Raw genomic sequence first — 57,671 nt, 5'->3', positions numbered from 1 at the left:
CAGTCGCAGAGTTCGCGCACTGCTGCTTGCGCCCGCCGCCCTCACCGCGGTACTGCTACTGCTCGACTTTGTTTTCCCTCCACCTCTTCCCGAAACTCAAGATTTTGCACGGGTCGTTGCAGATCGTTACGGCAAACCACTACGCTTCTTTGCCGACAGTCGCGGAGTTTGGAGATACCCAATATCTCGGGAAAATGTATCGCCGCGCTTTATCGAAGCTCTTCTCACCTACGAAGACCGACACTTCTATCGGCACCCAGGCGTAAACCCGCTAGCCTTATTGCGAGCTTCAGTCCAATACCTTCTCAATGGACGAGTCGTTTCCGGCGGTTCCACTCTCACCATGCAGGTAGCGCGACTACTGGACCCACACCGCAAAACTCTGCCGGGCAAAACCAAGCAGATATTGCGTGCATTGCAATTGGAGTGGCACTTCAGCAAGAATGAAATTCTCGATCTGTACCTGAACCTCGCACCTTACGGCGGCAATATTGAAGGCGTGGAAGCAGCCAGCCGCCTATACCTGCGTAAATCAGCCTCCGACCTTACCCATGCGGAAGCAGCACTGCTAGCTGTACTGCCTCAGGCTCCGAGCCGCCTGCGGCCAGATCGGCATCCTCTAAAGGCACAAAAAGCCCGGGACAAAGTTCTGAATAGACTGCAGTCATTTACCGTCTGGAGCGCTGAGGATGTTAAACGCGCTCAACTTGAGCAGGTCTATGCGGAACGCTTGGAATTCCCGCAAAACGCCCCGCACCTAGCCCGCAGGCTCGTGAATACCATCAGCGATCAAGAAGTTATTCGCACCACAATCGACGGCAACATCCAGCGCGGATTGGAAGATTTTCTACGTGATCATATGGATAGCTATCCAGCCAAAACATCTGCAGCTGTTGTAGTTTTGGAGAATTCCGATTTATCCGTGCGTGCCTACGTGGGAGCTTCTCATTTTGGTAACGGACGCCGCTATGGCTATGTGGATATGGCCAGGGCTGTGCGCTCACCGGGCTCTACGCTCAAGCCCTTTTTGTACGGACTTGCCATTGATGAGGACCTGATCCACAGCGCCTCCCTGCTCAGCGATGCGCCCCGCATCTACGGCGATTACCGCCCTGAAAATTTCCATCGAGGCTTCGCCGGCCCTGTCACCGCCACTGCCGCCCTTCAGAAATCTCTCAATGTTCCTGCAGTTCAGCTACTGGAACATTACGGCCCCGGTCGATTGGCCGCAGCCCTGGAAAATGCCGGACTAGCACTAGAGTTTCCCAGTAACGGTAGACCCAACTTGGCCATGATTTTGGGGGGCGTAGGTGCTCGTCTTGACCAGCTGACAGGTATTTATGCCGCACTGGCACGGGGAGGCCAGACTGCAGCTCCCCGCTATTTACCCGAGGAGCCCGTACGTGAAAGGCATCTGATGTCTTCTGAGGCAGCTTGGATTACATTTGAAATGCTCGCTTCCAATCGCGGAGGTTCCCGCCGTTGGCGCAATCTGGTGCGGCAAAACAAGGCAGATATCGCCTGGAAGACAGGCACCAGCTACGGCTACCGGGATGCCTGGGCGATTGGCGTAACTCCGGGCTACACCGTCGGCATTTGGGTAGGCCGACCGGATGGCACTCCCCTACCCGGTTACTATGGCTCCATTAGTGCTACACCTCTGTTGAACGCAGTTATCGCCGCATTACCAGAAAACAAACAACAGCATCTGAAAAAGCCAGATTCAGTAACTCAAGAGACTGTTTGTTGGCCGCTTGGGGGCCAGAAGACGCTCACACAAACCAGCCACTGCCATCTGCAACACAACGCCTGGTTAATCCAAGGGCGCACACCCAGAACACTATCGCCGCAAGGTGAGCCTCTGCGGGCAGCACAAACCTTTAGTTTCTTTGCAAACCGGCAAGGTATGCGGGTAAAGCCCAGTTGTATGGATTCTACTACTGAAAGGCATAGCCTAGCCCTTTGGCCAAAAGAACTGGAATCCTGGCTACCTGAAAACCAGACCCGGGCCCAACAAATTCCTCCGACGGCTCCCGAGTGTTACACCCCGACTGCAACAACGGGGACTCCACTAAAGATTATCGGAGCTGGAGATGGTAACCAGTATCGACCTACCGGCAAAAATGCCCCACTTCCGCGTTTAACTCTGAGCGCGATTGGCGGACAGGGAAAGCGCTATTGGTTCCTAAACGGTGAGCCCAAGGGCGAAACCCTCGGAAATGAAAAACTGGCACTACTTCCGGGAAGTGGTAAGCACCAAATTGCTGTACTGGATGCTAGCGGGAATGTCGATCGGATTGAGATTTTTGTAGGAAACGACAACTGATTTTCATAAAGCAGAAGACTGCCATGTCGTTTCTCTCGCAGAACATAGCCCTTAGTGTCACCCTATCGGCAATCGAGTGTCAGCATTGGCGTGGAACATCGTAGTTCGGGCTCAATTTTAGTAACTCCGCCAACTTACCCAAAATAGGGAGGACGCGAATACACAGCACACCTTAAACGCAGTATATCTTTCCGTCTTCTCCAGCAGTATCACTTACACGCTTCTACTTTCCCCAGATTAAAAGTCTCCCCGATCTTAATCCAAACAGGCAGGTTCTGCTGTTACATGAGTATTGCCAATCCAAGTATTACTTCCACTACAGGTTGGATCGCTAGGATCACGTAAATCAAATGCAGAGTTATCAAGCGACGTATTCCCTACTACTATATTATTCTCATTATCGAATCCAGCGATATTGATACCGGCTGTATCAGGCGAGCCATTTGTGCCATTTTCCATGACTATATTTTGTATTATAGAAGTACTTGATACATCCACATTGAGTTCAATCCCATTACTCGCACTGCCGGTAACAAAGTTCTGAATAACTGTTGTGTGACTTTCATTAATATCAATTCCGTTATCACCATCAGTACTGCCGACAACAGTATTTAGCTGAACCAGTGTAAACACACCATTTACCGTAATCCCCTGATCACCGGCTGATTCAATATAATTATTGATAATTTGGTTTCGATCGCCTCTAACATCTATACCATCATCATTGCCAGTATCAATAATTTGATTCCCAACAATATTATTGGAGTCACTATCAATAACAATTCCCTCTCGTGGAGAGTTTAAGATGATAATTCCATCTATGGTATGAAATCCATCTCCCTCCAGGTTTAAACCATCTGGGCAGTCGGTTATCGTCCCACCATAAACGGCACCAGATAATCCATTAACCAAAATTCCAGCAATACCTTCTAGATTTGGGTTATCACAAATAATTTCCCCGCCCTCTGCCATCGTAAGGCTTCCACTGGGTCCAGTTACTGTTACCGCATAGGGATTCGCCAGGCTCAGTTCACAATTTAGCGTTTCCGACAGGGTTTCAGCTGTTGTTATTACATCGCCACAATCAACAGCCATAACTAGTGGTGATGAAAATAAAGTAGCACTTGTGACGAAAACTGTGACTAACTTGTGGTAACAGGTGTTCATGGCAGGTCCCTCTCATTGATATAAGAAAATTGTAGGCATAAGCCACCCTTCACGTATCCAATATCAATGAAAAGAATTTATTCTGAGCCTAAGGGGGCTTTCATTATATTGCTCTATATCCCATCTATTGTATGAGCTAGTCAAGCATAACGAAACTTTGATAACGCCAGTAAATAGACACTGTAATTGCCTTTACAATTTACCCAATTAATCTTTGAGGCCTACTAAAAGAACCTCAATAGCGATTCACCCCTATTTATCATCTCCTTAAAAGCTATTCTCGAACAGGACGTCATTTATCGACAGCTGTCCACCACGCCCATTCGCAACTTTTGCCGCTTTTCCAATCACTATCATCATCCCGATCAAATAACCTTCGGGCAAATTGATCAGCTCAGCGACTCTCTCTGGGTCAAAACCAACCATTGCACCAGTGTCATATCCCATCGACTTTGCCGCTAACATCATGGTTTGTGCTGCCAATCCACAGCTTCGAATAGCCTCGTCCCGCTGTAGTTGCTGCTTACCCTTGTAGAACTCAGTTAGCATTGGCACTAACACATCCCTAGCCTCTTTCGGCGCTTCGGCCCAGTACCGCTCCGGCCGGTCGCTCCAGGCATTAATATCTGCACAAAGTATGATCAACTCAGAAGCATCTTCTACTTGCTGTTGCCCCCAGGCTGCATCTTTAAGCTGACTGCGAAGGGAAATATCTGTGACACGCAGGAAACGCCAGTGCTGAATATTGTAAGAAGTCGGCGACAACATGGTCGCCTGGACCAGACGGGTGAAGTCCTCGGCAGGCATCTCTGCAGTGATATCGAAATGCTTAACCGAGCGGCGGGATTCAACAGCTTTAAACAATTCCATAGTTTCTCTCTGACTATCGTTCGTTGATTGAATGTCGATGAGAAGAAGCTTATTGGGTTTCCCTATCGCTGATAATGGGGTTCGACGGAGACTTACTGTTGACGAAAGGTTAACAATTTACTGATCCCAGTAAGGTGTATCGCCGCCAAAGTACTCTATTGCAAAGTCTATAAAGGCGCGGACTTTGGCTGGCATAAACTGCCGCTCAGGGAAAACCGCGTAGATAGACTTGGCAGGCATCTGGTACTCCTCGAATAGAGGAATTAGCTTTCCAGCCTCAATATCTGGTCCTGCGACAAAGGTAGGTAAACGGCCAATTCCTACTCCATGGAGCAGAGCCTCCCTCAGTGCCTCGCTGTTATTTACCTGGTAGTTACCCTTCACCTCGATGGTATGTAAGTGATTGTCTTTGATAAAACCCCACTCTTTCACATCCCTGGAATAAGTAAAAATCAGGCAATTATGGGCGGTCAACTGCTCCAGTTCTGTGGGCTCTCCGAATTCCTTCAAGTAGGAAGGTGACGCACAGAGTACACTTTTCAGAGGTGCAAGTTTGCGGGCAATCAGGCTGGTATCGGGAAGGTCACCTCCGCGAATAGCGATATCAAAGCCCTCCCCCACTAAATCGACAACTTTATCGTCCAGTATCATGTCGATACTAATCTCGGGGTAACGCTTCATAAATACGGGAATTAAGGGAGCCAGATGCAATCTACCAAAGGACATAGGAGCATTGATCCGCAAGCGCCCCCGAGGCTCCCCCTGTAGCTGCAAAACTGCGTCTTGTGCATCTTTGGCTGATTTATAAGCAATGCGTGCGTGCTCATAAAAATGCTCCCCAGCCTCCGTCAGGCTCAACTTTCGCGTAGTTCTGTGCAAAAGCTTCACCCCAAGCCGCAGCTCCAACTGGGTAACCCGCTTGCTTACCGCTGATTTTGAGATGCCAAGTAACTTTGCCGCCGGGGAAAAGCCACCGGTTTCTGCCACAGTCACAAATATTGGAATCGCTGCAATTGTCTCCATAAGCGACTGTTTCCTTCTCCTCAACAGTGAGTGTCTATAATGCTGGATTATCAGTTTACCAGAAACGACATACACTTATCTCTCGCTAATAGAGGGAAGAAGCATGAGTGAGCTTACCAGGGGCATAACCCCATCAACTACAAGCCCCAACACCTCGCTCTGGTGGGTTCACTGCCTGATGATACTTTGTACACTACTGGTTGCAGGATCATTTCCTATTGGGGAGTTAATCGCCGATTCACTCCCGGCGGATTCCATGATGTTGATTCGATTCTTAATTGCGGCGGGACTATTTGCACCCTTCATATTTTTAAAGCACGGGATTCAGCTTCCAGAGCCAAAAAAACTACTGGGGTATGCACTACTCAGTATCCCATTGGTTGTCTTTTTCTGGTGTATGTTTGAAGCACTCAAATACACCACCGCAGTGAATACCGGCGCTCTTTTTACAACCGTCCCGGCGATGACTGCCATCTTTACTTTGATCATCAATGGCGAGCGAAGCAGCACCCGCAAAGTTGTCGGCCTAACCCTTGGGACTCTGGGTGCAGCCTGGATTGTATTCAAGGGGAGTATCACAACAGCGATAACGCTAGACCTAAATAAAGGGGATTGGATATTCACCTTAGGTGCTATATCGCTCAGTTTATATAACCCACTTATCAAGAAGGTTCACTCAGGGGAGCCTACAGAGGTTATGACGTTCTGGGTTATTCTATTTGGCGCGCTCTGGTTACTATTGCTCTCTTTTCCACACTTGAACCAGATTGAATGGCGAAATATACCCCCCGAGACTTACGGCGGGCTATTTTATTTAGCCTTATTCTCAACTTTAATTAGTTTTTTCCTGCTGCAATTCAGCACATTAAGGATCGGGGCAACCAAAGTTGCGGCGTATAGCTTCTTGAATCCGATATTTGTACTTATAGTGGCCATAGTATTGGAAATGGCAAACTTTAATATCAGCTTTATACCTGGAATAGTGTTGGTCTTTGCAGCCATGCTATTTATCCAGGCGGAAAAACCTAAGGAACAACATCTCTGAACAGCTTATAAGAGATAGAATCGTACTGCTATCAACAAGTGCAATATTTCTAGTCTACAGGCTTTTCTATCTCATAAATTGCATCAGAAATATCCTCCAACTTAGAGGACACTATTACCTGAGCATCATGTAAGCCCTGATTATAAAATCCGGCCCCCATCTCCTTTGCAAGAAAATCAATAAAGAACTCCGCTTCAAAACCGCCAATTTCCAGCTCAAATTCTTTAGACAGATAGCCCCTGACCTTCTCGATTAGCTCTAATTTCCGTCTCTCTTCCAATTGTATTTCGGACATACTTCTACCTTGCGTTAAAGAAAGTATGCAAGTATGACACAAATATATTAATCGTGGCGCCCCAAGCAATTATAGAATCCTCTACAACATATCTCAGGGGAGAGGTATCCAAATTCAAACCTCTATCGATTATTTGTTGCGACAATATCTAATCCACCACTTTAATTTTTGATGTCCCATACTCACTGACAATATCTCCGTAAGTATCAGCGCTCGGACCATTTATAGATTTTACTGTTTCATAGAGCCGCCACCGACCTGTAAACTGATCACTTTCAAATTTACTAATCAAGTAACCTGCCCTATTCCCTTTACGGAACTTCATATGAGGATTTTTCTTTAATGTAGTCTCGGTGCTACGGTTATCTGCGATTTCGTACCAAATAGCACCACCATCCCCGCGGGTCAGGGATGGAGCCGTTATTTCAATCGCGACATTATCTCTACCCGCATTGTAATCATCCGCAAAGGGATCTAAGGCGAGCCCTGAGGCCATTGCTTTATGTAACCCCCCGGACAAGACCACGATATTGTCTTCAAGCTCACCAAATAAATTCAATAACCAGTTATGGGATTGGGGGTATCCTCGCCAGGCACTCGGGGAGTAATTGTTCCACCATTCAAAAACCGGTGCCCCAGAGCAAACTATTCGCCAGCGCGCACTGGATTGCTTAATGGCCTGCTCAAACCATGTCGCCTGTTCCTGACCAATAATACTGCGGCCAGGGTAATCAAATTCAGAAAATATAGGTTGCCGTTTCTTGAAGTTATCCGGCATATCATTGATTGGCTCATCCCGATCATAGAAGCACATATCCAGGAAGAAGATATCAGCCATTTCACCATAAGGAACAGAGCGCCATACTCGCCTCGGCGCAATAAAACGGATTGGCATCCAAAGGAAGAAGGTTTCCATTGCAGCTTCCATCACTTCTTCGAAGTCAGCTCCGTTGATTTCCGGCCCCTCTCGCCAAACACCATTTCTCAGGTCGCCATCATCCCAAATCACCATCCAGGTGTGCATTTGATGTGCTTGCTGTAGAAATTCATCCCTTCTAATTTCAGAGTATCTAGCGCGGTAACTCTCCCGGTCAAATTTGAAGTCAGAGTACTCGAACTTACGGTAGTCACCAGAATTTGAGGATGCATAAGAGTAGTCCCCCAGGTGGATAACAGCATCAATATTCTGCTCCCGCTCCACCATATCCCGGTAGCCTACAAACTCCCCATGCTCAAAATGTGAGCAGGAAGTGACAACAAACTTAAGAAAAGAAACATCCTCGCTAGTCGCTGGAGCCAATTTTATGCGACCGACAGAAGAAGTCTGATCCCGGTACTTAAATCGGTAGGTATAATCCCTACCGTAGTTTAGTTCTGTAACATCCAGCTTAACCGTAAAGTCTTTTGATTCATCCGTCTGCAGATACCCGAATGAAACAATCTGGCCAAACGTATCGTCGAGAGCAACTTCCCAATAGACAAGGGGAGAAGCCTCCTCAGTGGTTACCCTTGTCCAAATAATAACCGAATTGGCTGTTGGGTCTCCGGAGGCTACGCCATGCATGAAGTGGCTGGAGGTACTAGCGAGCCCATCATACTCATACTCGAGCACATCACTACTGGCCCTCAGCGATGGCGCCACAGCGCTAACGCTTAACAACCCACCCCATTTTAAAAGCGTCCGTCGATCAAATCTGTTCATTGTAAGCAGCCTTGCCCTTGCCACAGTATGAATGTTGACGCGCAAGTGAAGCAAACGATGATGACAAACAGGTTAAGGCTAAACGCCCTTTAAAAACGTGAGATCCTATTCCAATGGAAAGCTAAAATTCCCCTGCAAGTATTTACACTCGCAGTTGCTTCCAAATAGCTTACAACACATGTTTTGGGGTAATTACAGCAACAGATTATTTATTGCTCTAGATAGCTCACAATAATATTTTTCCAGAACAGCTGAATTAATTACATCATTAGATCTGCGACATCATGCCGATAGTATATTGATCAGTGAGAGGTTCATTAGGCAATAAAAAAGCCGGACTGCATAATACAGTCCGGCTTTTATCATACTCGCTTAGTAACTACTTAGAAGTTGTAGTTAAAGCGCACACCGTAGCTCATAGGGGTAGAGAATGGACCAGATACCAGGCCATCACTTCCATCTGCATAGTACGGAACAACTTCGTCAGTCAGGTTGTTGCCAAAGGCTTCAACATTCCACTGATCGTCCGGGCTTACATACTTCACGGAAGCATTTACCATCCAGAAAGAATCACGGCTGTCATCAAAAGCAGAAGTATCACCAGTGGGGAACTCGTGCTTGTCAACATTCCAGTAGGTCAGGTAAGACTCATCTTCCCAGTGAATACCGACAAATGGAATGATCGCTCCACCGTAGGCTAACTCAAAGGTGTGGTCATAATTGATGGTAAAGCTGAACTCAGGTGATGCCGGCAACTCATTACCTTTCAGGTTACGGTAGAGTTCTTCGTTGCTGTTATCGTGAGCTGCGCCCCAGTCTTCAATCTCAAACAAAGACTGGTTATTGAAGTTCCAGCGGTTCACAAAGTCAGAAGTGATTTCCGTCTGCATCCAAGTGGCGAATCCGCTAATTCGACCATTCGGGTAAGGGGCCCAGTCAAATTCAAACTCCAACCCCATGATATCTGCTCTGGCAGCATTCTTAGTCAGGTAGATAACATAAGGCTCAGTTGTAATTTCGCCGGTCAAATTACCTTCATCATCCCGCTCTTCAACATAGTAGGTATATGCCGTATCCGGTGCAGCCAGCTGCATATCCTTATATTTTGAAAGGAAAAATGTGCTAGCAAGGTTTAATCGACCGTCAAGGAAAGTACCTTTTGCACCTAACTCCCACGTTATAACTGTTTCTTCATCATAATTGGTGCTAATTTCTCGCTGAACAATACGGTTACCATCACCATCCAAGATATATTCAGCTGTGTCCGCATCTTGTTCGTACTGAATTATTGTGTCCCCAAGGCCACCTGACTTAAAGCCTGATGCAATATATGAATAGAGCATTACCTCATCAGTTAAGTCATAGTCAACACCAATACGGAAGTCTGTATTTTCCCAGTCATCACTAGCATCATTAGGCGCGATAGCAGTGTAAATTGAACTATCTGCGAAATAACCAGTAGACAACTCATTGAAGAGGGCCTGGTCATACGCGGGGAAACAGCCATATTCTCCGGTAGTTTCAGTATCTGCTGACCAATCACGAGTACAGCTTAAGTTATAGCCGCCCTCGTCACTCTTCTTATCTTTGGTATAACGTGCACCAACTGTTAAATGTAAAGCATCGGTAAGATCATAAGTAGCCTGTGCGAACACCGCACTGGCTTCGATTGTCCTATCTGGTTGATCCCAAAATGTTGCATTATCGAGTGATGCAAGGAAGTAGCCATTCAGATCTGTAGTTTCTTGGAAGTAAAACAGACCTGTAATCCACTGCAGGGGGCCATCTCCAGTAGATTGCAGCTGCAATTCGTGAGAGTAAGAGATATTTTCTGAGTCGGTAATACTCATACTCATATCCCAAGTATTACGGCCTGCATCTACATCAATCAGGTTACTGCGCTCTTGAATTGCATAGCCAGTGTTATACACAAACGCCATGCTATCGCTAAAGTCCCAACGGAAGTTGGAGCGAAATGAAGACATGCTTAGGTCAAGTTCACCAGGAACATTAACCGCGACTGTGTACTCATCCGCACCAGAGCCGTAATAAGTTTCGCAATTTACACCGTCATCGCGCTCATCGGCTTTATCACAATCAATGGTGTTAATGCCGCCGGCACTGCTGTCCTGATAATGCTCAGCAACGGCATACCAGGAGATATCTTCGGTTGGTTCCCACAGAGCGCCAATACGTACTGCCTGCTGATCAACATTTCCGTAAAAATCATCGGCGTCAGCTCTTACCAGGGAAACATCCTCAGATGCCCACCAATTACCATCCTGAGTAAATGTGCGCGCTGCATCATCAGAAAGAGTGGTGGCCCCAAGAGTGTCCGCGTTGATATAACGGTTGTCATACTGGTTTGCGTCGTAGTAACCAGTTAGATAGGAATCCCGGGTCTCGTCCATAAAGGATGCGCGAAGAGCAAAGGTATCTGAAACCGGAATATTAATAACACCTTTTACCAGCTCTTGATTCCAGCGACCAAGCTCAACTCCGACTGAACCTTCAAACTCGTCAATTACCGGTCTCTTGGAGATAACATTAATGGCACCTACTGTGGAGTTTCGTCCATAAAGGGTACCCTGTGGCCCACGCATGGCTTCAACCCTTTCGGAGTCAAACATCATTGCCATAGCAGACTGAGGACGCGAAGAATAAATACCGTCAAAGTGTAAGCCAACAGCTGGGTCACCAAACTCAGTGGTATTAGTAGAGCGCACGCCGCGCATAGAAATTACTGGGGAGGACTGGGAGGCATCGTAGCCAATATCCACGTTGGGGATAGTGTTGCCCAGATCTTTTACATTCTTAATACCCTGGCGATCGAGCTCTTCTTGCGTAAATGCACTGATCGCTACGGGGGTGTCCATCAAATTGGTTTCGCGTTTGGTTGCGGTAACCGTTACTTCTTCCAGCGCCCAATCGTCATCCTGTTGGCTATCTTCCTGAGCCCAAGCCGACACTACCGCGACATTTGCCATTGCAATTGCAAAGGTAAGTGGTTTTTTAATTCTCATTGATGTCTCTCCAATCTGCTGCAAAAGGAAAGCCACATTTATTTTTTAATGAATGGCCATCCCATAGGGCCGTCGGCAGTACGGCGGCTAGGCTAAAATCTCAAAAAGAAGGGACGTAAGAAACTCAGATACGATAGAGCGGATCGCGACTAGGACAAAGAGGACTAGTTCACAATTTGTTGTCACTAGCTGCGACCAGCAAGTCAAGCAAGTACTGAAACCTTAGGATTCATACACCAGCTTTCTACGAATGTTGGGAGTTTTTTAGAGTATACCTGCTTGCTTACCCAACGCCTCGCATCCCAACAGCAGACCTTAAATATACGTACGCTGAGCAATAAAGGCTATATCTAAACAAACCTAGATGTGGCTATTAAGGCAAGCCCTGTCTCACAATGATAAAAACACAGCCTTTTTTCTCAGATAAAAAACCTACCAGAAAACACAGGAAAACCGGAAGAAAAGTTAATGTCAGGATGACTGAGATTAATATTCGCCTACAAATTTAAATATATGCGGAATATAAAATTTGATTGGATTAAAAATTTAAAACCGATTCCTAATCAATTTTTAGAGAAGGAAATTAAAAAGGGGCCAAAAGGCCCCCTATAAAGAAATCACTAAAGTCCTAAAAGCTATCGCCAGGTATTCGCACCCAACCTTCCATTAGGATTCGAGCGCTGCGACTCATAATAGCCTTGGTAGCAGTCCACTGACCTTCAACCTCTTTGGCTTCAGCACCCACTCGCAAGGTACCCGATGGGTGGCCGAAGCAAACAGAGTTGCGCACTCCCCCGCCAGCTGCGAGGTTAACCAAAGTGCCCGGGATCGCTGCAGCGGTGCCAATGGCTACTGCTGCCGTGCCCATCATGGCATGGTGCAACTTGCCCATAGATAAGGCGCGCACGAGGAGGTCGACCTCGGAAGATGCCACTGCCTTGCCACTGGATGCAGTGTAATCCTGCGGTTTAGCGACAAAAGCAACCTTAGGGGTATGATGGCGATTGGCAGCTTCTTCAATGGTAGAAACTAATCCCATCTTTACCGCACCGTGAACTCGAATGCTCTCAAACATCGCCAGCGCTTTGCTGTCACCATTAATGGCATCCTGCAATTCAGTGCCTGTATAGCCAATATCTTCTGCATTGACGAAAATCGTCGGAATTCCAGCACTGATCATGGTGGCCTTGAGCACACCTACATCGGGCACGTCCAGATCATCGACCAGGTTACCGGTAGGAAACATGGCACCCTCACCGTCGGCAGGGTCCATAAATTCCACTTCCACTTCAGCCGCCGGAAACGTCACTCCGTCCAGCTCAAAGTCCCCGGTTTCCTGAACTTCACCATTGGTCATAGGTACATGGGCAACAATGGTCTTACCAATATTGGCCTGCCAGATGCGCACGGTGCAGATGCCATTTTCTGGCACTCTGTCGGGCTCCACAAAACCGCTATTGATGGCAAAGGCACCCACGGCGGCGGTGAGATTGCCGCAGTTACCACTCCAATCAACAAACGGCTTATCGATGGAAACCTGACCAAACAGGTAGTTCACATCGTGATCGGCTTTATCGCTGGGCGATAAAATTACCGTTTTGCTGGTGCTTGAAGTAGCGCCACCCATGCCGTCGGTCTGCTTACCGTAGGGATCCGGGCTGCCAATCACGCGTAGCAGCAAGTTGTCACGGGCCTGCCCCGGCACTTGTGCAACTTCGGGCAGATCTTGCAAGCGGAAGAAAACGCCCTTGCTGGTTCCCCCGCGCATATAAGTCGCGGGGATTTTTATTTGAGGAGCAAACTTCATAACTCAGACCGTCGCTTCTGCTTCGAGGAAGTCTTTGGCAAAGCGCTGCAAAACACCCCCAGCCTCATAAATGGAAACTTCTTCTGCGGTATCCAAACGACAGGTAACAGGAGCCTCAATCGTCTCACCATTGGCACGGTGGATAAGCAAGGTCAGCGTGGCATGGGGAGTGCGCTCACCGATTACGTCGAAACTCTCGGTACCGTCGATACCCAGGGTTTCACGGGTAGTGCCCGGCTTAAACTCCAGCGGCAGTACACCCATACCGATCAGGTTGGTGCGGTGAATTCGCTCGAAGCCTTCGGCCACAATCGCTTCCACACCCGCAAGGCGCACACCTTTCGCAGCCCAGTCACGGGAGGAGCCCTGCCCGTAATCGGCACCTGCAATGATAATCAGAGGCTGCTTCCGATCCATATAGGTCTCGATGGCTTCCCACATGCGGGTAACCTGCCCTTCCGGTTCGACACGAGCCAGGGAGCCCTGACGGACCTCGCCGTTATCATCGCGCACCATTTCGTTGAGTAGCTTCGGGTTGGCGAAAGTTGCACGCTGGGCAGTGAGGTGGTCGCCACGGTGGGTCGCGTAGGAGTTAAAGTCCTCCTCCGGCAATCCCATTTTCGCCAGGTATTCACCGGCAGCACTGCTGGCCAGAATGGCATTGGACGGAGACAAGTGGTCGGTAGTGATATTATCACCCAGCACCGCCAGCGGGCGCATCCCCTTCAAGCTGCGCTCGCCTGCAAGGGCACCTTCCCAATAAGGTGGGCGGCGGATATAGGTGCTCATCGGGCGCCAGTCGTAGAGTGCGTGGCCCTGCTCTTCTGCGGCATCCCGCTCTTCGAACATGGGAATATACACATCGCGGAACTGCTGTGGCTTCACGCTCTGACGTACAATCGCATCGATCTCTTCATCGCTGGGCCAGATGTCTTTCAGGGTAATCGGGTTGCCATCGGCATCGTATCCCAGCGCATCTTTTTCAATATCGAACCGGATGGTGCCGGCAATAGCGTAGGCAACGACCAGCGGCGGTGAAGCCAGGAAAGCCTGCTTGGCATAGGGGTGGATACGACCGTCGAAGTTGCGGTTGCCGGACAGGACCGCAGTAGCATACAGGTCGCGATCGATCACTTCCTGCTGAATTTTCGGGTCCAGGGCACCGCTCATACCGTTACAGGTGGTGCAGGCGAAAGCCACTACGCCGAAACCCATCTGCTCCAGATCCGGTAGCAGGTCGGCCTCTTCCAGATACATTTTTACAGTTTTAGAGCCTGGAGCCAGGGATGACTTGACCCAGGGTTTGCGGGTCAGGCCGAGCTTATTCGCATTGCGGGCAATCAGGCCTGCGGCAATCATATTGCGCGGGTTACTGGTATTGGTGCAGCTGGTAATCGCGGCAATAATCACAGCACCATCGGGCATCTCACCGGCTTTCTCTTCCCAGGCTTTAGCGATACCGCGATTAGCCAGTTCCGAGGCCGGCAGCAGCGCGTGGGGGTTGGAGGGGCCAGCAAGGTTGCGACCCACTGTGTCCAGGTCAAACTTCAGTACGCGCTCGTATTCGGCATCCTTCAAGGTGTCGGACCAAAGGCCCGTTTCCTTGGCAAACTTCTCTACCAAAGCTACCTGCTCATCATCGCGGCCGGTGAGTTTGAGGTAGTCGATGGTTTGCTCATCGATAGAGAACATGGCCGCAGTAGCGCCATACTCCGGTGTCATATTGGAAATAGTGGCGCGATCGCCCAGGGTCAGGTTGGAAGCCCCCTCACCATAAAACTCCAGGTAGGCTCCGACCACGCGCTCGCGGCGCAGGAATTCAGTGAGAGCCAATACCAAGTCGGTACCAGTAATACCCGGCTGCAACTTTCCGGTGAGTTCCACCCCAACAATATGCGGCAGACGCATATAAGAGGCGCGGCCAAGCATCACGCTCTCAGCTTCCAGGCCGCCAACACCCACAGAAATCACACCCAGAGCGTCTACCATCGGCGTGTGGCTATCGGTACCGACACAGGTATCCGGGAAGGCCACGCCCTCGCGCACCTGCACCACCGGAGACATTTTCTCCAGGTTGATCTGGTGCATGATGCCGTTACCGGGGGGAATCACATCGACGTTTTCAAATGCGGTTTTTGTCCAGTTGATAAAGTGGAAGCGGTCTTCGTTACGACGCTCCTCTACCGCACGATTTTTTTCAAAAGCATCCTTCTCAAATCCGGGGTGCTCTACCGCGAGGGAGTGATCCACAATCAACTGGGTGGGAACCACTGGATTTACCTTGGCGGGATCACCGCCTTTATCGGCAATGGCATCGCGCAGACCGGCCAGGTCTACCAGCGCAGTTTGGCCGAGGATGTCGTGGCACACCACTCGGGCTGGAAACCAAGGGAAGTCCAACTCGCGCTTGCGCTCAATAATCTGTTTCAGGGAGTCGGTCAGTTTTGCCGGCTCGCAGCGACGCACCAAGTTTTCCGCCAGAATACGTGAGGTATACGGCAGTTTGGCATAGGCTCCGGGCTGGATCGCGTCAACAGCGGCTCGGGTATCGAAATAATCGAGGTCTGTACCGGGCAGTGATTTGCGGTAATCAGTATTCATAGCAGGTAAATCAGTCGAATCTTTTTTAAAATCGTGTCTCTTCTGAGGGTGGCTCCAGGCCACTCACCAAAGGCAACCTGGAGCCGGCACACCGGGTGTGCCTCATTTCAAAAGTGAAATGAAAATTAACCGCGCTCAGCGATTGGAGTTACTGTACGGGGCTCAACACCTACGTACTCCGCACTCGGGCGAATAATGCGGTTATCAGCGCGCTGCTCGAATACATGTGCAGCCCAGCCGGTAACGCGGGACATTACAAAAATCGGGGTAAACAATTTTGTGGGAATACCCATAAAGTGATACGCGGAAGCGTGGAAGAAGTCTGCATTACAGAACAATTTTTTCTCGCGCCACATCACTTCTTCACAGCGAACAGATACCGGGTACAGCACGGTATCACCAACATCCTCAGCCAACTTTTCAGACCAGCCTTTGATAATCTCATTGCGCGGGTCGGACTCGCGGTAAATGGCGTGGCCGAAGCCCATAATCTTCTCTTTGCGCTCCAGCATGCCCAGCAGTTCTTTCTCTGCTTCGTCTGGATTGGCGAAACGCTCGATCAGTTCCATTGCCGCTTCGTTGGCACCACCATGCAGAGGACCACGCAGGGTGCCGATAGCACCGGTGATGCAGCTGAACAGATCGGACAAAGTGGAAGCACAAACGCGAGCGGTAAAAGTAGACGCGTTAAATTCGTGCTCTGCATACAGAATCAGGGAAACGTTCATGACCTGCTCGTGCAGTTCATTGGGTTTCTCATCGCGCAGCATATGCAGGAAGTGGCCGCCAATGCTGTCGTCATCGGTTTCAGTTTCGATGCGTACATTGTCGTGGGTGAAACGGTACCAATAGCAGATTATGGAGGGGAATGCGGCCAGCAGGCGATTGGCTTTATCCAACTGCTGGGCGAAGGATTCTTCACCTTCCAGGTTACCCAACATGGAACAACCGGTGCGCATTACATCCATAGGATGGGCATCAGCCGGAATGCGCTCAAGCACTTCTTTTAATGCCTGCGGCAGGCCACGCTTGGCTTTCAGCAGCGCCTTGTACTCCGCCAGCTCTCCCTCAGTGGGTAATTCCCCATAGAAAATCAGGTAGGCAACTTCTTCAAACTCACAGTGCTGGGCCAGATCTTTAATATCGTAACCGCGGTAAGTCAGGCCGGAACCGGATTTGCCCACTGTAGAAAGTGCAGTTTTACCTGCTACCTGGCCGCGCAGACCAGCACCGCCCAATGCTTTCTCTACCATCTTCTTATTTCCCCTGTTGTATACACACTTGCTGTGTTCATCCAATTGAAAGCGCAGCGCCCGGCTTTCGCACCGGGCTGCTTGGGAGCCTCTGAATAACTCCGTAATGCCTACTTATTGAAAAGTTCGTCCAGCTTCTGTTCAAACTCGTGATAATTTAGGTAATCGTACAGCTCCTCACGAGTCTGCATGGTATCGACAACCGCTTGCTGATCGCCATTTTGCAGGATACTGGTATAAACATTTTCCGCCGCACGGTTCATCGCACGGAACGCCGACAGTGGATACAGTACGATATCTGCGCCCGCTTCGCCCAAATCTTTGGCGTTATACAGCTTGGTTTTACCAAACTCGGTAATATTCGCCAAAATCGGCACATTTAGCGCGTCTTTAAAGGCACGATAGTGCTCTAGCTCAGTAACCGCTTCCGCGAAAATGCCGTCGGCGCCAGCCTCAATACAGGCCTGGGCGCGTTCAATAGCCGCATCGAGCCCTTCCTGTGCAAAGGCATCGGTGCGGGCCATTACAAAGAAATCATCATCGGTACGGGCATCTACTGCCGCTTTGATACGGTCGACCATCTCCTGCTTGGAAACAATCTCTTTATTCGGGCGATGGCCACAGCGCTTCTGCGCTACCTGATCTTCAATGTGTACCGCAGCGGCACCAGCGCGGATCATCTCTTTAATGGTGCGGGAAATGTTGAAAGCGCCGCCCCAACCAGTATCGACATCCACTAAAAGCGGCAACTCACTGGCAGCAGTTATACGGCGCACATCCTCCAGTACATTATCGAGACTGGTCATACCCAAGTCCGGCAGACCGTAGGAGGCGTTGGCAACACCGGCGCCAGACAGGTAAATCGCCTTGTGACCAATACGTTCGGCCATAATGGCGGAATAGGCGTTGATGGTACCAACCACTTGCAGCGGTTGATTCTCGGCGAGTGCAGCGCGGAAACGCGCGCCAGCAGAAGGCTTTTGGCTCATGCTCTACCTCAGTTTCTTTTCAATGTTTATTCTCGAGGCGCGGATATGCCGGCGCATTAACAGCTCCGCCAGCTCACCATCCCCGGCCTCAATGGCCTCAATAATATGGTTGTGCTCGCGGAAAGCCCGCTGGGCCCGGGGACTGGCCATCCCCAACTGGTAGCGATACATACGAACACGGTAATAAAGTCGATTGCACAGGGTATCGATCAGAAGATCATTCTTTGATGCCTGCACGATACGGAAATGAAAATCAAAATCCCCTTCCGGCTGGAAGTACGCCTTACCGGCCTGCAGCTCTTCCTGCTGCTCATGGTGATAGAGCATTTGGCGCAGCTCGACCAGGTCTTCCTCGGTGCGCTGTTCCGCTGCCAGACGGCAAGCCATACCCTCGAGGGCTTCGCGAACTTCATAGAGTTCCAGTAAGCCGCGCTCACTTAACTCTACAACCCGGGCTCCGACATTGACCTTACGTTCCAGCAGCCCCAAAGACTCCAGGCGCATCACTGCTTCGCGCAAACTCCCGCGACTGGCATTAAAGCGGCGCGCCAGTTCCGGCTCGCTAATTTTGCTGCCAGAGGCGATTTGCCCCTCCACAATTTCAGCGCGCAAAGTCAGAAATAAGCGTTCAGCAAGGCTTTGACGCTCCTCTGAAGCTGAACCGGCAGTACCAACTACAGTCATGCAAGACCTGGATTGTCGACAATCTTAATGGGGCATGACATTAAATCACCAGCATTCTCTCGTCAACTGCAGGCATCCCCGATTAAACATTAAGGATTGTTGACAATAGGGCAAAATAGGTGACTTTCAACAGAGCAGTAGTCTTGCCATGTTTAAGTGGGCATAATAGCGCCCGCGCCAGATGAGCCTGTTCGACTAACGCGAGCGCTCTATGCTTTATTTGGGGCTTAGGGAAAATCCCACAGAAAGAATATCCAGGCCTCGGAACAGCGCTTGTTTTAGGCTGCCACCACCCAGGTTACAGACAGAGTTATGCCGAAGAGTATTATCAGGCGATGGCTGCCAAGCCCCGAAGAAGTTAGAGCCAACAACGGCCTCAAATTTCTGGGGACTCTTCTCCACGACCCCAACCTTTTTCATTTGAACCGACACTCAGTCTCGGTCGCATTTGCGGTTGGCGTATTTACCAGCTTCCTCCCTTTGCCAGGGCAAATGGTTATTGCCGCCCTGCTCGCACTTTGGCTGCGCTGCAATCTACCTTTGTCGATGATTCTTGTATGGATCAGTAACCCGATCACCATGCCGGCTATTTTCTTTAGCACTTACAAGCTCGGCGCCTGGGTTCTGGGGGCGCCACCGGTGGATTTCAGCATCGAACTGTCGTGGGAATGGTTGACCAGTGAAGTCGGGAAGATCTGGCTGCCACTATTTACCGGCTCTCTGATTGCCGGGGCATTCTTTGCGACAGTGGCCTATTTTGCCATGCGTGCCCTCTGGCGCTGGCACGTTGTGAAAAGATGGAAATTGCGAATCCAAAGGCGATCAGCGGTCAGTTAATTTTTCCCACTGTAAACCCTCTGCAGGCACCAACAGGCAAAAGCCCCTGAAGCAATTGCCAGCAATGCCTGCAGGTAATACTCGGTAAGAGCACCTAGCACCAGAGCTGCAATAGCTCCAACAAATAAAGCCTTGCGGGCCACCTTAATTTTGGCAGTAGCCGCAGCCAACGCGGCCGCCCACACCACCATAAACGCTGAAAGTACCGCCCCCAGTGAAACAATCCAAATGGGCCAGATCTCCCACCCCTCTGCGTAGCAAACAGAACCACTACGCATATCAGGCGGACAAAAAACCCTTAGGTACCACCCATCCAGCATCAAGGTAAAACAAGCAGCCAGCACCCAAGCCAAAATTGCGGCGGGCACCGGCAGATATCTTCTAAAAATTGATACCCTACCCAAAAGCCCGGCCCGACTTACTCATTGCGCAAGGCCGCTGCCGGCTGAACCCGACTGGCCTTAAAGGCCGGATACAAAGTTGCCAGCAAGCTAAGCAGAAAGCCCGCCGCCACAACCAGTGCCACGTCTGCCCATACCAACTGGGACGGCAAATAATCCACGGGATAGACATCAGACTTTAGGAACTGGATGCCGAGTATTGACTCCAGCCCCGCTACCAATTTGGTCACCGTCAGCGAGCCCAACACCCCCAACGCACCACCAACTACAGCCCCCACAAGCCCGACCAACGCCCCCTGACTCACAAAAGTCAGCAAAATCTGTCGGGTACTGGCACCCATAGTACGGAGGATGGCGATATCAGTATGCTTATCGATAACCACCATCACCAAAGTGGAAACCACATTAAAAGCGGCAATCGCAATAATCAGGAAAACCAGTAACCCCACCAGGTTGCGGGACATCTGAATAGCCTGGTAGAGGTTGCCGTGGGTTCGGCTCCAATCAGTACCGTAGAAATTACCCCGAGGCAGGTCTTGCAGAAGACGCCGCATAATCCAGTTGGCCTCGAGCATTTCATTGACCCGTAACTGGACCCCTGCCCCACCGCTACCTCCAGCCAGAGTCCTGGCCTGCTGCCAGGCAACCAGGGCGAGAGATTGATCCAATACAGTGCCAGAGTGAAAAACCTGCGCCACTTTAAATCCAGCAACCCTGGCTGCCTTGCGTGCACCGGTGGCACTATCGTTATTTGGTACAATCAGGGAAAGGTAATCACCCGCCTCAACCCCCAACTTCTCAGCGAGCCCTTTACCCAGAACCACACCCGGTTCAGATGGGTCCAGCAAGGCATCGAAGGATGAGGATTCAAGGAAGTCCCCGATATTGGAGACTTCGGTAATTGTCTCCGGGTTGACCCCCTGCACCAACAGCGGCGTCACTTCAGCCCCACGCCTGGCAAGCGCATTGACCTGCCACACTTCTGCCGCGGAGAGAACCGCAGGGTCGGAAACCAATTGTTGGCGCAACTGGGCCCAATCCACATCAGGGCTCCCGTTGTAAATAGTGACATGGGGCATGATTCCCAGGATTCGCTCGCGCAACTCCCGGTCAAAACCATTCATCACCGACATCACCACAATCATCAAGGCGACACCGAGGATCAAACCAATCATCGATAAACCGGAAATGAATGAGACCAAACCGGCCGAATCGTCATTTCTGCGCTGCGCACCGGCATAGCGAAGCCCAATATAGGCGGGAAGAGGCTTAAACATGATCACCCTGGTGCCAGTCAGCAGTCAGCCGCCCATCGATCAGATGCAGACAGCGATCCAGGGCTGCCGCCAGATCCGGGTCATGGGTAACAATCACAAAGCTAATTCCCATCTCCTGATTCAAGCGATCCATCAATTTATGGATCTCTGCCGCCGTAGCCCGATCCAGATTGCCGGTGGGTTCATCCATCAAAACACAGGCAGGCCTTGTCACCAGTGCCCGGGCAATGGCCACCCGCTGCCGTTCACCGCCAGAAAGCTGTGATGGCTTGTGCCCCATGCGCTCACCCAGGCCTACCGCCGTGAGCATCGCCTCGGCCTCTTTGCGGGCTTCGGCAACTGAACGCTTGCCGATCAGTAATGGCATGGCGACATTTTCCAGGGCGGAAAACTCGTTAAGCAAATGGTGAAACTGGTATACAAAACCGAGACTGCTATTTCTCAACCAGCCCCGCTCATTGGCGTTGAGTTCAGCGAGATTCTTACCCGCAACCCAGACCTCACCGGAGCTTGGGGTATCGAGGCCACCAAGCAAGTTGAGCAGTGTCGATTTACCAGAGCCAGAAGCGCCGACGATGGCCAATTTCTCGCCCCGCTTTACCTCAAGCTCAACACCACTCAGAACCTCCAGGTCCCGGCCTCCCTGGCGATAATGTTTGCGCAATTGCCGACAAGCCAAAACAGCACCATCCGGGGCCGGAGCTGGCTGCGCTTTTTCCGTATCTATTTCCACTCGACTGTTCATCAAATTATTCGCTGTCTCTCAACATCTATAAATCACACCAAAACAGGCCGACTTATATAAATTATTCGTAACGCAAAGCTTCCGCCGGCTCAATCTGTGCCGCTCGCCAGGCAGGAAATATCGTTGCCAGCAGGCTCATACAAATTGCCGCCGTTAACACCACCACTGCATCGCCGACACGGAATTCAGAAGGCAGGTAACTAACAAAGAAAACACGGGGATCAAATATCTTGGCGCCTACTACCGACTCAATCCAGCTCACCATTTCAGTCAGGTTCATCGCTATCACGATGCCTAAAACAGCACCGGCAAAAGCGCCGATAATGCCAATGGCACTGCCCTGAATCACAAATACCGCCATAATCTGACGGGAGGTCAGCCCCAATGTTCGCAACACTGCAATATCGGAGCGCTTATCCGCAACCATCAGTACTAATGCGGAGACAATATTGAATGCGGCCACGGCGACAATAATCATCAGCATCAACGTAACAACAGTCTTCTCCATTTTAACTGCTTGGAAAAGACTTCCCTGGGAATCCCCCCAATCTTCACCCTGAAAACCCTCGCCCAGCTCATTTGCATAAACAGAAACAAGCCCCAGCGCATTGTCCATATCGTCAAAGCGCAACTGCAGCCCCTGGACCTTACCCGTCATCCGGGTCAGGCGCGCAGCATCTTCAATATTGATCAGCGCGAGATTCTGATCCACCTGCGCACCCACAGAGAAAACACCGGCAACCGTGAAACGCTTTGTTCTGGGGAATATACCAGCGGGGGTCACGCTGACTTCTGGCAGGGTCAGTATTACCGAATCTCCGGGAATCACATTGAGCTGATGGGCAAGGATTCGCCCCAGAACCACCCCGTAGCTGCGGGGCTCGAGCAAATCCAGGTTACCCATCACCATATGCTCACCGACGGTAGACACCTTGCGCAGCGCTTGCGGTTCCACACCTTGGAACTGGGCACCGTGACTGCTGCCATGAGCACTCAAGAGGGCGTAGCCATTCACAAAAGGGCTGGTCGCTTCGACATGTGGCTGAGCTTCCAACTGCCGTGCAGGTGTCTCCCAGTCCACAAGACCGCCTTCCCGCTCGACAAAGCCGTGAGGTACAACACTTAGTATTCGGGTTTTAAGCTCACGATCGAAGCCGTTCATAACAGAAGCGACAACGATCAACGCAAAAACACCAAGGGCCATTCCCAGTAGAGAAAAGCCATTGATAAAGGAAATAAACTGCTGCCTGCGGCGGGCAGCCACGTAGCGCAGACCAATAAATAGGGGGACAGGTTTTAACATAGGGTCGATTTAAACGGAAAAACGTCAGGAAATCCAAAGATTTAGGCAAGTTTACCGAACGTTGTAAGTCTTGAGCTGGGCCTTCAGGCGCTTCAACGCCTCTTCATCCCACTCCTCTGGCTCTGTAAGGGCAAGCCACGCCAGGGTGTATCCCCACGGGGTGTACCGATGGCCAAAAGACAATGGAGCGAGTCCTACATTTAAGTCTGCCAGCAGCTGCAAGCCGGTAACTAGAGGGTACCACTGGAGATCCGGCGATACATCAGGTCCTCTGGGATGGTTCAACCATTCGGGCCTTTCCAGCGCCCAGCGCACACTAAAGAATACTATCGGATCACTGGCGTGCTGCAAAAATGCAATCCTGAACTCACCCCATGGCTCACGACCAATATAGCCTCCGTATTGGTTACCAAAGCGCACCACCTCTCCCCCTTTAAACTCTGGCAGCCAGGCGGGAGTGCCCGGATCTCGATTTCTGACAATCCGGCTCCACATGCCTACACCGAGGGGCGGTCCTGCCCAAAGGGCTCCATCAATCGGGTCATCGATAATGTCATAGAAGTCGAAGGAGTCTTCGGAAAGTTGAGCGCCAAGACTGAGGCCAAACAAGTAAACTCGGGGCCGCTCATCTTCTGGCAACTCCGTCCAATAATCATAAATGACCTTAAACAGTGCTCGCGCCGACTCAAGCCCCTCAGAATCATCCGCCATCAGCGCTATCGGGCTGGATAAATAGGAATACTGCGCCGCAACAGTGGCGGTATTACCTCGATATAAAAACTCTAAAGAATTTACAGCACCGGGATCAACCCAGCCGGCGCCGGTTGGAGTTGCCACTAATAAGATCTCACGCCGGAATGCACCAACCCGCTTTAACTCCTCCAGCGCCAACTGAGCGCTCTTCATGGGCGTCACAGCACTATCAAGCCCAACGAAAACCCTGATGGGCTGTACTGCAGAACCTGCCACCTCTTTTATTTCTTCCTCTGTCGGCCCCAGCGTTAAGAACCGGCGCCCTTGATTGCCAATGTCATCCCACTTAATCAGCGAATTGGCGCCACCAGGAAGATTGGGGTCTGCCGGAGGGGGAATACTCTTCGCATAAGAATTATCTAGCCGCTGATAGGTCGATGAAATCACATGCAAACCTGCTTTCAACAGCACCCCATTAAAAACAGCCCAGTAAAGGAGCACAGCCACCAACACACCCACAAGCATCGCCACTCGCTCGGGCACATGCTGCTCCACATAGCAAGCCACCAGGAGGACTATTCGCTGAAACCCTTTTCCAAGGCACCACAACACCAGGAACATAAGGAGAGATATTACAGCGATCGTAATAGGCTCAACGGATCCAACCTGCTCCATACCCATAAGGGCGCGGATAGAGTTCTGCCACTTCACTCCCTGCCAGAGAGAAACAAGAAAAAGAAGGAGACATACGGCTAATACACTTCGATCAAATAGGCGCCTTTGCCATGTAGAAATCGGCAAATTGGGGATACCCAGGTATTTCCAAAGCCAACTCAGAAAGACGCCGAAAACATAGCCGACAAAGAACGCAACGCCGCCCAGTATTCCCTGCATTACATCACTGCGAGGAATAAGGGATGGCGTAAGGGAGAGCGCAAAGCAGATGGAACCAATAAGAAGGCCGAGAATTGAAAAGGTATTAACCAGCCTCATTCTTGTCCGCTCGACAAGCCAAGCATAATTAACAGCCTAGCATAGGCGCCGATACAGCCAGCCAAGCCGTCTTCTGTTAAATCGCATCAAAATTCGAAGTAGTAGCGTTGCAAGAATTTAGCCATCAACTCATGGCACCTAACATTCCAAAGAGGCGCATTTATTTCTATTCTTGGCGCGAAAACGTGAAGAATAACAGGAGCATTGGCGGAAATTCTGTTTTAATGGGACGGCTAATGGAACATCTACATCGGAGAACAAAAAATGTTCAGCAGACTCCGCAGCGGATTGAATTGTCTCGCTGGCTCAATGGCACTACTTCTTACTTTTGGCGCCCAGGCGACAACCATTGAAGTACCCGTAGGCACCCAGGGTGGGGAGCTCACCATTGAAGAAGTCCGTGGGCTTAAAAAACATGATGTGACCTCACGCCTGGGAGAACCCCTTGGTATTGAGGGGCCAATTGGCGAACCCGCCATCACGCGCTGGGAATACGGCGAGTTCTACGTTTTCTTTGAACAGGACACCGTCCTACACACAGTGAAAAAACCCAGCGGCTGATCTAGCGCATTCTGGCAGGCGCTCAACTGAAGCTGCCTGCCTCACCCAAAGTGAAGCACCCCACTCTAGCTGCAGCTGCAGCTGCAAGATAATTCAGCCCCGCCCTTTTGCTGATTCGGAAATTTAAGATCACAGCAACCTGAATCAACCACCTCCAACTGGAGTTACAAGCCGTGCGCTATATCGCCATTCTGCTTTTTACATTAACCACTATTGCCCAGGCTGAAGTCACCCTGGTGGAAGTGATTAAGTCCGAAAACAAAATGCTCTTGCTCGATGGCGACAAGGTTATAAAGAGCTACCATGTAGCCTTCGGCGGGCAACCCCAAGGACACAAGCAGCAGGAAGGCGATGAAAAAACCCCTGAGGGACACTACACGCTGGATTACAAAAAAGAAGACTCCTCTTATTATCGGGCAATGCATATTTCCTATCCCAATGCCGAAGACCGCGCTCAAGCTGAGGCTCGAGGAGTCTCGCCAGGTGGCTTCATTATGGTCCATGGCCAGCGCAATCGACTCGGCTGGCTCGCTCCAATCACCCAACGTTTTAACTGGACTGATGGTTGTATTGCCCTTACCAATGACGAGATGGATGAGTTTATGGCACTCGTAAAAATCGGCACCCCCATTGCAATCCGCTGGTGAAACATCACCAAGATAGAGGCCATAACAGCTCTTCAAAGTCCTTAGGGAGATTTTGAAGAACTGCCCGATAGCCAAGGGACTGGATTTCCCCTCTACAACCAGTCAATATGCCCGCCGTAACTTCACCTTGGTGGGGTGGTCAACTTTTAGGCAAGCTGACAGAACACCACCTTCCGGACTAATGAGAAACCGATAGAAAATGACAGTAAAAGTCGAATCCGTAGATAGCCTATTGAAATCCAGCGGTCGCGAGGGCGAAGAAGTCCGCGTTCAAGGCTGGATCAGAACCCGCCGCGACTCCAAAGCCGGCCTCTCTTTCCTGGCCGTACATGACGGCAGCTGCTTTGATCCAATCCAGGTCGTTGCTGAGAATCACCTGCACAATTACCAGTCAGAAGTTCAGCGCCTGACTACCGGCTGCGCGGTAGATATCCTCGGTACCATCAAACCATCCGAAGGCAAGGGTCAGTCTATCGAACTGCTCGCCACCGAAGTCCAGGTTGTCGGCTGGGTGGAAGACCCGGATACCTATCCCATGTCCCCCAAGCGCCACACTATGGAGCACTTGCGCGAACACGCTCACCTGCGCCCGCGCACCAATGTCAGTGGTGCCGTAGCCCGCGTACGTAACTGTATCGCCCAAGCGATTCACCGTTTTTATCACGAGAACGGCTTCCTCTACGTGCACACCCCAATTCTCACCGCTTCTGACTGTGAAGGTGCTGGCGAGATGTTCCGGGTCAGTACCCTGGATATGGAGAACTTACCGCGCACAGATAAAGGTGCAGTGGACTACAGCAAGGACTTCTTCGGCGAAGAGAGCTTCCTCACTGTATCCGGCCAGCTGAATGTTGAGAGCTACTGCCTGGCCATGTCCAAGGTGTACACCTTCGGCCCCACCTTCCGTGCAGAAAACTCCAATACCACTCGCCACCTGGCAGAGTTCTGGATGGTTGAGCCGGAAGTTGCCTTTGCAGACCTGGCAGATGTAGCCGATCTCTCTGAGCAAATGCTGAAGTATGTATCCAAGGCGGTACTGGAAGAGCGCGCCGATGATATGGCCTTCTTTGCTCAGCGCATCGACAAGGAGGCTATCAGCCGCCTGGAGAATATCATCGACAACGATTTCGCCCGTATCAACTACTCCGAAGCGATTGAAATCCTGGAAAGCTGCAAAGAGAAGTTCGAGTTCCCCGTATCCTGGGGTATTGATCTGGCCTCTGAGCACGAGCGCTACCTGGCTGAGAAGCACTTCAAAAAGCCAGTTATCGTGATGAACTATCCGAAGGACATCAAAGCCTTCTACATGCGCATGAACGACGATGGTAAAACTGTTGCCGCAATGGACGTTCTGGCACCGGGAATCGGCGAAATTATCGGCGGTGCCCAACGTGAAGAGCGTTTGGAGAAGCTCGATGAGCGTATGGATGAAATGAATGTACCCAAGGAACACCTGGACTGGTACCGCGACCTGCGCCGCTACGGTACAGTGCCTCATGCGGGCTTTGGCCTGGGCTTTGATCGCATCGTGTCCTACGTGACCGGCATGGGCAACATCCGCGATGTAATCCCCTTCCCGCGCACACCAAAGAACATCTCGTTCTAAATAAAAAGCCCCGCGTTGCGGGGCTTTTTATTTCACATACCAATCTTCAAGCGCTCAGCCCACTTGCTGTAGCAATGATGTCATCGCTCGCCTTTTCACTGATCATATAGACCGGCACCACAATGAAGAAACCGGGGATTCGGGGGAATACCGAAGCATCCACCACCCTTAAATTATTGGTGCCGTGAACCCGGAATTTACTGTCGACAACTGCCATAGGATCACTGGCAGGCCCCATTTTATTGGAACAGGAAGCGTGATGCCCCCAAGCTTGGTTCTTAACAAAATCGCCAATTTGCTGATCTGACTGAACCTCTTTACCGGGCAATAATTCCCTGGAGACCTGCTTGCTCACAATAGGGCCCGACATAATATCCCTGGAAATTTTTACCCCCTCAACAACTGCCTGAAGGTCCTCTCCCAGAGCATCATTACCCTCACCAAAATAGTGGAAATTGATTTCAGGTGTGTCCCTGGGATCAGCAGATTGCAGGGTCACACGCCCGGCGGTATTGTTCGTATGGCCTTTCAGTACAATCCAGGAGAAACGGTCTTTGTAGTCCCGCAATGCCTGGGAGTACCCGGGAAAGTAGCCGTGGAAGTCGGAGGGCACTCCGAAAATAAACAAGTCGGGATCTTCCAGCTCCGGCTTGGAACGTTTGACCAGAGACAATACTGGACCATTTCCACTATAGGGCCCCTGATTGAACCAGCCATAGCGATAGCGATTTAAGCAGGGATCATTCCCCTCCCCCCAAGTACAATCTTTAAGAAGGGCAAGATCCTCACTCATCTCACTAACGATTCCGACCTCGTAGCGATCCTGGAGGTTCTCTCCTACCCCAGGCAGATCTACCAGGGGCTCTATGCCGTGATCTCGGAGCTCATGGGCGGGACCAATTCCCGACAACTTGAGAAGTTGCGGGCTATTGAAGGCCCCTCCAGACAAGATAACCTCGCGATTTGCCCGCACTTGCCTCAAGACTCCGGCAGTACCACTTTCGTCGTGGTAAGGGTCTGCCTTATACAGGCTCGCCCCCTCTAAAAACTCCACTCCAACAGCAGTATTCCCCTCAAACAACACACGAGTTGCCAGTGAATTTGTACGAATATGAAGCAAGTTTGGGTAAACTGACTGGGTATCTAAGAGGTATTCGCGCACACTGGTACGGCGGTTTCGACTATCTGCTGCCATAGGGGCGATAAAAGGCCCTTCCTGGCCACTGGCCACGTCCCAATGATTGATATCCAGGCGAAGATTGCCGCTGATAATTTTTTCCAAGGCCCCTTCGAGCCCATATTTGGCCAGCGCAGCCTGGGCAACTTTCAAGATCGCCGGGTCTTCCAGCAATAACGCGGGGTTGCCGCGATTCGTAGGCAGCCAACCATCAAAACCGTGGCGGGATGGGTTAGAGAAAATTGGGCGGGGCACATATTCACAACGCTCTAAACGCTCAAAATATCGCCGCATATTTGCGCTATCCCAGGAAATATCCCCTGTATCCCGTGCTATGCGGTCAAAATCATTGTTATGTGGATAAACTGTAATCAGTGCATGGTGCGTGGTACAACCACCGATAGTACTCGCCCGTGGGTAGAGGATTCCCTTCCCGGAAACATATTTTTCGTCCAGTTGCTGCTGATTGATATCCGCATAATGCTTAACAAAAAAGTCCCAGCTCAATTTGGGGTCTTCAGACGCAAAGGGGTGCCATGCTGGAATATTATGGGTGTCATCACTAGGGTCATCAGCACCAGCTTCCAACACCAAAACAGAAAATCCCGCCTTTGCCAAATTTACCGCTAATGGCCCTCCACCCGCACCCGACCCAATAATCACGTAGTCATATTGATCATAGAAATTCCGATCCAACATTGAGAGAGCGGAAACCAATCCTGTTGAAGCCGCGCTGGCAGCAATACCCAGTTGCACCGCTCCTTTAGTAAAATTTCTACGACTAATTTTTTTGCTCGACACTTTCTTGTCAATCGAATCCTTCTCTTCCATAGTGCTTATCCATTTTTATACGTTGTATCCGAGATAAGCATTATGCACGCCAGATTTTGCAATTCTGTCTTACAGAAATTGCTTTAATCTAAAACTCGACCTACTTACCAACGCGAGGATGTATCACATGCCTAAAAGATATATCGACGCAAGACTTCTTAAATGAAATTAAATAAACCTCTCCCATTCCACCTGGAGACCCCAGAAGAGAAGCACCTGTGAGGCATCAAATAAAAGGAAAACGAGTTTTTAAGCTGGCCAAAATCAAAGGTCACTCTTCAAAATTCAATCAGCCAGATAAACCTTCAAACACCACCTCAAAAAGGAAACATAAATAAATTTGAATAACTGCAAGGCAGTTTATTATTTTAAGCATTACGCCAACGCTTAAAATAATAAATCACCCAGTCCGGCAAGTAACAAACTCAGATCACAACGGCGGTTTTCGTGAATTTTCTACACAATCAGTCGCTGGAATATTCTTAGCCCACCTATTGAGAGCTTAAAACATTGCCCAAAGTATCAATCTGTCTATATGATGCAATCATCGAATTTGATTGCGATTCTTGGAATAACAACTAGATTAATAAACACTAAAAAATAAAAGCGATCCGATTCAACCCAAAATCCTCAGGAGCATCGGACACAAGTTTTAGTTGATGACCGTGAGAAGGAGATCAGAATGTCTGGAAAAGAGCTCTATATCACCTACGAAGAACTTTTAAAACTCGAGAGTTTTAGAAAACCTAACTCAACACCAAGAAAACCACAAAACATTGATACCACCCACCTTGATGATATCGAAGTAATCATTGCCAACGGCAAAGGAATTCAAGCTCTCGATAGAGAAGCTATCAACAAACTACCACTAACAGGATGGGTTTGTAGATTTCCCGCCCACATTCACCCCCCAAAAGGGTTGAAACTCGTTCAAGTCAGCGAGCACCTATTGAATATTGCTCCGGCTAGAAATATGCCGCTGCAAAAATTTGAGGCTTTAGTCAAGGAACTCACTATCAGCGCCATCACAATATTCAAGAAGCAAGGTCGAGCCGTCTGATATATGACCCTGATCACGGCCGACTGCAAAACGGTATGCTATTGAGCTGCCGTTTTGCTATCTCTCCACTAAGTACTTACCCCCTAGCCTATTAATTTCTGAAATGCGATTAGCTTCCTGATGTAAGCTCGCATTTCCGGAGTATCAAATTTCCCCTGATAACGATCAGGATCGTTGACTGAGCGCCCCTTAATACCGGGACAGCCGCCAAATCGTATTAGTGTGGAAAAAGCAGGCATTAACTGCAACTCTTCTACCGAAGCCTTGATTTCTAAATCCAAATGATCTGAGTACTCTTCAATATATCTGGAAACCGTCCCCATACCTGAAAGTGTTTGTGCACAAACCATATTCCCAACTGTCCCAAACTTGGGGAATCGATGAACTTCTTTAAAGTCCACCTTATCAAAGCTGGCCAATAGATTTTCCTTCAATACCAACTCGGCAAACTCCAGGTGCTCCCCCTTTTTGGGTTTCAAGCCTGTCACCTGGTAGTGGAGCGCCTCAAAGGGAACAAAAAGATTGCTCCACCCCTTTTCAATTTTTGAAATTGCATATTCCTTATAAGCAGCTTTTTCCTGATACTTTTCGATAGTCTGAAAGATTGAAAGCGCCAGACCAACAACTGCCACCCCGGCTGCAACACCGCCTATCCTGGTTACCCTCTTCAGGCCAATTTGGGTTTCATCCCATGTCTTCCCATGAATTGCCAAAAGAGCCGCGATAGCTGTAAGTGCATGCCCTAAAATAGAAATAGTCAGATCCATAAGCTCCCCCAGAAAAAAATCAAATTTCAATATGCACTAAAAATCAAATCTTGGTATCACTATCTACCGATACCAGAAAATTTCAACACAGTAGATACACGCCACATTGCGAAAATCACCGCCAAACTATCTATTTTCATTAATAGGCAGGAACAAATAGAAAGATACACTTACTCAGAAAAGTTAATCAATAAGTTAAAATTACTATTTTTAGACGGGAGCCTTATAAGAAACCTAAAGCAAAACAATCGTACCCATTTGGGTTCACCTCATCGCACACAATTAAATAGCAATATACGAAGCTTGTACTTTTCCTGTGAATTTAATTAGAAAGTAGGCAGAGCAATAAGGGGCAAAGGTTGACTCACAAGATAGCGTTTTACTAACCATACTATTTAAGTCAAATCTCCTGACTCCATACAATTAATAAATTTAAAGGACTATTATAACAACCGACCCCCAACTACCTGCCGAACATCTCCTTTGCGACCCAAAGGCTACTATAGGGAACCTTTTTAAAACTTGACCCTGAATAGCTAACTACTATAACTATTCACAAGGTTGTATAACACGCAGCATCTTCTGACCAACTGGTATCCATATGATACATCTATTTGTACACGCAAATGTTAAGGACTTCAACGAATGGCACAGAGCGCTAAAGGAGTTTATGCCTATAGTTGAGCAAATGGGTGCTACTGCCACATCCGTATACCGGGAAATTGACAATCACCATAATGTGACCGTGATCCATGAATTTCCTTCGAAAGAGCATGCAATTAAATTTGTCAATAGTAGTGAACTTGAAGAAGCCAAGAAGAAGGCTGGCGTGCTTGTAACTCCAAAAATTTGGTATACAGAAAAATTATAATTATTCCTTATTTTGGCATAGAAATTTATAAAGCTATCTTCACCCCCAATAGGCCTATCCATTCAAGGGGTGTATCTTGATCAATGGCTCTTCCTTTATAAATAAGCTGACTCTAGAGTATCCCTCCACTAACAGTACCCATATAACAATACTGATAACCCCTGCCTTTAAAGTAACTTCATATACTTGACTGGCACATGATCAACCAGCCACACATTATTAGCAGAGCGATAAAAATCAAAACCATCTCGATGCATGGATTTAGCCTCCACCCTTAACAGTACGGGCTTGCCATACCTGGCACCAACAGATCGAGCAACAGCCTCAGATTCTGACAGGTGAACATGATGCCTTTGCATTTTCTTCAGTCCTTGCGCGAGGATATCTTCAACAAAACGCTCTGCAGTGCCATGGAGAAGCGCACCTGGTGGTTCAAGGGGGCTTAAATGTAAATTAATATCTACAGAATGTCCCTGATTGGCTCTGATAGAAAGACCATCATCACTTATAGAAAACCGCTGCTTATCATTGGTTTCCACAACGACAGAAACCAAATCCCTGTTTAGCTCAAAATCTACAGTTTTCTGAATCAACTCATCAACTGCCACCCATCCATTCTCATCCATAAACAAGCCGATGGCTTCAGGCTTATGCCTGAGCAGGTAGCTGAAGTATTTTGATATCCTACTCAGCTCTCTACTGAATTCAGTATCTCTGTTCAATTCTAATATTCCACAACTAAGAATATAACTCGAAATTTTATGATGGGGCATTCACCTTGGCGAAAATGTACTCATCAAAATAAATACCCCCTTTTTTTACTGAGCAGCTTAAAGTCCCTTCATGCTTATACCCCGCCTTCTGTAAAACCTTCATTGATCCGACATTTCCAGAAAAGGCAGAGGCATAAAGCCTGACAATATTTTGTGAAGAAAAAATCTCACGAGTAAACTGAGTCAAAGCAATAGTAGCAATTCCTCTCCCCCAAAATTCTCGCGCAACCCAATATCCAACCTCACCGGAGTGAGAATGCTCAAACAGCTGCTCGCGCATACTTATAATCCCGCAAAAGGCCCCTCTGTACTCTATTGCCTTTACAATCCCTTCCTTCTTACAACCTTTATCAACCCACCAAGCAGCATCTTCCAATGTATAAGGGTGAGGAATTCTCGATGACAAATACTTAAGCACAGACTCATCATTTAAGTACTCAACCAGTAGTGCTTCATCATTCTTTTCAATGTTTCTTAATTCAATCATTCGAACAAACCATCAATTCCCTAACCTATTACTGACACCCTTTCAATGAAAATCAATGCTTTCGAAAGCTAGGGTTCTCAGCTATCAACTCTTCCTACCTACTCTCCAATCAGCACAATAGCCTTTTATCTTCCTGCGACTGCCTCACAATTATTACTGCATCTCAAAAATTTCAGCCATTATCAATTATAATCGACCCTATTTGTACGGAATTTTATCAATATGTACCCTCAACAACTCAACTTGGCAGTATGGGCCTCACTAGCCCCTGCTGCGTTGGTGTCTGCCCAGGAAGTAACTCAAACGGTAGAAGAAGTTGAAGTTATTGGTAGAGCCCAACAATTTTATCTGGACACTCATACACAAGTTGGAACTAAAACAGACGCAGACTTATTGAATATTGCGATGTCAGCCCAAGTACTAAGTGAACAGCTTATTGAAGACCAGGCTGCCCGCGATATTACTGACTTGTACCGCTCTATTGCAGGAGTTAGTGAATTCAGCTATTCCGGAGTCACATTTCGGGGGTTTCGAGACAACAAAAACGTAATTTACGATGGAGTCCGCGGCGATCCCTATTCAGGGTCTAGCGTCCCTCAAGTATCAAATGTAGCCCGTATCGAGGTACTAAAAGGACCATCCTCCGCCCTCTATGGCGGCGGTGAGCCCGGAGGGATGATTAACTATACCTCCAAGAGGCCCACCTTCAACGAGAACCGTGAATTAACAATCATCTCTGGAAGCGAATCGCTTAAAGGAGCTTCTATCGAGCTAACAGGCAGTGTAACTGGAAATATCGCCTATCGTTTAGGAGGCTTCTATGAATCTCAAGATAGCTTTCGCAATAATGCGAACAGCGAGAACATTGAACTTGCTGGGGGACTACTATTTGACCTCTCAGAAGACACTCAACTGACAACCACCTTCGAGCACATAGAACAAAACCTAGGCGGTAACCGCTTGCGCGGCGTACCCGTTAATGATGACGGCAAATTCCTGGTAGATCCCTCCTACAACACCAACGAAAAATCTGATTATCAAAACCTAAAAGCCTTGGTTCTTCGAACTAAAGTCAAGCATAAGGTGACAGATAGCCTGAACTTTAACGCAACATTGCGTTACATGGAAAATGAAAGGGAGCAGGCTTATCACGAATCACGCGGTTGGGTAGACATCAATGGTGATGGAATGGCCAATGCTGAAGATGGAACCATCCGCCGTGAGTACCGCGATCAGTACCGGGCAAATGAAGAGCTGAGCCTTACTTTGGACTTTGTGTATGACACAGACATTTCAGGTATGAATCATCAGATTTTGCTTGGTGGTGACTATCATGATGTTGATACAAAATATGACTATTGGCGAGCGCGCCCTGGAGCAGACGGTGTTACAAACCTCAACATCTACGAACTCAACTACGGGATAACTGACCCGTCAACTTACAACCTTATCAATATGAATAAGGATGGTACGGCCAGCATCCGTACCAGCATTTATATCCAGGATACTGTGGAATTGACCAATCAGTGGTTCTGGATGCTAGGTGCGCGCCTTGATCAGTTCGACGAAACTGAAAAAGAAAGCGGCAATAGCTACAAAGATAATGATGCAAGCTACCGTACAGGCATCACTTATAAGCCCGTAGATACACTATCCCTCTATGCAAATTACTCCCAGAGCTTTAATCCGGTGAGCGCAGACGACTTTGAGGGCGGCGCCGAGGAGCTTGAACCCAGTACTGGCAGTCAAGTGGAGATTGGTGTGAAGAAGGAATGGCTGGATGGGCGTATCCTGACCACTCTAGCCTTCTATCAGATAAAAAAAGCAAATATGGCCCAAAGTAACCCCGCCTATATCAGTGCCGATGAGACCCCGAATGAAGCCGAAATTATCAACCTCGGGCAGGTTCAAAGTGGTGGAAGCGAGTTCACCTTAGTCGGTGACATAACTCAGAGACTCAGCATAACAGCTAATTATGCGTACAACGATACGTATATCGCTGAGGGTGACTCACGCAATGTGTCAGACTCAGGTCAGTTCGTAAATGCACCCAAGCACCAAGCAGGCTTGTGGGCCCGCTATGACCTCAGTATATGGGATTCAGCATTTGCTATTGGTGCCGACTATGTGAGCGATCAAATAAGCTTCGATGATCAAAAAGTAAAGGCCTACACTGTACTCGATGCCAGCTGGGCAACTCGCTGGGATGATATTCAGCTGAGTATCAACGTAAAAAACCTTTTGAATAAAACGTATGCAGTGAGCGGTTTTAATGAGCGGCAAGGACATTTTCCCGGCCAACCACGAGAGCTAATCGCCCAGCTATCCTATGACTTTTAGCGACCCAGCAATTTATCGTCAGCGGATTTCCACTGGCGATACCATCTTGTTCTATACAGAAAGGAAGTTCTTTGGCGATACACTCATCAATATATCCCCGCAGACTTACCCACCTGTTCAGCCCTTCTTCTAAACTTAGATATTATGAAAACGACACTGATCCCCCAGATTGAATTTCTATTGGCAAATATTCAATCCGAGGTAGCACCTTCAATCAAGACGAGCACAGGCCGTATAAATTTCGAACGGGCAATCTCCCCATGACGCTATACAGGTAACAAACTAGTATTAATCAAGTTGGTATTCAAAGTCGTAGTAATGAACTCCACCATCCACCTGAATAGACATTTTCCCAGAGAGTCCCACTAGTTCTCCAGTGCCAGAATCAGGCACAACTTCTAAAATAAGGAAGTCCTCTCCTTTCTTCATAGTCCCAAAGTGCTGTAAAACAAACGTGCCTCGCTTACCACCTAAAGTACCGGCAACTTGCTCTATAGCTACATACCCCGCAGATCCTTTTACGGCAGTCATTGCACTTAACATTTCTCCTCGACTTTCTCCTGAAAGATCACCGTAAAAGACTTTATTAATTGACATACGCCCCAAACTGTTTCCTTCACTGCCTTTCGCATACGGATCCATCGGCTTTACAGTAACCTCGAACTTTCCTGAAATTTTCATATTTGCTCCTTTGCGAATCTAGATTGAAGTAGTACGTGTCTGGCTTTACCAGTAACAACTTAGGCTCTAAGAGAGTCTAAAGTGCTACTTATCGGTTTTCCATTTTAATATACAAGACTGTATATTTATACACATAAGATGGCAAAGTAAGTGACTATGGACTGAGATATTTATGAAGGTGCGCAATTAACACTCAAAATTACTAATGTCCACCAAACTGTTAAGAGACATAAGCGAGAAATATTGGAACCTACCGAAGCAGCATGGGCTTTTAGCACTTCCAATCTTCCCGAGAAGATAGTTCATTTTTATTTGGGGCCAGATGGAAATACGCTTGTTAATTCTACAGAGAGGGAAATTAAAGAAATCGCTAAAGCGGGATTACAAGAGTTCAGTGGAGCAAAGCCGAAATGACGATGCCCCTAAAACCATTTTGGAGGCTATGAGTTATTTTTTCTACACTAATATTGGCAAAACGATAGACCGTAGATCTGTGGATTGACTAGCCCAAAACACTCTCTGCCTAACTTATTAGCACCATTATTAGGTGTAATAAGCTAGGCATATCCTAGGAAACTAGCTTCCCTTCACATAAAACGATCAACTACTTGGCGCAGTTACCATAGGCGCCGGTACTAATACGTCTTCACCATCACTCTCTTCTTGAGGTTCAGTAAACCCAAAATCCTCCAGTATTCCGTAGAGCGCCGGTAGCACCAGAAGAATCAGAATAGTAGAACTGCTGATACCAAATACAATACTGGTAACAAGCGGCACCAACACCTGTGCCTGCAGACTGGTTTCAAATAGCAGTGGCAACAGACCGACAATTGTGGTCAGCGAGGTAAGGAAGATTGCTCGGAAACGATCGCGACTGGCCTGACTTGCCGCGCTATGTACATCCATTCCTTCACGCACTCGCCGCTTCACAAACTCCACTAGCAAAATTGAGTCATTGACCACAATTCCGGCGAGAGAGACAAAACCCATCATACTGGGCATAGACATATTCTGGCCCATGATCAGATGCCCCCAAATAACACCAATCAGTGCCAGGGGAATAGCCACCAATACAATCAGAGGCTCCACGTAGCTACGGAACTGCATGGATAGGAGAAGGTAGATACCAATGGCACCTATTAACAGGGCCCGACCAATGGACTTACCGGTAACCTCACTATTTTTCATTTCCCCTTGCATATCAACGCGCAATCCTGGGAACTCACGGGTAAGCTCAGACAGGAACTTCTCCTGGGTATCGCCAAGTACCTGTCCAGCATTCGCTTTCTCTGTGAAAACATCAGCAAACACACTCACTACCCGCTCGCCGTCAATACGTTGAATTCGCGCATACTCCCGATTCATTTCTATATCGGCAACGGCAATCAGCGGAACCCGTTGCTTGGTAGATGGATGGATAATGACCAATTCATCGAAACGGCTCAGCGCTCCGCGGGAATCTGCATCCATACGAACCTGTATCTCGTAGGTCTCCCCCCGATATTGAATTTCATCTATCTCCATCCCCTGGTAAGCAGCTCGCAACTGATTGGCAACATTGCTGGCATCCAGGCCAGAGGCATAGGCGCCTTCACGCATTTTGACGGTGAGTTGCGGCTTGCCGGGACGCAAGTCATCCACCACATTCACTACGCCGTCGTATCCACGCAACCAATTCTGCAAGCGAATGGACGCTGCCTTTAGTTGATCCAGCTCCAAACCGGCAAGGCGCAAGTGGATAGCACGGCCGGCAGGGCCTAAGGCGGGCTCCTTATAAAGAATAGCGATTGCCCCTGGCGTGTCGCCGGCGGCCTCACGCCAAGCATGGCGCAATTCATCCATGCTGGTATTGCGGCCTTCAGCGGCAAGCAGATCGACATTAATTGTGGCCACATGGGGCCCCGATTCAAAGGCATCTCCGTTAACACCAAAAGTGACACTCGTATGGTTTACCAAAGGTGCTCTTTCATTTTCAGAAAACTCTGAGGCAACTTGATCCAACGTCTTCAACTGCTTATCGACTAATTTCTCCATATCGACCAAAGAAGTGCCTTGAGGCATTAAGATCCGAGCTTGCAATAAATCGCCCTCCAAGGTGGGAAACCCCTGAAACTTGACGATCCCCGATGTCATCAAACTAATAGTGACCAGGAACAAGCCAAATACACCCCCGACAAAGGCATAGCGATATTTAACAGCCCAATCTGCTGCGCGCCCCATATTTTCTCGCCAACCATCAAAACGTTTGGCAAAAGCCTGCTTCCAGGCCGGGGTGCGACTTTTATGCTCAAGGGCATGGCGCAAGTGTGCCGGCAAAATCAGGAAAGCCTCGATCAGACTAATGAGCAATACAGAAATCAATACAATGGGGAGCACCTTGAGGACCTGCCCCATATCCCCCTTAATAAAGACCAGTCCTCCAAACACCATTACCGTAGTTGCGAATGAAGACAGTACTCCACGAGCCACTCGCTTGGTGCCATTGATAACCGCTTCCAACGGCGACCTTCCCTCACGGTGTTCACTGGCAATACTCTCCGATAACACTATGGCGTCATCCATCAGGATACCAATGGCAATCAGCAGTCCTACCAGACTGATCATATTAATGGACACGCCCATGGCCGTGATCAGTGCAAACGAACCCAGGAATGAAACCGGCAAGCCCATGACCACCCAAAAGACGTAGCGGCCACTGAAAAACAGATAGAGAGCCAGCGCTACCAAAATCAGGCCCTGCCAGGCGTTAGCCATAATCATCTGCAAGCGATCCGCAACGATAGAGGCGCTGTCCTGGGTTAGCGTGAGTTTCATACCCTCAGGCAGATTTTCATTTTCACGGTCGACAAAGTCCCGTACGGCTTCAAGCACACGCAAGCTATCATCCACACTATTCTTCTCGACATTGAGAAGCGCTGCACGATGACCGTCAAAAGTAATTTTGTCTTCAGCCAGCTCAAAGTCATCGTAAATTTTTGCAATATCCCCAAGTCGAACTTCCGCTCCATCACCACCTTTAATCACCACCAGGTTTTCCAATTCTGCAACCGTGCGGCGCTCTTCGGTAAAACGCACCTGGTATTCTCGATCCGGCGTGGATACCTTGCCGGCGGGCATGTCGATCGCTTGCTGGTCAATAATATTGGCCAGGTCCATCACGCTGAGTCCGTACTGGCGCAAGTTATAATCTGAAACTTCAATCTGAAGCTGGTGGTCAGAAAAACCGGAAATGCGCACAATAGGAATAGCGGGATCGCGGAGTAATTCGCGGCGGTAGTGCTCCGCCAGCTGGTTTAATTGGGGCAAAGGAAGGTCAGCACTGATAGCAATACTAACCACCCCCTGAGTGCGGCCCAGTTCTTCGATCACCGGGCGCTCGCTTTCTGCAGGAAGCGAATCGATACTGTCTACTGCGGACTCCACATCAGCAACAAACTGGTCCATATCACCCGCTTCTTGCATCTTGAGGGTCATCAGGCCCAGATTATCTTTTGCCTCACACAATCGCTCATCAATAAAGCTGATTCCATCGGTGGCCTCCTCCAAGGGAAGACAAATACTATCTTCCACTTCGGCTGCCGCAGCGCCGGCATAAGGTACCGAAACCTGAACCTCAAACTTATCGATTTCCGGCATCGTTTCACGCTTCATGCTGGGCAGAACAAAAAGCCCGCTTAGCATCAGCGCAACCATCAATAAATTGGCCGCCGTTGGGTGACCGGCAAAATAACGTATCACTGCTGGGTACCTCTAGCACTCGCCGCAACGGATTGCTCATCACTGACGACGGAAACTGCCATTCCATTAATCGCAGGAATTACATCAGTCACAATAACCTGCTCACCGGGATTCAATCCCTCGCGGATCACAGTGGTGTCGCCTTGGTGGTAGTCAATCTGTACAGGGCGCACTCTTAGTTGACCATTTTGTACCAGATAAACCTTGCCTTCATGGAGGGCGCGGCGGGGTATAGCGAGTGCTGGTGCGGCGGGAGCCAATAACTCTACACGGGCATACATACCGCGAAATAGCGGTGGTTTTTCACCGGTCACCGCTTTGCCATAGGGGTCATCCACAGCTACAACAACGGAGAGTGTTCGACTGGTGCTATCCAGGGTTCCACCCAAGCGCACTACCCTCCCCTGCCACTCACTATTCCCCGGGCCACCCACCAGGGTGATCCGAGCTTCCAGCCCCAACAGCATCTTGGGTAGATCATCAGGAGTCGGATTGGAATCGATGCCAGGCCTTAAATTGCGCAAAAGTGGAGCCACATGAACCATAGGAAGCTCTGCTGCAATTTCTACTTGGGCAAGGCCGCTTGCATCAAATAAACGGGCATTGCCAGCAACATATTGGTTTTCTTCAACATGAACTTCGCCAATACGAGCATTAAATGGCAGGATCACCTGGGTGCGCTCCAGATTGTATTTACTGTCCCGTACCTGAGCTTCTGAGCGAGCTATCTGGGCTTCAATCACTTTGCGGCGGGTCGGGAAAAGGGAAAGCTGGCTGCTCTGGTTCTGCACTTCCTGGCGCAAGCGCAGCATATTTTGTTCTTCAGTATCTACGGTCGAGCGGGAGACGGTTCCCTTAGCAACTAACTTTTGTTTGCGAGCGAGTTCTTTCTCACCCAATTTGAGAGTGCGCTCGGCGATGTCCAAAGAGCGTTTACTATTGGCTTCTTCCACATCCAGCTCTTGCAAATTAGCGCGATTTGCAGCCAAGTCACTTTCAGCTTGCGCCAGGGCAAGCTGGTAGCTGGTATCATCGATCTTCAACACCAGTGTACCGGCAGAGATAATATTGCCCCGCTCCAATTCCGGAGCTGTATACACCACCCTACCACTGACTTCTGCATTGGCTTCCAGGAAAGTACTGGGTTTCACCTCACCATATGCAATAGCTTGAGCTCGCAGCGGTAACTCCTGCACTTTAATTGCGTCTACCACCGTTATAGGAGCCTCAATAGCATCGTGTTTAGGCTCACCTTTAGTGACGACCAATGCCATAGATATAAACACCCCCGCCGCTATCAAAGCTGGTAATGCCAGCCGGCGATTCATCAGTGCTTTCATATGAGTCTTAATTTCCATTGCCGACTTCCTCGCCTTTGGTCACAGATTTATTGGAAACGCCACGGAGTAAGAGTTGAACGGTATGGTTAATCCATCTCTCCCGGTTTTCCTCCCCCAGAGCAAAGCCAAACCCCTCCTTCAAGGGGTCGCCAGCGATGAAGGGAAAGGCAATCAGACTGATAAAAGAGACTGGCATCAGGTCAATATCCAGGTCCTCTCGCAACTGGCCGCTGGATTGGAGAATTCCCAGCAACCCGCGCAGCTTTGGCACCAGTTGTGAGGCTAACCTGTCAACAAAGAGTTCGCGCATTCGACCAGATTTGGAAGCCACTTCATCAGCAATCAGGCGCGGAATCCAGGGCTCCTTGATGTATAGGCGTATCATTCGACTCATTGCTTCTTTCAGCAACTCTAAAGAGGGCTCCCCTCCATCCAGCCCCGCACTGACGAACGCGGGGCCATACTGCATGACTTGGCTCCGAACCACCTCGATAATTAGCCCCTCCTTGCCGCCAAAGTGGTAACTGATCATCGCAGAATTCACCCCTGCTCCCTGAGCAATCTCCCGAATGGAAATATCACGGAAGGCCTTATTCCGAAGTAGAGAGTAGGCTGACTGCATGAGCGCTTCGCGCACCTGGGATTCACGCTCAGGATCTTTTGGGCGCCCGCGGCCTCGAGTGGATGGATTATCAGTCACAGGCATTTATCCTTAATTAATCAATTGATTAATTAAATAGGAATTACACCCATGCAACAACCCCAAAATCCGACCAGCCAGTCAGGTTGTGCCGGGTTAATTTCTGATTCACAAGCTAAACATCTCGGGACGCAATACGTGCCAATGATCAAGGGTTTGACGGGGCTAGCAAAATAGGTTGTAAAATTGACCTCCTGCAAGTGGCCACCTTTACTAAATTCAGCAGTACTTACCGGGAAAATTCCAACCACTTAGATTGGTACATTTTCAGGCCAAATATCCAAATTTCTACTTAAAGCGGCCTGAATGCGAAACCAGGAAAGCCATTCAGCTAGAGCAGAAGAAAAACGTCGCAATCTCATCCCCTTCCATGTCCGAACGCCAATCCCAACAAGACTTTCTGTATAAATGATGAGTGACGAATAATTTTAAGCTTTAAATAAAGCATTACTACAACCAACACCCTCCTCAATGTTAGTATTAGGCCGTTTCAATATGAATATTCTACAGACCCTATCTATTTCAAGAATAATTTAACCTTCAAAGGGCATATAACTTATGGTCAAGTATTTGGCTCTCACCTCATTTTTTCTTATGGCTACTTTCGCAAAGGCTACAGACCTTAAGAGTTCTCCCCTGGTAATTGGCGACTCAATTAGTTTTCAGTCGAAGATATTAAAGGAAAAGCGCACCTTAAATGTCTACTTACCCGAGAGCTACCATCGTGAACCTGAAAGAAACTACCCCGTAATCTATCTTTTAGATGGCTCCTTATCCGAAGACTTTATCCATATAGCGGGAGTGCTCCAATTCGGCTCATTCTCATGGATTAATATGCTTCCAGAATCCATTCTTGTAGGCATAGAAAATATTGATAGAAAACGCGACTATACATTTCCATCCAAAATAGCTTTAGATCAAAAAGAATTTCCATCATCAGGCGGATCAAAGGAATTCATTGATTTTTTGGACAAAGAGGTTCAACCCATTATTGCAAGCAATTTCCGTACAAAAGAAAAGTCCACACTGATAGGTCAGTCTCTGGGAGGACTTGTAGCTACAGAAATCCTGATAAAGCATACGGACCTTTTCGACAACTATATTATTATCAGCCCAAGCTTATGGTGGAGTGGAGAATCTCTTCTGACAAGCATCCCTAAAGACTGCTGTGAGGACAAACAGATCTATATTGGAGTTGGAAAAGAGGGGGAAGTGATGGAGCGCCTAGCGCGAACACTATACAACAAGCTAGATAATAAGAAGAGCAACACAAAAATACACTTCGGCTACTTTGAACAACTAGACCATGGTGACACTCTGCATCTTGCTGTTTACGATGCGTTTGGAAAGCTGTTTTCAGACAAAGCCCCCAAAAACTAGAAACATTTTTCAACTTAGAGCTGCTTGCTTTCGCTTCAGGAAATGGAATACAAAAACCTACGGAAGCAACGCACCACTTACCTCACCATCAATCAAGTACACAATTTCCATAGAGTCACCTTCATTTCTGCGACGTTCTGAAAGAGTGGCGGTGTGATATTTACAGTAAACACCGCCAACACCCTACATTTCTCAACCTACGTCAAGGCTGCACGACGGAAGTTGTACACAGCCACCTGGGACAGAATAAATAGTGTAAATGTCACCACCAAACCAGTCAGCATTACGGGCTCGTAGCCCTCAACCAATACAGAAATAAGCCGCGAAGAACCATTAAATAGAAAGTACATCGAGGCAGGAAGTATTAATAACCACTCTTTGCGAAAGGCACCAATTGCCGTAATAATCGCTAAGCTAAGTGTGGGGGCACCGAGAGTACGTAGGTTAGTGAAACCGTAATTAGTTGTGGCATCAAACCCTGCTGGACCATTAACAACTTCCGGGAAAAGCATGGTCACTAAGCCAGCCGAACCCAATATAAGTACAAATATACCGGAAAGAAATTGTGCGAAACGAATCATATTAAATATTCCATCTGGTTGATTAAATGAACAGAATGAGAACTCAAAGATCCCCTGAAAAATTCCTTATCATCTCTGCGAGACCTCAAGAGGCCCTTAGCCCGGATAACAGACCAAAGCAGTGTTACTAATTGACTGTATCAAGTCTCACTATTTTTGATTGCGCAGGGGGCAGAGTGATTAGCATTCAGGCTTCCAGCAAACATGAGCAAGTAATAAAAGTGACTGGTTTATAGTCTTCAGCGGTATCAGCTATAGTTTGCCCTAGGAGGGTTCTAATCAAACCACCAGGACGATAACTAATGCTCGTCGGGCTAAACGCAAAACCAACATCACCATTAGCACTACCAATGAGCATGTATTCATTCTTTAGCCCCTCAGTAACAAGAGGGTTTAAATATAACGACATATCGTTAGAAAAGTACGCTGTTAAGACAAGGACTAGATTAAGCAGTAAGCCAACACTTTACTTGGAACATCCAGTCAAGGATTTGTACAAATCCGTCAAATCGCCTTTTTACGCATTTGGGAAGGGGCTACTTGATAGTGCTGTTTGAACACCCGGGAGAAGTAACTAAGCTCATCAAAACCACACTCCAAAGCAACTTCAGTCAGGCTAAGATCGCTATTGAGAATCAGCTGCTGTGCTTTCTCCATCCGTTTCGAGGTAATATATTTCGTGGCACTACTGCCATAGACTTGCTTAAATTTACGAGTAAATGTTGACTCGCTCATATGGCATAGAAAAGCTAAATCCGCCAGCTTCAGAGAGGAGTATAAGTGAGCTTGCACCACTTCCTGAAGTTTAGGCTGTTGCCTGATGAACAACTGCCCCAACATCTTCACAACTGTTCCACTGCTATCGAGCCTGGGGATGAGCTCTACTAATTCTCGAACCTTTAATACCACCAGAGGCTCACTGAATACTTCTGGCTGCTGGATATAGTCAATTATGCTACGCATATAATTGGAGAGCAGTACAGATTCCTGCAGGCGCTCAGCCGAGGGGGGCTGATTAATGGACTTATTATCCTCCTTAACAGCAACCCTACTTTCGCCATTATTACCAAAGACATCAGGCATACCACTTGGGTAGAGTCGCTGTAATAGCTCTGACGTTAGCCGAAAACCGATGAAATTAATTTCATTGTTTATTCCATCTTCATGCCACTGATTAATAAAATTATCTGTCTTCATTAGCACAGTAGCACCAGGACTCAAGGTGAGACTTTCATCACCACAAACCAGGGTTGAACAGCCACTAATAACGTAAACCAGCCTTGCCTCATCAACCAAACGGTCTTGATAACTTAACGGCGCCCTGAATTTACGCTGACCAACTACCATTTTCCCTTGTATTTTAAATACAACTGATTCTTCACTATCTGGCATAAATTATTATCTTTATCAGAGATTCAATCATTTGCAATAGAACATGAAGCATATCAACTTTTCAATCAGAGAAAACGACCAATCGGAAGTGACTGCCATAGCTTCTCTGGCAGGGGAACAAGTTAAATCCAGGGGCTATAAAGAACATGCTCTACAAAGAATCTTCTAAACCTAAGAGACTCAAAAGCTTCTGAAAGGAATAAAACAACTTAAGGAGCCACTGAACAACTCCGTGATACCTCTGGCATGCAGAGCGGTACAGTCAAGGGCTGCTTCGCAGGAATGTCTAGACCTCTCAAGAAGTTGCTACACCACCGCGTTAACTTCTACCTTATTCCCAACTGGATCAAAAAATACTAATTGCCGTACATTGCGTCCGGGCACATCCATTAGGTGATTGGCGACTCCCAACGCATCCAGACGCTGCTTAACCGGCTCAAGCGCATCTGTACGGAAAGCTATGTGATCCAAGTAGGGTTTCTCAGGCTGGTCACCACTCACCTCACCATCTATTAAATGCAAAATAGCCCTACCATTGCCATAGAGCCAAAATCCATTACGCTTGAAATTTGGCCTCTCACCCTCGGTCAGACCGAGAACCTGGGCATAGAAGTCCCGTACCCGCTTTAGGGTTTCCATAGGAGCAGTAATATTGACGTGGTCGAGTTCCATCTGTTTTCCCTAATTTACAAGGCACATCCTTGTGCCTGATTATCAGCAAGTCATCTATCTATAACTTACACAATACTCTTGTTCCGTAACTCTTCTATTTGCTCGTCACTTTTGCCAAGCAAATCTCGCAATACTTCCTCAGTGTGCTCACCCAATACTGGCGGCGCCTGGGTGTAGTCGAGTGCGGACTCGGAGAAGATTACAGGGTTGCGCACGGTCTTCACCTTTCCAGCTTCCGGATGATCCTGCTCAACCACCATACCCCGGGCCTGTACTTGAGGATCAGCAAAAACCTTCTCCAATGTATTAATAGGCCCACAGGGAACATGAGCATCACTAAGATGCTGGAGCCACCAAGCGGAATCGCGCTTACGAGTCGCCGCTTCAATCTGCGGCACCAATTCTTCACGGGCCATTACCCGCGCTGAGTTAGTCCCGTAGGCAGGATTTTCTGCCAGTTCTTCTACGCCCGCGATTCCGCAGAAGCGTTTAAACTGGTCATCATTACCCACTGCCAACATAAAATAGCCATCTTTTGAAGGGACTGCCTGGTAGGGGACTATATTGGGATGGCCGGTACCCTGTCGCTCAGGGCTTTTACCAGAGGTAAGGTAATTTTGGGCTTGGTTAGCCAACCATGAAACCTGGGTATCCAATAAGGCGAGGTCGATATGCTGGCCAACGCCCGTATGCTGCCGGTGAACAACAGCTGCCAATACAGAAGATACCGCGTACATCCCCGTCATCAGGTCCGCTACGGCCACCCCCACCTTTTGCGGGCCCGCACCCGGTTGCCCTTCCGGCACACCGGTAATACTCATCAGACCACCCATTCCCTGGATCATCGCATCATAGCCTGCTCGATTTTTGTACGGGCCAGTTTGCCCAAAACCTGTAATCGAGCAGTAGATAACACCAGGATTGATCGCCTTGATGGACTCATAATCCAGGCCGTACTTTTTTAGCCCATCTACTTTGTAGTTTTCAAGAAGAATATCGCATCGGGCTGCCATCTCCTTGATCAAGGCCTGGCCATCTTCAGTAGTGATATCTACGGTAACTGATTTTTTTCCGCGATTGGCACTTAGATAGTAAGCGGCATCGGCAGTGTCATTTCCCTTCTCATCCTTTAGGTAGGGAGGGCCCCAGTGGCGAGTGTCATCCCCTCGCTCCGGGCGCTCTACTTTAATAACCTCAGCCCCAAAATCAGCAAATACCTGCCCAGCCCAGGGTCCGGCGAGAATACGACTTAAATCGAGTACCTTTAAGTGTGCGAGTGGACCTGCCATAACTTCCTCATATCGCTTACTTGCGGGTTAACCGCATATTTTTGCGGCAGCCTAACAGATAATTTGTGCCCGCGCCCTGATTGGCGTCTGTAGATATTCGTCTTAAACTTAGGAGTCTCTGAATAAACCCGCGATACGGCTAGCTTACGGAGCGATTCATAGTTAAGGCGCGACCTCTCAGCAATGCCTGGACCTTGCAAGAACTCGCAACGCAGAGATATTACGGTTTTGTTCAGCGGCTCCCCTGATTGTGCAATAAAAATAAGGAGGCACAGCATGGCCGCAATAGAAGCGCAAAAATTTGAATCTTTTCGCGAGTTTTATCCATTCTACTTACAGGAACATAGCAACCTCACCTGTCGTCGGCTGCACTTCTTCGGCACCAGTCTGGTGTTCGCGACAATAATTGCGGCTGTAGTAACTTCCAATATGTTGTGGCTGGCAGTTACTCCTGTCGCGGGCTACGGGTTTGCATGGATCGGGCACTTTTTCTTTGAAAACAACCGCCCGGCAACCTTTAAGTATCCGTTCTACAGTTTTATCGGGGACTTTGTTATGTTTAAAGATATGCTGATCGGACGAATCGACCGCTAAACAAACTATTTTTTATTGGCCGACAAGCCGTATTTCCGCAATTTGTTGGCCACAGCGGTATGAGAAATACCCAGATCCTTAGCCAGCTCCCTGGTTGAGGAGTGACCTTTGATAATGTCCGCCAGCAACGCCCTCTCCAGCTGCTCCATCATTTCCTTATAGGTAAGTCCACGGCTCCAGTCCCGCCAGGGAAGTTCCGCCTTAACCATTAAATCCGGCACATCCGCACAACTGATCGACGCCGCCCCTCTAATCAAGCATTGACTGGATGCGGCCATTAAATAGTCCCTGAGGCCGTTGAAGTTATCCGGCCAGTCATGGAGTTTGATCAACTCCATCACCTCGCTATCAAAATTGAGCTCACTAGCCTCTGGAGACTCCTGGCGCATTAAAGTACTGGCATAGCGCGGCAGAACCGGTCGCATATTTCGCAACGGGGGCAAGGACATCGCTAACGACGAAAAGAGCTGCGCAAGTGGCGGCGCAATAGATTCCCTATCAATAGCGGTGGCCACCAATCTCAGCGATGCCGGCAAATTGCGGAGTTTTCTCAATAAATCAACTTGAGCTTCTGTTTTGAGAGTATGTATATCCTCAAGAATCAAAGTACCCGTTCGACGAAGATGTGAAGGCAGCTGCATAGTGCCGTCACGGGGGATAATTCGATAGCAATCAGCCCTTGAGGCCGATGGGGAGAGGTAATGCACCGCACAGGCAAACGTTGTCTTTCCTGTGCCCCGCTCACCCAGTATCAACAGAGGTGCACTGAGTTCAGATAAGTCCTGTAACTGGAGGCAACTCCTTCGACGCAAATCAAAATCCCACAACACCATCGGTCTTGGCAGCTCAGTGACAAACTCGCTGCTATCCCAAGGCTGTAAACGCAGTACCGCCCCAGCCAGTGAGTCAACCGCTCCGGGATTTCCCTCCAGAGTGATCGGGGACCAGTCCACACGAAAACTCTGCCCCCTTACCACCAGAGGCAGTCCGTAGCGAGGCACTGCAAAATCCCGCAGCAATTCTGCGACCTGCATAAGCGGCAGGAATCTCTGCAGCTGTAGACCTGGCACCTTGTCCAAGCTCACACCGAAGGCCCTTGCCGCAGCCAGATTCGCAGCGACCACCCTGCCCTCGCGATCCACACTAAGAACCGGATCAGTCACATGACTCAGCAAAGTGTCCAACTCAAAATGACGTCGCTCCAGGGGCAATAGGGAGATCCTCCGCACCCGTTTAACTCCAGGAACCTGGTGCAGGGACTTCTCGATAGTCTGGTATTGAGTGGCAAGCATCCCGGGCGCTATCAGATAGACCTTATCTCCACTGTCACCCCCGAGCTCACCAGAGGTCACATTTATCCGATATTTACCGAAAATTTGCATTATTTCGTGCAAAATGCCGACACGATTCGCACAAGTAATCTCTACCCGCACAGCGTCACCTGTAAAGAAATGTTTACAGAAAGTGTAATTTGAACTCCCCAGAAGGCGCAATAGCTCGCCGCTACCTCTCCCCACCAAGGGCACGCCTGGCTAAAAATAGAGGTCGAAACATAACAACAACAGGTTCAGCGGCAGGTGCTGGGCACTGGGAATCAGCGAGAGCTACCGAGCCGCAGGAGAGACATTCATGAAGAAAGAAGCAAAGAAGGCAAGCAAGTACGTTGCCCGTGAGCCCAATGAAGACGGCTTTATCGAGTATACCGACCTTGAACACCAAACTTGGCAGCGTCTGATTGAACGCCAACTGGATGTCTTACCTGGCCGCGCCTGCGATGAATATATGCACGGCCTGGAGCTGTTGGACCTACCGAAAGACCGCATACCCCAGCTCGAGGAAATCTCCAGCGTGCTGCGCAGGGAAACTGGCTGGGAAGTCGCCCGGGTTCCCGCCCTTATCGGCTTCGAAACCTTTTTCGGTCTTCTAGCGGATCGCAAATTCCCAGTTGCTACCTTTATACGCACTCCAGAAGAGTTTGATTATCTGCAGGAACCGGACATATTCCACGAAATTTTTGGCCACTGCGCCATGCTCACCAACCCAGCATTTGCAAACTTCACGCAAAAATACGGACAACTGGGCCTTAAAGCCTCGCCTAAAGAGCGCGCCTATTTAGCCCGCCTCTATTGGTTTACAGTGGAGTTCGGTCTGCTGAACACCGACGATGGTTTGCGCATTTACGGTGGCGGCATTCTGTCTTCCCCGAAAGAGACACTCTACGCACTGAGTCACCAACCAGAGCGCTACGATTTAGACGCGGTTACCGCACTGCGCACCCCATATCGTATCGATATTGTTCAACCCATTTACTATGTTCTCAACAGCTTGCAACAGTTGCAGGAACTGACAGAAATTGACCTGATGGCCAAGGTCCGCGAGGCCATTGAGCTGGGACTATTCGAACCCCGCTTCCCGCCCAAAGACGCAGCCTGATCTGCATTCAAGATTGGGCGGCCAACTTCCGCCCAATCTCACCTCTACTAAAAAGCTCCCCCAGAAGCGTTGCACATCTAGGGAAATTCCACTACCAGCACTCTCCCCCTGAGCCTATCGTATCTGCAGTAGGTGTGATGGTAGTTCGATGACTTTCATCCAATAGCCCCCACACCCACTCGCCCAAATACCGTTAGGGGTAGCCAGGGAGGCAATGCAATCAGCGCAAGGACACAAAACCCCTACCTTATAGGGAGCGCATAGCACTATGTCCTCACTTGACGCGATTGATAGAAAACTTCTTGCGATTCTGCAATCTGACGTCAGCCTTTCGATCGAGGAGCTGGCGGAGCGTGTGGGCCTGACAAAAACCCCATGCTGGCGCAGGGTGCAGAAACTGGAAAAGAGCGGCATCATTCGACGCAAAGTCGCCTTGCTTAATGCCGAGATTTTAGGACTTCCGGTCTCAGTGTTTGCCCAGGTTAAAACTGACCAGCACACACCGGAGTGGGCCGACAACTTTGCCGAACATATGGCACAGTTGCCAGAGGTTGTGGCTTGCTACCGTATGGCAGGCGACTACGATTACCTGTTGCGAGTGGTAGTAAGCGATATCACGGCCTACGACCGTTTTTACAAGGAGTTAATCCGGCATGTCGGCATTAGCGATATTGTCTCCAACTTTGCCTTGGAACAGATCAAAAGCACTACCGAGTTACCGATTCCATCCGGTGAGTAAAGTCTCAGCGCAACCACTTGGTAGGCACATAGACCTTTCAGCTGTTCGCACATCTATGGATAATGGTTAAATCTCGCTCACACACAAGGATGGCCTGTGGCGGACAGCTCCCTTTTCCAATCATTCTTCTTGATCTTTAGTGGCGCAGCAATTGTTGCCTCACTGGCTCTTTTTGGACGACAACCGCTTCTGGTCGCTTACATCGCTCTCGGTGTTTTACTCGGCCCATCCGGCTTTGCAGTAATCGATAACCTGCGACTTCTATCTGATATGTCCAGCGTTGGGATTATCTTCCTGCTCTTCCTGTTGGGGCTGGACATGCAACCTCAAGCGCTGGTAGCTGTATTGCGCAAAGCTACATTTGTGGGGGTTGTAAGCTGTGCGATCTTCCTCGGCCTTGGCTTTGGCATAGGCTTGCTGTTTGGATTTACTACCGTTGAATCCTGGGTAATTGGCATGGCGCTGATGTTCTCTAGCACCATTATCGGTATCAAACTGCTTCCCACGACCGTACTTCACCACAAGCACTTGGGTGAACTTATGGTGGGACTTCTTCTTTTTCAGGACTTTGTGGCAATAGTCTGCCTAATGGTACTGCTGAGTGATAACACCGGTGACGAACAGATCTGGCAATTGGCTCTCTCCTTTGGATCGCTGCCACTGCTGATACTTTTTGCTTGGCTAATAGTAAAATATATTTTATTGCCACTTTTTACCCGCTTTGACCGCTTCCACGAATACGTATTCTTAATGGCACTTGGATGGTGCATGGGAATGGCAGAGCTGGCGGAAGTTGTTGGCCTTTCAAGAGAGATCGGCGCATTTATTGGTGGTATCACGCTGGCTGCCAGCCGGATTTCACAGTACATCGCCCTCAGCCTTAAACCTCTGCGAGACTTCTTCCTGATCCTGTTCTTTTTCAGCCTCGGAGCGCAATTCAAGCTGGCCATGCTGCCCGAAATTCTACTTCCTGCCCTGGTCACAGCCGCCGCAGTTCTGGTAATAAAACCCGTTGTATTTCACTTCCTGCTTGGAAATCGCAGTGAGCACAAAGTGCTCTCGTGGGATATTGGATTTCGACTTGGGCAAATTAGTGAATTTTCCCTGTTAATCGCTCTGCTCGCTTATACGCAAAACCTGATTGGCAGCGCAGCATCACATTTAATCCAGGCAACCGCGATTCTTACATTCCTGGTGTCGTCTTACATTGTGGTGATGAACTTTCCCAACCCCATTGCAATCAAGGATGAGCTGAGAAGAGACTAAACCTCTTAGCCTCTTCCAATAGAGCAGTTAAGTTAACCACCAGAATCAACCACAGTGACAAGCAGTCGATCAAAGCTTAAACACTCTCTCTGCATTCTTATACAAGAAGAGTTCCGCAACCTCATCATCCAAATCCAGAAGGTGCATTTCCTTTAAGCACATCTCCGGTGTCAGCATGGGATAATTAGTCCCGAACATCACCTTATTCTTACCGTGAGACTTGATAAATGAAACCAACTCACGGGGGTATCTTTTTGGCTTATAAGCAGAAGTATCTATGTAGACATTGGGAAACTTGGTCGCAAAAGCAATCATTTCATTGTGCCAAGGATACCCAATATGGCCGCAGACAATCTTTAGATCGGGAAAATCGAGAGCAATCCGCTCAATATGGGCAGGACGGCCAGAATCAGAGCTACGCAACGGCCCGGTAAGGCCCACTTGCAAACAAACTGGCACCCCCAGCTCAACACAAGCCGCATATAGCGGATAATACAAAGGGTGAGTACAAGGCAACTCCCAGAGCCACTGCACAATGCGCAGCCCTTTAAAGTCATGTTCCAAAACGTACTTGCGCAGGGTTTGCACAGCCTCTACTGGCTTTCGCAAGTCCACTGATGCCAGACCGCAAAACCTGTCAGGATGAGTTAAAGTAAGATCCAGTACTTCATCATTGCTTATCAAGGCTCCGCTCGGCCCATGCCAAGCAGAAATCAATGACTTGGACACATCTGCCATATCCATAGCTGACAGGGTCCACTCAAGGGGCACTTCTTTAAAGTCCTGCCCCATCCAACGCTTCAAAGTATCAAAGAAAGGTTCAGCAAGAAAACGCTCTGTAGGATGCTGGGCCCAAACATCAATCACTTTCATGTTAGCAACTCCCTGCTATTGCAAGCCTTCCCTCTATTCTCTGGTAGCACAAGTATTACCAGTGAACAGCTGCACCCTTTTAAAGAAAATTTATTGGCTATTTACTTGAGAGGCATCGCCACACTACTAAAGAAATCTCTCTCCTTAGAAAAGGAAAACGCTAAAGATGTAACTTTGCCCATAACCCTATCACGGTCAACCAAGCCCCAATATCTCGAATCCAAGCTATCGTTGCGATGATCTCCCATGACAAAGTACTTACCTTCAGGGATCTCAATAGTCTTCCCAATATATGGCAATTTCTTATTACCACTAAGCTTGAACTGATGCTCCCTGCCATCAATGACTTCCCTACCCAGGATGTCCGAACCCATCCCACTTTCCAGGTGATACTCAAGCTGAGCGCCATTAACAAACACATTCGCCCCTTCAATACGTAAGCTATCACCAGGGACGCCTATTACACGCTTCACATATAGTTGATCAGTGTGAGGTGGCAAAAAGGTAATAACATCTCCTCTGGAAGGGTTCCCCCATTGAGCAACCTGCTTATTGAAGAAAAATAAAGTTGGCCCATAGCTCGTCTTATCTACCCACAAAAAATCACCAGGATGAATAGTAGGCTCCATAGACCCACTTGGTACTGGAGACCAGTCGGCATACGCTGACTTGAAAAAGTACATAAGAAATAGAAACAATATTGCACCGCGGTTGTTTCTTACCGCACTCTTAAAACTAAACCCACTCATTCCCTAAACTCCTTTCCCAGGGCTACGCACCACTTAAAACTGATCACTCAGAAATAACAGAACCTCTGAAAACTAAAAAATCAGCCTCCAGCTTTCATTAGGTGGGACATTATCCTTATCAGAACGTTCGAAAAGGATTACCTTATTTGCAGCACATCCGTACTAAAAAAGGGAGCCATAAATATCAAAATGCGCTCGTATTACACAGCGCTTACAAATTCGGATAAAGCTCCAAAATTTTTTCCCTTAGCCATCGATGAGCTGGATTTGTTGTCTGCGACTTATGCCAGGTGAGCTGAAGTACTACCTTTGGAAATGCCATTGGCAGTTTGAGCATACGTATGGGGAGCTCTTTATAATAGCTTGAAATCATCATTCTCGCTGGTACAACGCCAATTAAATCGGTTGTGCAAACCACATAGGGGAAAGACGAGAGGTGTGGGACTCGTAAACAAATATTGCGCTGTAACTTTCTAGGCCTGGCTAGCCTTTCCATTGGAGAGCCCATAGGGTTTCCTCTTAATAGGGATACTTGTGGCAGCGATTGGAATTTTTTTTCACTGATTGTCTCACCCACATTTTTATTATGTTTGCTGACAATAATCACAAGCTCTTCTTCTGCGATAGGCTGGTTAATATAGCTGGGGGAATTGACAGGTAGGTAGTCAATGATTAGGTCTACTTCCCCATTACTCACCATTCTGGCTGTCATTTCTGACTCATCGGGGAGTACAGTAAGCCCGATGCCGGGTGCAAATTCTCGCAGCCATTTGCAGAAGCCGGGGATCATCAGAGTTTCCACCACATCGGGCATAACGATGGAGAATTCCTGCTCTGCTTTCCGGTAATCAAAAGACGCTTGCTGGAAGCCTGAGCGGACGGTGTTGAGTGCCTGGTGAATAGAGGGGTGCAGTGCCAGTGCGCGTTCAGTGGGGCGCAATCCCCTAGCGGTCCGTATAAAAAGCTCATCTTCATAAGTAGCTCTCAACCGCTTGAGGGCAGCACTGACGGCCGGTTGGCTCATATACAGTTTTACTGCAGCTCTGGTCAGGTTTCGCTCGATCATAAGTGCTTCAAAAACGGGGAGCAGATTTAAGTCCAGTGATCTAAGATGCGTAGACATTATCAACCTGATGAATAATGCATTTAATAATTATTTATTAGACGATACATGATGTCCCCAATTATATTTATCGTCAATAGCATGAAAAACCGTAAATACTATAAAAAGTCAGGTGAAATATGTCGAACATGCATGATACGGCGGCTTTCAGAGAGCAATATAGAGCCTATGCCCAAAGCCGCTATAGCGGCTGGTTCCATTTAGGGAGTATTCTACTGATCAGCCTAATCGGTGCTATTTACTGTATTTTTCAGATAAGTGAGCTGAGGGCGCATGAACTGCTAATAATTCCACTGGGAATTCTTGCTTACAACGCTGTAGAGTATGCTGCCCATCGCTGGTCTGGGCATAATAAGTTGAGATTTACCAAACTGTTTTACAAGAGGCATACTGGCGATCACCACAGTTTCTTTTCTGCACCTTTGCTGTCTTTTGAGTCAACTCGTGATTGGCGTATAGTACTGTTTCCAATCTATCTAACAGCTGTTATCACTTTTATTCTGGCACCACTTTGTGGTTTTTTTCTATCCTGGGTGGCTTCAGGTAATATGGGATATATCACAGCAGCAACCATGATATTAAATCACCTGGCTTATGAGCTAATGCATATCGGTTATCACCAGCCCAAGAGTCACTGGTTTCATAAAGTGCCAGTGTTTCGTGAGTTAGCCCACTTACACAGAATTCATCATCACCGTAAACTAATGAAAATTTATAATTTCAATTTAACTTTTCCGCTATTCGACCTTTTATTAGGCACTTTCTATTGGGAGCCGCAGGATTCCTTTGACGACTTTCGCGACTGATAGTTTGTAGATTACTTGTACCTTATTACGCACTAGGTTCTGCCTTTGATCTTGATCTTCTTCCTGTAATCTTACCAGAATTAACTCTCGGATAATTGGCACTGGCGCATTACCAAAACTTAGAAACTCCTCATGGAAGGCCTTGAGATCAAACTTTTTCCCAGGACAACGCACCACTAAAACTGATTACTCTATTTACAGCACATCCGTACCAAACAAAAGGGAGCCATAAATACCAAACAAAAGGGAGCCATAGATACCAAAAGGACAATCGCATTATACAGCGTTGACTTGGCCGGCATTCTTATACCAGCCAAGAAATTCAACAACAAATTCTGAGAAACTAAGAGCTGTGATAATTAAGCATTGAGTTGCTCCTACACTGGACAGAACACCTCACCAAAAGGTGTTCCGCCTTGTAGGCTTATACAGCAATAGAGGGACCATAGAAGCTCGTACCACTAAGTATAGGCAACATTCACATCGAAGCGATTGGTAATAAACTCGGAAAGTTGCTTAACTGAACAATTTGACTGCTTGATCGTAAACTCTTCTGCAATTTTTCGCGGATACTTAACCTTCATCCTTTGATCTTTTTCTGAGCTATATTGAAACGTTATTTTCTCTACCTTATCAAGGTCTACAGTCTTCTTTATAAAGACTCCGGTATAAACCGTTAGTGTATTCCCATTAATTTCTGCAAGTGGAAGTAATCGTATCAAAGAAAGGTATATATAAACGATAACACCTAAAGAACCTAAAATCACAAAAGTCCAAAAGGTAAGATCTGACTCACCGCTCTCGGCTGAAGAGCCAAACATGCGCGTAAAGATAAGAGCAACTAGTAATGCAATTCCTATAACACCAAGATTGACAGTTAAGATTTTTTTGGCAGACTCACGTGAACTGAGTCCATTTCTATAAATTTTTTCCATACATCCCTCTCAAATCATTCCGTTACTTACTAAAGGCATCCACCAATTATACATGCCCAAAACCGGCATCAGTAGTGGCAGTCACCCCCAAAAAATATCAACAGAACGAATGAAGCTGCCAACCAGCAAAGTAAGGGCTTAAGAGGGAACTTCTATTTCCCGGAGGGTCCTATTAACAGCATCAGTTTTATCCAATAAGGACAACATCTTATAATCAGATACATCC

Annotated in this window: 50 protein-coding genes (2 of these 50 cut by a window edge); 16 read left to right on the top strand and 34 right to left on the bottom strand. The window is 48.4% G+C overall.

The window, feature by feature from the left end; all coding sequences use genetic code 11:
• Nucleotides 1-2,326: the 3' portion of a penicillin-binding protein 1C gene (gene pbpC / locus ACJJIM_RS08290; protein ID WP_444912955.1), read on the top strand. It extends 41 nt beyond the left edge of the window; only the last 2,326 of its 2,367 coding nucleotides appear in the window; its start codon lies off the left edge, out of view; the stop codon is at nt 2,324-2,326.
• 255 nt (nt 2,327-2,581) lie between these two features.
• Here the strand turns inward: pbpC and ACJJIM_RS08285 are convergent, their stop codons facing one another.
• From ACJJIM_RS08285 to ACJJIM_RS08275, 3 genes are all read right to left on the bottom strand, one after another.
• Entirely contained in the window at nt 2,582-3,493 is a 912-nt protein-coding gene (locus ACJJIM_RS08285; protein ID WP_444912954.1) for a right-handed parallel beta-helix repeat-containing protein, read from the bottom strand.
• A gap of 267 nt (nt 3,494-3,760) precedes the next feature.
• Entirely contained in the window at nt 3,761-4,363 is a 603-nt protein-coding gene (locus ACJJIM_RS08280; RefSeq protein WP_444912953.1) for a nitroreductase family protein, read from the bottom strand.
• Nucleotides 4,364-4,480: 117 nt separating this feature from the next.
• The gene (locus ACJJIM_RS08275; protein WP_444912952.1) at nt 4,481-5,386 is read right to left on the bottom strand and encodes a LysR family transcriptional regulator; all 906 of its coding nucleotides are present in this window, start codon (nt 5,384-5,386) and stop codon (nt 4,481-4,483) included.
• A gap of 103 nt (nt 5,387-5,489) precedes the next feature.
• On the opposite strand from ACJJIM_RS08275, the gene ACJJIM_RS08270 reads away from it, so the two are divergent.
• Nucleotides 5,490-6,431 (top strand): DMT family transporter, encoded by a 942-nt coding sequence (locus ACJJIM_RS08270; protein ID WP_444912951.1) that lies wholly within the window; start codon nt 5,490-5,492, stop codon nt 6,429-6,431.
• 49 nt (nt 6,432-6,480) lie between these two features.
• Here the strand turns inward: ACJJIM_RS08270 and ACJJIM_RS08265 are convergent, their stop codons facing one another.
• The 8 genes from ACJJIM_RS08265 to ACJJIM_RS08230 form a co-directional block, all read right to left on the bottom strand.
• Nucleotides 6,481-6,726, bottom strand: coding sequence for a DUF2164 domain-containing protein (locus ACJJIM_RS08265; protein WP_444912950.1), 246 nt, complete (start codon nt 6,724-6,726; stop codon nt 6,481-6,483).
• Nucleotides 6,727-6,874: 148 nt separating this feature from the next.
• Nucleotides 6,875-8,428, bottom strand: coding sequence for an alkaline phosphatase D family protein (locus ACJJIM_RS08260; RefSeq protein WP_444912949.1), 1,554 nt, complete (start codon nt 8,426-8,428; stop codon nt 6,875-6,877).
• A 383-nt stretch (nt 8,429-8,811) separates the two neighbouring features.
• Complete coding sequence (locus ACJJIM_RS08255; RefSeq protein ID WP_444912948.1) at nt 8,812-11,451, bottom strand: TonB-dependent receptor; 2,640 nt, start codon at nt 11,449-11,451, stop codon at nt 8,812-8,814.
• 628 nt (nt 11,452-12,079) lie between these two features.
• Nucleotides 12,080-13,258 carry a 2-methylaconitate cis-trans isomerase PrpF gene (gene prpF / locus ACJJIM_RS08250; protein ID WP_444912947.1) on the bottom strand — a complete coding sequence of 393 codons (1,179 nt, stop codon included), beginning with the start codon at nt 13,256-13,258 and terminating at the stop codon, nt 12,080-12,082.
• A 3-nt stretch (nt 13,259-13,261) separates the two neighbouring features.
• A complete protein-coding gene (gene acnD / locus ACJJIM_RS08245; protein WP_444912946.1) occupies nt 13,262-15,859 on the bottom strand; it encodes a Fe/S-dependent 2-methylisocitrate dehydratase AcnD in 2,598 nt (865 codons plus the stop codon).
• 125 nt (nt 15,860-15,984) lie between these two features.
• Nucleotides 15,985-17,112, bottom strand: coding sequence for a bifunctional 2-methylcitrate synthase/citrate synthase (gene prpC / locus ACJJIM_RS08240; protein WP_282932635.1), 1,128 nt, complete (start codon nt 17,110-17,112; stop codon nt 15,985-15,987).
• Between the two features lie 110 nt (nt 17,113-17,222).
• Complete coding sequence (gene prpB / locus ACJJIM_RS08235; RefSeq protein WP_444897149.1) at nt 17,223-18,101, bottom strand: methylisocitrate lyase; 879 nt, start codon at nt 18,099-18,101, stop codon at nt 17,223-17,225.
• Nucleotides 18,102-18,104: 3 nt separating this feature from the next.
• Nucleotides 18,105-18,785, bottom strand: coding sequence for a GntR family transcriptional regulator (locus ACJJIM_RS08230; RefSeq protein ID WP_282932633.1), 681 nt, complete (start codon nt 18,783-18,785; stop codon nt 18,105-18,107).
• Nucleotides 18,786-19,097: 312 nt separating this feature from the next.
• Here ACJJIM_RS08230 and ACJJIM_RS08225 point away from each other — a divergent pair, with 312 nt between their 5' ends.
• Nucleotides 19,098-19,622: a DUF2062 domain-containing protein gene (locus ACJJIM_RS08225; protein WP_413665638.1), complete on the top strand. Its 525-nt coding sequence runs from the start codon at nt 19,098-19,100 to the stop codon at nt 19,620-19,622.
• Here ACJJIM_RS08225 and ACJJIM_RS08220 read toward each other — a convergent pair.
• The 5 genes from ACJJIM_RS08220 to ACJJIM_RS08200 all read right to left on the bottom strand — a co-directional run bounded on the left by ACJJIM_RS08220 (nt 19,619) and on the right by ACJJIM_RS08200 (nt 25,034).
• Nucleotides 19,619-19,990 carry a hypothetical protein gene (locus ACJJIM_RS08220; protein WP_444912945.1) on the bottom strand — a complete coding sequence of 124 codons (372 nt, stop codon included), beginning with the start codon at nt 19,988-19,990 and terminating at the stop codon, nt 19,619-19,621. The genes ACJJIM_RS08225 and ACJJIM_RS08220 overlap by 4 nt on opposite strands.
• A gap of 50 nt (nt 19,991-20,040) precedes the next feature.
• A complete protein-coding gene (locus ACJJIM_RS08215; protein ID WP_444912944.1) occupies nt 20,041-21,300 on the bottom strand; it encodes a lipoprotein-releasing ABC transporter permease subunit in 1,260 nt (419 codons plus the stop codon).
• A complete protein-coding gene (gene lolD, locus ACJJIM_RS08210) occupies nt 21,293-22,045 on the bottom strand; it encodes a lipoprotein-releasing ABC transporter ATP-binding protein LolD (RefSeq protein ID WP_282932629.1) in 753 nt (250 codons plus the stop codon). The genes ACJJIM_RS08215 and lolD overlap by 8 nt, the downstream gene beginning before the upstream one ends.
• A 61-nt stretch (nt 22,046-22,106) precedes the next feature.
• Nucleotides 22,107-23,348 (bottom strand): lipoprotein-releasing ABC transporter permease subunit, encoded by a 1,242-nt coding sequence (locus ACJJIM_RS08205; RefSeq protein ID WP_444912943.1) that lies wholly within the window; start codon nt 23,346-23,348, stop codon nt 22,107-22,109.
• 51 nt (nt 23,349-23,399) lie between these two features.
• Complete coding sequence (locus tag ACJJIM_RS08200) at nt 23,400-25,034, bottom strand: alpha/beta hydrolase (protein WP_444912942.1); 1,635 nt, start codon at nt 25,032-25,034, stop codon at nt 23,400-23,402.
• Between the two features lie 264 nt (nt 25,035-25,298).
• Here ACJJIM_RS08200 and ACJJIM_RS08195 point away from each other — a divergent pair, with 264 nt between their 5' ends.
• The 3 genes from ACJJIM_RS08195 (at nt 25,299) to asnS (ending at nt 27,848) form a co-directional block, all read left to right on the top strand.
• Nucleotides 25,299-25,595 carry a hypothetical protein gene (locus ACJJIM_RS08195; protein ID WP_282932628.1) on the top strand — a complete coding sequence of 99 codons (297 nt, stop codon included), beginning with the start codon at nt 25,299-25,301 and terminating at the stop codon, nt 25,593-25,595.
• 173 nt (nt 25,596-25,768) lie between these two features.
• Complete coding sequence (locus tag ACJJIM_RS08190; RefSeq protein ID WP_444912941.1) at nt 25,769-26,242, top strand: L,D-transpeptidase family protein; 474 nt, start codon at nt 25,769-25,771, stop codon at nt 26,240-26,242.
• 199 nt (nt 26,243-26,441) lie between these two features.
• The gene (gene asnS, locus ACJJIM_RS08185; protein ID WP_444897139.1) at nt 26,442-27,848 is read left to right on the top strand and encodes an asparagine--tRNA ligase; all 1,407 of its coding nucleotides are present in this window, start codon (nt 26,442-26,444) and stop codon (nt 27,846-27,848) included.
• A 46-nt stretch (nt 27,849-27,894) separates the two neighbouring features.
• On the opposite strand, the gene ACJJIM_RS08180 is transcribed toward asnS, so the two are convergent.
• A complete protein-coding gene (locus tag ACJJIM_RS08180; protein WP_444912940.1) occupies nt 27,895-29,856 on the bottom strand; it encodes a GMC family oxidoreductase in 1,962 nt (653 codons plus the stop codon).
• A gap of 682 nt (nt 29,857-30,538) precedes the next feature.
• Between ACJJIM_RS08180 and ACJJIM_RS08175 the strand changes: the two genes are divergently transcribed.
• A complete protein-coding gene (locus tag ACJJIM_RS08175; RefSeq protein WP_413665631.1) occupies nt 30,539-30,916 on the top strand; it encodes a hypothetical protein in 378 nt (125 codons plus the stop codon).
• An 83-nt stretch (nt 30,917-30,999) separates the two neighbouring features.
• Here the strand turns inward: ACJJIM_RS08175 and ACJJIM_RS08170 are convergent, their stop codons facing one another.
• Complete coding sequence (locus ACJJIM_RS08170) at nt 31,000-31,683, bottom strand: hypothetical protein (RefSeq protein WP_444912939.1); 684 nt, start codon at nt 31,681-31,683, stop codon at nt 31,000-31,002.
• Between the two features lie 601 nt (nt 31,684-32,284).
• Here ACJJIM_RS08170 and ACJJIM_RS08165 point away from each other — a divergent pair.
• Nucleotides 32,285-32,554, top strand: a complete 270-nt coding sequence (locus ACJJIM_RS08165) for a DUF1330 domain-containing protein (RefSeq protein ID WP_444897134.1) — start codon at nt 32,285-32,287, stop codon at nt 32,552-32,554.
• A 167-nt stretch (nt 32,555-32,721) separates the two neighbouring features.
• Here the strand turns inward: ACJJIM_RS08165 and ACJJIM_RS08160 are convergent, their stop codons facing one another.
• Nucleotides 32,722-33,276, bottom strand: a complete 555-nt coding sequence (locus tag ACJJIM_RS08160) for an RNA 2'-phosphotransferase (protein ID WP_444905401.1) — start codon at nt 33,274-33,276, stop codon at nt 32,722-32,724.
• A gap of 37 nt (nt 33,277-33,313) precedes the next feature.
• The gene (locus tag ACJJIM_RS08155; RefSeq protein WP_444912938.1) at nt 33,314-33,814 is read right to left on the bottom strand and encodes a GNAT family N-acetyltransferase; all 501 of its coding nucleotides are present in this window, start codon (nt 33,812-33,814) and stop codon (nt 33,314-33,316) included.
• A 222-nt stretch (nt 33,815-34,036) separates the two neighbouring features.
• On the opposite strand from ACJJIM_RS08155, the gene ACJJIM_RS08150 reads away from it, so the two are divergent.
• A complete protein-coding gene (locus ACJJIM_RS08150; protein ID WP_444912937.1) occupies nt 34,037-36,154 on the top strand; it encodes a TonB-dependent siderophore receptor in 2,118 nt (705 codons plus the stop codon).
• 288 nt (nt 36,155-36,442) lie between these two features.
• On the opposite strand, the gene ACJJIM_RS08145 is transcribed toward ACJJIM_RS08150, so the two are convergent.
• A complete protein-coding gene (locus tag ACJJIM_RS08145) occupies nt 36,443-36,835 on the bottom strand; it encodes a DUF3224 domain-containing protein (protein WP_444912936.1) in 393 nt (130 codons plus the stop codon).
• Between the two features lie 243 nt (nt 36,836-37,078).
• Here ACJJIM_RS08145 and ACJJIM_RS08140 point away from each other — a divergent pair, with 243 nt between their 5' ends.
• Nucleotides 37,079-37,249, top strand: coding sequence for a hypothetical protein (locus ACJJIM_RS08140; protein ID WP_444912935.1), 171 nt, complete (start codon nt 37,079-37,081; stop codon nt 37,247-37,249).
• Between the two features lie 186 nt (nt 37,250-37,435).
• Here ACJJIM_RS08140 and ACJJIM_RS08135 read toward each other — a convergent pair whose 3' ends face one another.
• The 3 genes from ACJJIM_RS08135 to ACJJIM_RS08125 are packed head-to-tail and all read right to left on the bottom strand — an operon-like array spanning nt 37,436 to nt 42,613.
• Nucleotides 37,436-40,573 (bottom strand): efflux RND transporter permease subunit, encoded by a 3,138-nt coding sequence (locus tag ACJJIM_RS08135; protein ID WP_444912934.1) that lies wholly within the window; start codon nt 40,571-40,573, stop codon nt 37,436-37,438.
• Complete coding sequence (locus tag ACJJIM_RS08130) at nt 40,570-41,931, bottom strand: efflux RND transporter periplasmic adaptor subunit (RefSeq protein ID WP_444905406.1); 1,362 nt, start codon at nt 41,929-41,931, stop codon at nt 40,570-40,572. The genes ACJJIM_RS08135 and ACJJIM_RS08130 overlap by 4 nt, the downstream gene beginning before the upstream one ends.
• Complete coding sequence (locus ACJJIM_RS08125; RefSeq protein WP_444912933.1) at nt 41,921-42,613, bottom strand: TetR/AcrR family transcriptional regulator; 693 nt, start codon at nt 42,611-42,613, stop codon at nt 41,921-41,923. Before ACJJIM_RS08125 ends, ACJJIM_RS08130 begins: the two co-directional genes overlap by 11 nt.
• Nucleotides 42,614-43,171: 558 nt before the next feature.
• On the opposite strand from ACJJIM_RS08125, the gene ACJJIM_RS08120 reads away from it, so the two are divergent.
• On the top strand, nt 43,172-43,993 hold the full coding sequence (locus tag ACJJIM_RS08120; protein ID WP_444912932.1) for an alpha/beta hydrolase: 822 nt from the start codon (nt 43,172-43,174) through the stop codon (nt 43,991-43,993).
• 197 nt (nt 43,994-44,190) lie between these two features.
• Here the strand turns inward: ACJJIM_RS08120 and ACJJIM_RS08115 are convergent, their stop codons facing one another.
• The 4 genes from ACJJIM_RS08115 to ACJJIM_RS08100 form a co-directional block, all read right to left on the bottom strand.
• The gene (locus ACJJIM_RS08115) at nt 44,191-44,574 is read right to left on the bottom strand and encodes a hypothetical protein (RefSeq protein WP_413665620.1); all 384 of its coding nucleotides are present in this window, start codon (nt 44,572-44,574) and stop codon (nt 44,191-44,193) included.
• Nucleotides 44,575-45,078: 504 nt separating this feature from the next.
• Nucleotides 45,079-45,966: a helix-turn-helix domain-containing protein gene (locus tag ACJJIM_RS08110; protein ID WP_444912931.1), complete on the bottom strand. Its 888-nt coding sequence runs from the start codon at nt 45,964-45,966 to the stop codon at nt 45,079-45,081.
• Nucleotides 45,967-46,272: 306 nt separating this feature from the next.
• Nucleotides 46,273-46,638 carry a VOC family protein gene (locus ACJJIM_RS08105; RefSeq protein ID WP_444905410.1) on the bottom strand — a complete coding sequence of 122 codons (366 nt, stop codon included), beginning with the start codon at nt 46,636-46,638 and terminating at the stop codon, nt 46,273-46,275.
• Between the two features lie 65 nt (nt 46,639-46,703).
• Nucleotides 46,704-47,927: a CaiB/BaiF CoA transferase family protein gene (locus tag ACJJIM_RS08100; protein ID WP_444912930.1), complete on the bottom strand. Its 1,224-nt coding sequence runs from the start codon at nt 47,925-47,927 to the stop codon at nt 46,704-46,706.
• A gap of 276 nt (nt 47,928-48,203) precedes the next feature.
• On the opposite strand from ACJJIM_RS08100, the gene ACJJIM_RS08095 reads away from it, so the two are divergent.
• Nucleotides 48,204-48,521, top strand: a complete 318-nt coding sequence (locus tag ACJJIM_RS08095) for a DUF962 domain-containing protein (protein WP_282932610.1) — start codon at nt 48,204-48,206, stop codon at nt 48,519-48,521.
• Nucleotides 48,522-48,526: 5 nt separating this feature from the next.
• Here ACJJIM_RS08095 and ACJJIM_RS08090 read toward each other — a convergent pair whose 3' ends face one another.
• Complete coding sequence (locus ACJJIM_RS08090; RefSeq protein WP_444912929.1) at nt 48,527-50,038, bottom strand: TyrR/PhhR family helix-turn-helix DNA-binding protein; 1,512 nt, start codon at nt 50,036-50,038, stop codon at nt 48,527-48,529.
• A gap of 112 nt (nt 50,039-50,150) precedes the next feature.
• On the opposite strand from ACJJIM_RS08090, the gene phhA reads away from it, so the two are divergent.
• The 3 genes from phhA to ACJJIM_RS08075 all read left to right on the top strand — a co-directional run bounded on the left by phhA (nt 50,151) and on the right by ACJJIM_RS08075 (nt 52,959).
• Nucleotides 50,151-50,954 carry a phenylalanine 4-monooxygenase gene (gene phhA / locus ACJJIM_RS08085; RefSeq protein ID WP_108733440.1) on the top strand — a complete coding sequence of 268 codons (804 nt, stop codon included), beginning with the start codon at nt 50,151-50,153 and terminating at the stop codon, nt 50,952-50,954.
• A gap of 268 nt (nt 50,955-51,222) precedes the next feature.
• A complete protein-coding gene (locus ACJJIM_RS08080) occupies nt 51,223-51,693 on the top strand; it encodes an Lrp/AsnC family transcriptional regulator (protein WP_108733441.1) in 471 nt (156 codons plus the stop codon).
• A 96-nt stretch (nt 51,694-51,789) separates the two neighbouring features.
• On the top strand, nt 51,790-52,959 hold the full coding sequence (locus ACJJIM_RS08075; RefSeq protein ID WP_444897120.1) for a cation:proton antiporter domain-containing protein: 1,170 nt from the start codon (nt 51,790-51,792) through the stop codon (nt 52,957-52,959).
• A 69-nt stretch (nt 52,960-53,028) separates the two neighbouring features.
• Here ACJJIM_RS08075 and ACJJIM_RS08070 read toward each other — a convergent pair whose 3' ends face one another.
• From ACJJIM_RS08070 to ACJJIM_RS08060, 3 genes are all read right to left on the bottom strand, one after another.
• A complete protein-coding gene (locus tag ACJJIM_RS08070) occupies nt 53,029-53,832 on the bottom strand; it encodes an amidohydrolase family protein (protein WP_444912928.1) in 804 nt (267 codons plus the stop codon).
• Nucleotides 53,833-53,933: 101 nt separating this feature from the next.
• On the bottom strand, nt 53,934-54,581 hold the full coding sequence (gene lepB / locus ACJJIM_RS08065; RefSeq protein WP_444912927.1) for a signal peptidase I: 648 nt from the start codon (nt 54,579-54,581) through the stop codon (nt 53,934-53,936).
• A gap of 211 nt (nt 54,582-54,792) precedes the next feature.
• On the bottom strand, nt 54,793-55,704 hold the full coding sequence (locus ACJJIM_RS08060) for a LysR substrate-binding domain-containing protein (RefSeq protein WP_413665611.1): 912 nt from the start codon (nt 55,702-55,704) through the stop codon (nt 54,793-54,795).
• Between the two features lie 119 nt (nt 55,705-55,823).
• On the opposite strand from ACJJIM_RS08060, the gene ACJJIM_RS08055 reads away from it, so the two are divergent.
• A complete protein-coding gene (locus ACJJIM_RS08055) occupies nt 55,824-56,510 on the top strand; it encodes a sterol desaturase family protein (protein WP_444912926.1) in 687 nt (228 codons plus the stop codon).
• A 461-nt stretch (nt 56,511-56,971) separates the two neighbouring features.
• Here ACJJIM_RS08055 and ACJJIM_RS08050 read toward each other — a convergent pair whose 3' ends face one another.
• Nucleotides 56,972-57,445 carry a hypothetical protein gene (locus ACJJIM_RS08050; protein WP_413665609.1) on the bottom strand — a complete coding sequence of 158 codons (474 nt, stop codon included), beginning with the start codon at nt 57,443-57,445 and terminating at the stop codon, nt 56,972-56,974.
• A 138-nt stretch (nt 57,446-57,583) separates the two neighbouring features.
• On the bottom strand, nt 57,584-57,671 hold the 3' portion of the coding sequence (locus ACJJIM_RS08045) for a hypothetical protein (protein WP_413665608.1). Its footprint extends 452 nt past the window's final position; 88 of the gene's 540 nt are visible here — the last part of the coding sequence; its start codon lies beyond the right edge, outside the window; its stop codon occupies nt 57,584-57,586.

This window comes from Microbulbifer maximicatervae (SeqCode) (assembly GCF_052467615.1).
Note: the sequence above shows the minus strand (reverse complement) of the source record. Positions and strands in the feature narration are given on the sequence as shown.

Coding starts and splice junctions, on each gene's coding strand:
- ACJJIM_RS08285 (WP_444912954.1), bottom strand. CDS start 3,493: ATGAACACCTGTTACCACAAGTTAGTCACAGTTTTCGTCACAAGTGCT.
- ACJJIM_RS08280 (WP_444912953.1), bottom strand. CDS start 4,363: ATGGAATTGTTTAAAGCTGTTGAATCCCGCCGCTCGGTTAAGCATTTC.
- ACJJIM_RS08275 (WP_444912952.1), bottom strand. CDS start 5,386: ATGGAGACAATTGCAGCGATTCCAATATTTGTGACTGTGGCAGAAACC.
- ACJJIM_RS08270 (WP_444912951.1), top strand. CDS start 5,490: ATGAGTGAGCTTACCAGGGGCATAACCCCATCAACTACAAGCCCCAAC.
- ACJJIM_RS08265 (WP_444912950.1), bottom strand. CDS start 6,726: ATGTCCGAAATACAATTGGAAGAGAGACGGAAATTAGAGCTAATCGAG.
- ACJJIM_RS08260 (WP_444912949.1), bottom strand. CDS start 8,428: ATGAACAGATTTGATCGACGGACGCTTTTAAAATGGGGTGGGTTGTTA.
- ACJJIM_RS08255 (WP_444912948.1), bottom strand. CDS start 11,451: ATGAGAATTAAAAAACCACTTACCTTTGCAATTGCAATGGCAAATGTC.
- prpF (WP_444912947.1), bottom strand. CDS start 13,258: ATGAAGTTTGCTCCTCAAATAAAAATCCCCGCGACTTATATGCGCGGG.
- acnD (WP_444912946.1), bottom strand. CDS start 15,859: ATGAATACTGATTACCGCAAATCACTGCCCGGTACAGACCTCGATTAT.
- prpC (WP_282932635.1), bottom strand. CDS start 17,112: ATGGTAGAGAAAGCATTGGGCGGTGCTGGTCTGCGCGGCCAGGTAGCA.
- prpB (WP_444897149.1), bottom strand. CDS start 18,101: ATGAGCCAAAAGCCTTCTGCTGGCGCGCGTTTCCGCGCTGCACTCGCC.
- ACJJIM_RS08230 (WP_282932633.1), bottom strand. CDS start 18,785: ATGACTGTAGTTGGTACTGCCGGTTCAGCTTCAGAGGAGCGTCAAAGC.
- ACJJIM_RS08225 (WP_413665638.1), top strand. CDS start 19,098: ATGCCGAAGAGTATTATCAGGCGATGGCTGCCAAGCCCCGAAGAAGTT.
- ACJJIM_RS08215 (WP_444912944.1), bottom strand. CDS start 21,300: ATGTTTAAGCCTCTTCCCGCCTATATTGGGCTTCGCTATGCCGGTGCG.
- lolD (WP_282932629.1), bottom strand. CDS start 22,045: ATGAACAGTCGAGTGGAAATAGATACGGAAAAAGCGCAGCCAGCTCCG.
- ACJJIM_RS08205 (WP_444912943.1), bottom strand. CDS start 23,348: ATGTTAAAACCTGTCCCCCTATTTATTGGTCTGCGCTACGTGGCTGCC.
- ACJJIM_RS08200 (WP_444912942.1), bottom strand. CDS start 25,034: ATGAGGCTGGTTAATACCTTTTCAATTCTCGGCCTTCTTATTGGTTCC.
- ACJJIM_RS08195 (WP_282932628.1), top strand. CDS start 25,299: ATGTTCAGCAGACTCCGCAGCGGATTGAATTGTCTCGCTGGCTCAATG.
- asnS (WP_444897139.1), top strand. CDS start 26,442: ATGACAGTAAAAGTCGAATCCGTAGATAGCCTATTGAAATCCAGCGGT.
- ACJJIM_RS08180 (WP_444912940.1), bottom strand. CDS start 29,856: ATGGAAGAGAAGGATTCGATTGACAAGAAAGTGTCGAGCAAAAAAATT.
- ACJJIM_RS08175 (WP_413665631.1), top strand. CDS start 30,539: ATGTCTGGAAAAGAGCTCTATATCACCTACGAAGAACTTTTAAAACTC.
- ACJJIM_RS08170 (WP_444912939.1), bottom strand. CDS start 31,683: ATGGATCTGACTATTTCTATTTTAGGGCATGCACTTACAGCTATCGCG.
- ACJJIM_RS08165 (WP_444897134.1), top strand. CDS start 32,285: ATGATACATCTATTTGTACACGCAAATGTTAAGGACTTCAACGAATGG.
- ACJJIM_RS08155 (WP_444912938.1), bottom strand. CDS start 33,814: ATGATTGAATTAAGAAACATTGAAAAGAATGATGAAGCACTACTGGTT.
- ACJJIM_RS08150 (WP_444912937.1), top strand. CDS start 34,037: ATGTACCCTCAACAACTCAACTTGGCAGTATGGGCCTCACTAGCCCCT.
- ACJJIM_RS08145 (WP_444912936.1), bottom strand. CDS start 36,835: ATGAAAATTTCAGGAAAGTTCGAGGTTACTGTAAAGCCGATGGATCCG.
- ACJJIM_RS08130 (WP_444905406.1), bottom strand. CDS start 41,931: ATGGAAATTAAGACTCATATGAAAGCACTGATGAATCGCCGGCTGGCA.
- ACJJIM_RS08120 (WP_444912932.1), top strand. CDS start 43,172: ATGGTCAAGTATTTGGCTCTCACCTCATTTTTTCTTATGGCTACTTTC.
- ACJJIM_RS08115 (WP_413665620.1), bottom strand. CDS start 44,574: ATGATTCGTTTCGCACAATTTCTTTCCGGTATATTTGTACTTATATTG.
- ACJJIM_RS08110 (WP_444912931.1), bottom strand. CDS start 45,966: ATGCCAGATAGTGAAGAATCAGTTGTATTTAAAATACAAGGGAAAATG.
- ACJJIM_RS08105 (WP_444905410.1), bottom strand. CDS start 46,638: ATGGAACTCGACCACGTCAATATTACTGCTCCTATGGAAACCCTAAAG.
- ACJJIM_RS08100 (WP_444912930.1), bottom strand. CDS start 47,927: ATGGCAGGTCCACTCGCACACTTAAAGGTACTCGATTTAAGTCGTATT.
- ACJJIM_RS08095 (WP_282932610.1), top strand. CDS start 48,204: ATGGCCGCAATAGAAGCGCAAAAATTTGAATCTTTTCGCGAGTTTTAT.
- phhA (WP_108733440.1), top strand. CDS start 50,151: ATGAAGAAAGAAGCAAAGAAGGCAAGCAAGTACGTTGCCCGTGAGCCC.
- ACJJIM_RS08080 (WP_108733441.1), top strand. CDS start 51,223: ATGTCCTCACTTGACGCGATTGATAGAAAACTTCTTGCGATTCTGCAA.
- ACJJIM_RS08070 (WP_444912928.1), bottom strand. CDS start 53,832: ATGAAAGTGATTGATGTTTGGGCCCAGCATCCTACAGAGCGTTTTCTT.
- lepB (WP_444912927.1), bottom strand. CDS start 54,581: ATGAGTGGGTTTAGTTTTAAGAGTGCGGTAAGAAACAACCGCGGTGCA.
- ACJJIM_RS08060 (WP_413665611.1), bottom strand. CDS start 55,704: ATGTCTACGCATCTTAGATCACTGGACTTAAATCTGCTCCCCGTTTTT.
- ACJJIM_RS08055 (WP_444912926.1), top strand. CDS start 55,824: ATGTCGAACATGCATGATACGGCGGCTTTCAGAGAGCAATATAGAGCC.
- ACJJIM_RS08050 (WP_413665609.1), bottom strand. CDS start 57,445: ATGGAAAAAATTTATAGAAATGGACTCAGTTCACGTGAGTCTGCCAAA.